This is a genomic window from Streptomyces polyrhachis (assembly GCF_042663125.1).
Taxonomy (GTDB): Bacteria; Actinomycetota; Actinomycetes; order Streptomycetales; family Streptomycetaceae; genus Streptomyces; species Streptomyces polyrhachii.
Map to the genome: position 1 here is coordinate 1 of NZ_JBHSZO010000035.1, position 57,671 is coordinate 57,671.

Here is a 57,671-nt window from a genome sequence, read left to right on the forward strand (position 1 = left end):
CACCCCGCCCCATGACGACCCCAACGAGCCCGCCCCACATAGGACACGGTCTAAGGGCAACCGACCGAGCCAATCGCCGTCCCACCACCGCCGAAGAATCAAGGTCACATCTGCCCCAAATTGGCACGCTCCGAATCGGGAAGTCAGAACGAACAAATCATTCATGATGGGAGACAATTGAACCAATTATTCTATTCCAATCTTGCACGTACCTCCATGTCTACTTCCTCCCACTTTTGAACATCTACATCTAGGAGGCCACCATCCTTAACAAAGAAGACGCCACGGCGATAGCATTCCAGGAATGAGATTGCCATTTCCTGCACGCTAGAATAACTGATCTGCGGGAAACTCTCGCTAATCACAACCGCGACCCTAGGCGGCGTGTCACTCGCATCCCATACCGCCGCATACATATCTCCGCTAGCATTCCCCAGGAGCGGGAACCAGGATTCACCGAGGATCGGGTCCCCATCCCCATAAATTCTCCGCATTTCCAGTGCCTGTTCGACAGAGAGGGGTTCGAACGCTGGGATGAGATAAACATCATCTTGGCGTTGCCCTGGCTCAAACCTAGCACCATTGCAACTCTCGAACCATGCAACCACATCATCCGGAACAGTCACTCCGATAGCTGCTTCCAGTTGAATTTTAGCGATCCCCGGATTTCGAAATCGGACAATCGGGCGTCCTATTTCTACAACCTGTCGCCAAAGTAGTTCAATTGATTGTCTGGTGTCCAATTTCACCACTCAATCCTCACCAAGAATGGGTCTGTTCTGAAGTTTGTGTGTGCCCGGTATGACTGGATGGCATCGGGGTGACCGGTGTCGGGAAGGATCATGATGGGTGACAGGCAGGAAACAGGCAAGCGTTCGAGCATCGTACGTACGGGGGCTGAGTTGACGCAGCGGCAGGCGCAGGATCAGGAGATCGCGCGGCAGTTGGTTGAGCGGGCCCGTGAGGAGGGCGTGAACCTGGTCGGGGAGAACAGCCTGTTCAAGGGGTTGTTGAAGATGGTGCTGGAGGGTGCTCTGGAGGCGGAGATGTCGGAGCACCTCGGCTACGAGAAGGGTGATCCGGCCGGCCGGGGGGCGTCCAACGCGCGCAACGGCACGTCCACGAAGCGGGTGCGCACGGATATCGGCGAGGTGGAGATCGCGGTGCCACGCGATCGTGAGGGCGGTTTCGAGCCGTAGATCGTGCCCAAGCACCAGCGCAAGGTGGAGGGCTTCGACGAGGCCGTGCTCTCGTTGTATGCGAAGGGGCTGACCACGGGGGAGATCCAGGCCCCTCTCGCGGAGATCTACGACATGGACGTCTCACGCGGACTGATCTCACGGGCCACCGACAAGATCAAGGACGAGGTCGACGCATGGCGGTCCCGTCCGCTGGACAAGATCTACGCAGTCCTCATGATCGACGCGATCGTCCTGAAGATCCGTGACAGTGCGGTCTCCAACCGGCCCGTCTACATCGCGGTGGGGATCAACCTCGAAGGCGAACGCGACGTGCTGGGCATGTGGGTCGGCACCGGCGGCGAGGGCGCCAAGCAGTGGATGACCTGGCTCGCCGAACTCCGCAACCGCGGTGTCCAGGACGTCCTGATCTCCTGCTGCGACGGACTGAAGGGCCTGCCCGACTCCCTCACCGCGATCTGGCCCCGAACCGACGTCCACCTGTGCGTCGTGCACATGGTCAGGAACTCGCTGCGGTTCGCTTCACGCGCCCACTGGCAGGCCATCACCAAGGAACTCCGCCACATCTACACCGCCCCCACCCAGGACGCCGCCCGGGCCCGGTTCGAGGAGTTCGAGGAGAAACGGGGAGTGCAGTATCCGGCGATGACCGGACTGTGGCGCAAGAACTGGATGCACTTCGCCGAGTTCTTGAAGTTCCCACCCGGCGTCCGCAAGATCGTCTACACCACCAACAAGATCGAAGCGCTGAACGCCCGCTTCCGCCAGGCCAGCCGCCGACGCGGGCACTTCCCCAGCGAGGACGCCGCCCTGAAAGTCCTCTACCTGACCATCCGCCACCGCGAGCCCAACCGCCCCAACCCCACCGGACGCACCCACAACTGGAAAGCCGCGATCAACGTCCTCGCCGGCTACTACGGCGACCGCATCGACCTCGACGGATTCCACCTCAACACCGCCGAGTGACCCACCCAAGCTAAACCAGCACAACGTCAAAGAAGAGGCATACACAAAAACCGAGACACTCCCCAGCCCGGCGGCAGCCCGTTACGCGCTGCGCGGTGGGCGGAAGCCGATGGTGGGGGCTGCGCGGCGGAGGGGCCAGGGGCGGGTGGGGCAGGGGAGGAGGGGGTGGAGGAAGGCGTAGCGGGAGAGGGCCTGGGGGTCCTGGGTGGTGGGGGTGAGGGCGCTGACGCGCTCCCACCAGGAGGCGATCTCGATCCAGCCGGGGGCGGACTGGGAGCCGCCGAACTCCTGCACCGAGAGCGCCGCCGTCAGGCCCGCGAAGGCGAGGCGGTCGGCGAGCGGCCAGCCGGCGAGCGTGCCCGTGACGAAGCCGGCGACGAAGACGTCCCCCGCGCCCGTCGGGTCCAGCTCCTCGACGGAGATCGCCGGGACCTCGGCCGTCTCGCCGGTGGCGGCGTCCACCGCGTACGCCCCCGCGGAGCCCATCGTGACCACCGCCAGCGGCACCCGCTCGGCCAGGGCGTGGGCGGCGGCGCGCGCGGAGCTCGTCCCCGTGTAGCGCATCGCCTCCCCGGCGTTGGGCAGGAAGGCGTGGCAGTGGGCGAGGTCGGGCAGTGCCGCCAGGTCCCAGCGGCCGGTCTCGTCCCAGCCGGTGTCGGCGAAGACGAGGCTGCCGTCGGCCGCCGACTGCGCCACCCAGGGCTCGCCCCGGCCGGCGGTGAGGGACGCTATGGCGGCGCGGGAGCGGGGCGGGCAGCGCGGCGGTGAGGGCGGCGGGGGTGCCTCGTGGCCGTGGGAGACCATGGTGCGCTCTCCCTCGTAGGCCATGGAGACCGTGACCGGGGAGTGCCAGCCGGGGATGGTGCGCGAGAGGCTGAGGTCGATGCCCTCGCCCAGCTCCAGGGCCTCGCGGCAGTAGTCGCCGTACATGTCGTCGCCGAAGGCGCCCGCGAGGTGCGTGCGCAGGCCCAGGCGCGCCATGGCGGCGGCCATGTTGGCGACGCCGCCGGGGCTCATGCCCATGCCGCGGGCCCAGGACTCGGTGCCGCGCACGGGGGCGGTGTCCAGGCCGGTGAAGATGATGTCGAGGAAGACCATGCCCGTGAGGTAGACGTCGATCTCCGGGTCCTCCGGGCGGCGGAGGGGGGCGAGGGGATCGATGTGGGTCCGGCCCATGGGGGCTCACCTCCGTACGGCACATGCGGGGATGGCGCCCAGTCTGCCCGAGGGGTCCGACAGCGCGGCGCGACGCTCCGTGACCGGCCCGGCGCGATCACCCCGCGCGGCCGGCCCCCCGCCCTCAGCCCCGGCGCCCCGGCACCGGGACCGTCGCCAGGTCCTCCGCCACCGTCAGCCCGCCGGTGTAGCCCGCCGCGCGGGCCTCCGCGGCGAAGCACGCGGGGTCCGGATAGCGCTGCGAGAAGTGCGTGAGCACCAGGTGCCGCGCGCCCGCCTTCGCCGCGATCTCCCCCGCCTGCCCGGCCGTCAGGTGGCCGACCTCCGCCGCGAGGGCGGCGTCGCGGGCGAGGAAGGTCGACTCCAGTACGAGCAGGTCGGCCCCCGCCGCCAGTTCGTGGACGGCCTCGCACATGCCGGTGTCCATGACGAACGCGAAGACCTGCCCGGGCCGCGGCTCGCTGACCTCCTCCAGCCGGACCCCGCCCAGGGAGCCCTCGCGCTGGAGGCGCGAGACGTCCGGGCCGGCGATCCCCGCGGCCCGCAGCCGCTCGGGGAGCATCCGGCGCCCGTCGGGCTCCACGAGCCGGTAGCCGAAGGTGTCGACGGGGTGCGCCAGGCGCCGCGCGCTCAGCGTGAACGACGGCGTGGCGGCGACCGTCCCGTCGGCGGCGACCGGCTCCTCGCGCAGCCGCACCCGCTCGCGGTACGCGGTGGCGTACCGCAGCCGGTCGAAGTACGCCTGCCCGCTCGCCGGGTAGTGCGCGGCGATCGGGTGCGGGACGCCGTCGAGGTTGATGCGCTGGATGATGCCGGCCAGTCCCAGGGAGTGGTCGCCGTGGAAGTGCGTGACGCAGATGCGCGTCAGGTCGTACGCCGCCACGGAGGCGTGCAGCAGCTGGCGCTGGGTGCCCTCGCCGGGGTCGAAGAGGATGCCCTCGCGGTCCCAGCGCAGGAAGTAGCCGTTGTGGTTGCGGGTCCGGGTGGGCACCTGGCTGGCGCTGCCCAGAACCGTGAACTCCCGTGCCGCCACGGCCCGTTACCCGGGGGGCCAGGTGAAGCCGCGCCCGCCCAGGACGTGGGCGTGCGCGTGGAAGACGGTCTGCCCGGCGCCGGCGCCGGTGTTGAGGACGATCCGGTAGCCGCTCTCCGCGACGCCCTCGGCGGCGGCGACCTCCCCGGCCTCGCGCAGCACGTCGGCCATGACCTGCGGCGCGGCGGCGGCCAGCGCGGCGGCGTCGGGGTAGTGGGCCTTGGGGATCACCAGTACGTGGGTGGGGGCCTGCGGGTTGATGTCGCGGAAGGCGAGCGTGGTCTCGCTCTCGCGCACCACGTCCGCGGGAATCCTCCCGGCGGCCATCTTGCAGAACAGGCAGTCGCCCTGCGCCTCACCGGCCATGTGCGCGGCCCTCCTCGCGTAGTCGGACATGGATCGGATGGATCAGTGCGCCGATGCTACCGGCCCCCGGCAACCGCTCAGCCCCAGCGCCCCGAGCGGCCCAGCAGCAGGGCGGCCGCCGCCGTGCCGGCCGTGGAGGTGCGCAGGACGGTGGGGCCCAGGCGGTAGGGCTTGGCGCCCGCTTCCCCGAAGAGCGCCAACTCCTCGGGGGAGACGCCCCCTTCCGGACCGACGACCAGCACCACCGAGCCCGCGGCGGGCAGTCGGGCCGCCGCCAGGGGCAGGGAGCCCTCCTCGTGCAGGACGGCCGCGAAGTCCGCCGCGCGGAGCAGCTCGGCGACCTGCTTCGTCGTACGGGCCTCCGCGACCTCGGGGAAGCGCAGCCGGCGGGACTGCTTGCCCGCCTCGCGGGCCGTCGCGCGCCACTTGTGCAGCGCCTTGGCGCCCCGCTCGCCCTTCCACTGCGTGACGCAGCGCGCCGCCTGCCAGGGGACGACCCCGTCGACGCCGGTCTCCGTCATCGTCTCCACCGCCAGCTCGCCCCGGTCGCCCTTGGGGAGGGCCTGGACGACCGTGATACGCGGGGCCGGCTCCGGCTCGGCGAGAACCTCCGCGACCCGTACGACGAGGCGGTCGCGGCCCTCGAGAGCGTCGACCCGCGCGCGCACGCCGAGGCCGGCGCCGTCGGTGAGCACGACCTCCTCGCCCACCCGCAGGCGCTTGACGGAGACCGCGTGGCGGCCCTCGGGGCCGTCCAGCACCAGCGTGGCGCCGGGCGCCGCCGCGGCGAGGTCGGGGGACACGAAGACGGGCGCCGTCACGGCGTCACCTCCAGGGCGGGCCGCAGGGGCGCCCGCGGCTCGTCACCGGTATCGGGGGACATCCGCACCAGTATCCGCCGGGCCCCTCCCCCGCGCGGGGCGGGAGGAGGGGCCCGGCGGCACCCCCGGTCCGGACGGAGAAGCGGCCCTACCGGCCGTTGAACGCGTCCTTCAGCCGGGAGAACAGCCCCTGCTGGCCCGGCTGGAACTGCCCCAGCGGCCGCTCCTCGTCGCGCAGGGCGGCGAGCTGGCGCATCAGCCGCTCCTGCTCGGCATCGAGCTTCGTCGGCGTGGTGACCTCCACGTGCACGATGAGGTCACCGCGACCGCCGCCGCGCAGATGCGTGACACCGCGCTGGTGCAGCGGGATCGACTGGCCGGACTGGGTGCCGGGCCGGATGTCGACCTCCTCCAGTCCGTCCAGCGTCTCCAGCGAGACCTTGGTGCCCAGCGCCGCCGCCGTCATCGGGATCGTCACCGTGCAGTGCAGGTCGTCGCCGCGCCGCTGGAAGGTGGAGTGCGGCAGCTCGTGGATCTCCACGTAGAGATCGCCCGCCGGGCCGCCGCCGGGGCCGACCTCGCCCTCGCCGGCGAGCTGGATACGGGTGCCGTTGTCCACACCCGCCGGGATCTTCACCGTGAGGTTGCGGCGCGAGCGCACCCGGCCGTCGCCGGCGCACTCGGGGCAGGGGGTGGGCACGACCGTGCCGAAGCCCTGGCACTGCGGGCAGGGGCGGGAGGTCATGACCTGCCCCAGGAAGGACCGCGTGACCTGCGAGACCTCACCGCGCCCGCGGCACATGTCGCAGGTCTGCGCCGTGGTGCCGGGGGCCGCGCCCTCGCCGCTGCAGGTGGTGCAGACGATCGCCGTGTCGACCTGGAGGTCCTTGGTCGCGCCGAAGGCGGCCTCGTCCAGCTCGATGTCCAGGCGGATCATGGCGTCCTGGCCCCGGCGGGTCCGCGAGCGCGGGCCGCGCTGCGAGGCCGTACCGAAGAAGGCGTCCATGATGTCGGAGAAGTTGCCGAAGCCCTGGCCGCCGCCGAAGCCGCCGCCGCTCATCGACAGCGGGTCCCCGCCCAGGTCGTAGACCTGCTTCTTCTCCGGATCGGAGAGGACCTCGTAGGCGGCGTTGATCTCCTTGAACCGCTCCTGGGTCTTCGGATCCGGATTCACGTCCGGGTGCAGCTCGCGCGCGAGCCGCCGGAACGCCTTCTTGATCTCCTCCTGGGAGGCGTCGCGCCGCACCCCGAGGATCCCGTAGTAGTCCGTCGCCACTTACGACTCCGCCAGGATCTGTCCGACGTAACGTGCCACAGCGCGTACTGCTCCCATCGTTCCCGGGTAATCCATGCGGGTCGGTCCGACCACGCCGAGTTTGGCCAGTGCCTCGTTTTCGAGACCCCCGGCACCGTAGCCGACGGAGACGACCGATGCGGAGGTGAGTCCCTGATGTGCGTTCTCGTGCCCGATTCGCACCATCATGGTGGAGTCCTTGGCCTCGCCGAGCAGCCGCAGCAGCACGACCTGCTCCTCCAGCGCCTCCAGCACGGGCCCGATGCTCAGCGGGAAGTCGTGGTCGAAGCGGGTCAGATTGGCCGTACCGCCTATGATCAGCCGCTCCTCGGTCTCCTCGACCAGCGTCTCCATCAGCGTCGACAGCACCGCCGAGACCGTCGGGCGGTCGTCCGCGCCGAAGGAGTCCGGCAGGTCCTGCACCAGCTGCGGTACGTCCGCGAACCGGCGGCCCACGACCCGGCTGTTGAGCCGGGCGCGCAGATCGGCGAGCGAGGTGTCGGGGAAGGGCGGCTGGCAGTCGACCAGGCGCTGCTCCACCCGCCCCGTGTCCGTGATCACCACGAGCATCAGCCGGGCCGGGGAGAGCGCGAGCAGCTCGACGTGGCGCACGGTGGAGCGGGTCAGCGAGGGGTACTGCACGACCGCGACCTGCCGGGTGAGCTGCGCCAGGAGGCGCACCGTGCGGGCCACGACGTCGTCGAGGTCGACGGCGCCGTCGAGGAAGTGGTGGATGGCGCGCCGCTCGGGCGCGGAGAGCGGCTTGACGTCGGCGAGCTGGTCGACGAAGAGGCGGTAGCCCTTGTCGGTGGGGATGCGCCCGGCGCTGGTGTGCGGCTGGGCGATGTACCCCTCGTCCTCCAGCACGGCCATGTCGTTGCGGACGGTGGCCGGGGAGACGCCGAGGCTGTGCCGCTCGGTGAGCGCCTTGGAGCCCACGGGCTCCTCCGTGCCGACGTAGTCCTGGACGATGGCACGCAGCACCTCGAGTCTGCGCTCACTGAGCATGCCGTCCACCTCCGGCCTCGGTCCGTAGTCTCACCCCTGGCACTCTGCATCTGCGAGTGCCAGCTTTTCCCAGGCCAGTGTACGGGGACGCCCCGCGACCGGAGCAAGCCCGAGGCCACGGGCTGTGGACAACGTACGCACGAGGGAGGACCGCATGGCGGCGCGGGACTGGGAAGCACTGGCCCCTGGAGTGCTGCGGCGCAGGCTGCCGGGCTGGGACGCGACGGTGGGCGTGGTGGCCGGCGCCACGAAAGTGCTGCTGATCGACTCCGGCTCCACCCTGCCGGAGGGCGCGCGGATCGCCGCGCAGGTACGGGCACTCCTCGGCCGCCCTGTGACGGATCTCGCCCTCACCCACGCCCACTTCGACCACGTCCTGGGCACGGCGTCCTTCCCCGGCGCCCGCCTGCACGGCCCCGCCGGCATCGGGGCGGCGCTCACCGAGGGCCGCGAGGAGCTGCGGGAGGACGCGATCCGCCAGGGTGTGCCGCACCGGGCGGCGGCAAAGGCCGCGGCGGCCCTGCGGGCCCCCGACCACCTGGTGGCGGACGTGCACACGCTGGACCTGGGCGACCGGGAGGTACGACTGGTGAACCTGGGGGCGGCGCACTCGGCGCAGGACCTGGCGGTGGTGGTGCCGGGGCATCCCGCGCTCGTCTTCTGCGGCGACCTCGTGGAGGAGTCCGGCCCCCCGCAGGCGGGCCCCGACGCACACCCCGCCCACTGGCCGGCCGCCCTGGACCGCCTGCTGGACCTGGGCGGCGAGGACGCGCGGTACGTCCCCGGCCACGGCGCGGTCGTGGACGCGGCGTTCGTACGGCGTCAACGCACCGAGCTGGCCCACCGGTTCGGATAACCTCCTCGAATGCGTTACGGCCACGTCGACCTGACACCCCCGTGGAAGAAGTCCCACCCGGCCCCCGAGGTCCCCGCCGAACCCGGGCTGGTGGCGGAGGAGGTCGCGACGGGCTTCTGCGGCGCGGTGATCCGTACCGAGAAGACCGCCGAGGGCCCCACGGTCACCCTGGAGGACCGCTTCGGCAGGCACCGGGTCTTCCCCCTGGCCCCCCGCGCCTTCATGATCGACGGCCGTACGGTCACCCTGGTCCGCCCCGCGGCGGCCGCACCGCAGCGCCCCACCCGCACCGCCTCCGGCTCGCTGGCCGTACCGAACGCCCGCGCCCGCGTGGCCCGCGCGGGCCGTATCTACGTCGAGGGCCGCCACGACGCGGAGCTGGTGGAGAAGGTCTGGGGCGACGACCTGCGGATCGAGGGCGTGGTGGTGGAGTACCTCTCCGGCATCGACGACCTCCCCGCGATCGTCGCGGACTTCGCCCCCGACCAGGACGCCCGCCTGGGCATCCTGGTCGACCACCTGGTCCCCGGCTCCAAGGAGTCCCGTATCGCGGCCGAGGTGACCAGCGCCCACGCCCTGGTGGTGGGCCACCCGTACATCGACGTCTGGGAGGCGGTGAAACCGGCGTCCGTCGGCATCGCGGCCTGGCCCGCAATCCCCCGGGGCCAGGACTGGAAGACCGGAGTCTGCCGAGCCCTGAACTGGCCGGAGAACACAGGCGCCGCCTGGCAACGCATCCTGGCGACGGTAACCACGTACAAGGACCTGGAACCGGAACTACTGGGCAGAGTGGAAGAACTGATCGACTTCGTCACAAGCCCCCCACACACGTAGCAACCACAGCACGACAGGACCCCACCCGCCCGTGTGAGGGGCCCGGAGCGACGACTCCGAAAAGACGCACCGCAACGCAGGCCCCCGACAGAGCAGCAAATCGACCGATGGCAAGTCAATCCCTATGGCTTTTCGGAGTTGTCGCGGAGAGGCCCCGCCCCACAAGCACGAAGCCCCGCCCCACACGAAGAGGCCCCACCGACGCACCCCACGCGCCCCCGGAACCAACCCCTCAGTCCACCAGCTCCCGCACCACCGCATCCGCCAGCAACCGCCCCCGCAGGGTAAGCACCGCCCGCCCCGCATCGAACGCGGACGCCTCCAGCAGCCCCGCCTCCACGGCCCGCCCCGCCGCGGCCATCCCCGCCGGAGCAAGCAGCGACACCGGACACCCCGCCGCGAGCCGCAGCTCCAGCAGGATCCGCTCCACCCGCCGGTCCTCCCCCGCGAGCAGCTCCCGCCCGGCCCCCGGCGACCGCCCCCCAAAGAGCGCCTGCGCGTACGCGGCGGGATGCTTGACGTTCCACCACCGCACTCCCCCGACGTGGCTGTGCGCCCCCGGCCCGGCCCCCCACCAGTCGGCTCCGGTCCAGTACAGCTCGTTGTGCCGGCAGCGCGCGGCGTCCGACGTGGCCCAGTTCGACACCTCGTACCAGGAGAAGCCCGCCTGGGAGAGCATCTCCTCCGCGATCAGGTACCGGTCGGCGTGCTCGTCGTCGTCGGTGGGCGCCACCTCACCGCGCCGGATCCGCCGGGCCAGCTGCGTGCCCTCCTCGACGATCAGCGCGTAGGCGGAGACGTGGTCGGGCCCGGCCCCGATCGCCGCGTCCAGCGAGGCCCGCCAGTCGTCGTCGCTCTCGCCGGGGGTCCCGTAGATGAGATCCAGGTTCACGTGCTCGAACCCGGCGGCCCGCGCCTCGGCCACGCACGCCTCGGGCCGCCCCGGGGTGTGGGTGCGGTCCAGCACCTTCAGTACGTGCTGCCGTGCGCTCTGCATCCCGAAGGAGATCCGGTTGAAGCCGGCCGCCCGCAGCTCCGCCAGGTACGCCGGGTCCACGGACTCCGGATTGGCCTCGGTCGTCACCTCGGCGCTGTCCGCGAGCCCGAACTCCTCCCGGATCGCGGCGAGCATCCGCCCCAGGTCGGCGGCGGGCAGCAGGGTGGGCGTACCGCCGCCGACGAAGACGGTCTCGACAGCCCGGGGGTCGTCGCCGAGGACCTTGCGGGCGAGGCGGACCTCGTCCACCAGGTGCCCGGCGTAGTCGTCGCGCGAGGTGCCGCGCAGCTCGCCGGCGGTGTAGGTGTTGAAGTCGCAGTAGCCGCACCGGGTGGCGCAGTACGGGACGTGGACGTAGAACCCCAGAGGGGCGGAGCCGCCGAGCGCCTCGGAGGGCAGCGCGCCGTCTTCGGGCATGGGAAGACCGTCGGGGAGTGCGGAGGGCATACGCCCATTGTCCCAGGCCCCCGCGCGGTCCCCGCCCGTACGACCCCCGCCCCGTACGACCCCCGCCCCGTACGAAGCGGCCCGCCCCCGGACCACACGAAGCCCCGCCCCACCCGCCCGGTGAATCAGGCGTGGTGGGACGGGGCCCGGTGAAGCAAAGAGGTGCATCCCGCACCCGCGTGGCGAACGCAGATCGCGTGCGGGACGTGCTGCTGGGAGACGGAGCGGAGAGAGGGGCCGCTGCAACCCGCTTCCCGGCGGGTCAAGCCAGAGTGCGGGGGTCAGCCCTTGAGCGCGTCCACCTGCAGGGCCAGCGCCGACTTCTTGTTGGCGGCGGCGTTCTGGTGGATGACACCCTTGCTGACGGCCTTGTCGAGCTTGCGCGAAGCCTCGCGCTGGGCGACGACGGCGGCCTCGAGGTTACCGGCCTCGACGGCCTCGCGGGTCTTGCGGACGGCGGTACGGAGCGAGGACTTGACGGCCTTGTTGCGCAGGCGCGCCTTCTCGTTCGTCTTGTTCCGCTTGATCTGGGACTTGATGTTCGCCACGAATAAGCCTCTGCTGTTCGTTGATATCGACCTGTGCCCTGACTGCAGACACAGCACTCCAGGCTACCAGCACCCCCGCAGCCCTCCCAAACCGCACACTGGCGCCCGCGCATGGGACGATGGGCGCAGACCCGACCCAAGCCAGACCCCCGTAAAGCCAGACCCCCGTAAGCCCTCCAGAGATCCGACAGGACCAAGGTGCCCGCGACCCCAACCAACGTGCCGGAGCCCAGCCGCACCGATCCGGCGCTGATCCGCAACTTCTGCATCATCGCGCACATCGACCACGGCAAGTCGACACTCGCGGACCGGATGCTCCAGATCACCGGCGTCGTCGACCAGCGCCAGATGCGCGCCCAGTACCTCGACCGCATGGACATCGAGCGCGAGCGGGGCATCACGATCAAGTCCCAGGCGGTCCGGCTGCCCTGGGCGCCCACCGAGGGCGGCGACGCGAACACGACGCACATCCTCAACATGATCGACACCCCGGGCCACGTGGACTTCACCTACGAGGTCTCCCGCTCCCTGGCGGCCTGCGAGGGCTGCGTGCTGCTGGTGGACGCGGCGCAGGGCATCGAGGCGCAGACCCTCGCCAACCTCTACCTGGCGATGGAGAACGACCTCACGATCATCCCGGTGCTGAACAAGATCGACCTGCCGGCCGCCCAGCCGGAGAAGTTCGCCGCCGAGCTGGCCGGCCTGATCGGCTGCGACCCCTCGGAGGTCCTGCGGGTCTCGGCGAAGACCGGCGAGGGCGTGGAGGAGCTGCTCAACGAGGTCGTCAAGCACGTCCCGGCGCCGGTCGGCGTCAAGGACGCCCCGCCCCGGGCGATGATCTTCGACTCGGTCTACGACTCCTACCGCGGCGTCGTGACGTACGTGAAGGTCGTGGATGGCACGCTGAGCCGCCGCGAGAAGATCAGGATGATGTCGACCGGCGCCCAGCACGAGCTGCTGGAGATCGGCGTCAGTTCCCCCGAGATGACGCCCGCCGACGGCCTCTCGGTCGGCGAGGTGGGCTATCTGATCACCGGCGTGAAGGACGTCCGCCAGTCGAAGGTCGGCGACACCATCACCTCGTCCGCCAAGGGCGCCACCGAGGCGCTCGGCGGCTACAAGGACCCCAAGCCGATGGTGTTCTCGGGCCTGTACCCGCTGGACGGCTCGGACTATCCCGAGCTGCGCGAGGCGCTGGACAAGCTGCAGCTCAACGACGCCGCGCTGGTCTACGAGCCGGAGACCTCCGCCGCGCTGGGCTTCGGCTTCCGCGTGGGCTTCCTGGGGCTGCTGCACCTGGAGGTCGTGCGCGAGCGGCTGGAGCGCGAGTTCGGCCTCGACCTGATCGCGACCGCGCCGAACGTGGTCTACCGCGTGATCATGGAGGACGGCACCGAGCACACGGTGACCAACCCCTCCGAGTTCCCCACCGGCAAGATCGATGAGGTCTTCGAGCCGGTCGTACGGGCCACGATCCTCGCCCCGAGCGAGTTCATCGGCGCGATCATGGAGCTGTGCCAGACCCGGCGCGGCGCGCTGATGGGCATGGACTACCTCTCCGAGGACCGGGTGGAGATCCGCTACACCCTGCCCCTGGCCGAGGTCGTCTTCGACTTCTTCGACCAGCTGAAGTCCAAGACCCGCGGCTACGCCTCGCTGGACTACGAGCCCACCGGCGAGCAGAGCGGCGACCTGGTGAAGGTCGACATCCTGCTGCACGGCGACAAGGTGGACGCCTTCTCGGCGATCACCCACAAGGACAAGGCGTACGCCTACGGTGTGCGGCTGGTGGCGAAGCTGCGGGAGCTGATCCCGCGGCAGAACTTCGAGGTGCCGGTGCAGGCGGCGGTCGGCGCGCGGGTGATCGCCCGCGAGACGATCCGCGCGATCCGCAAGGACGTGCTCGCCAAGTGCTACGGCGGTGACATCTCGCGTAAGCGCAAGCTGCTGGAGAAGCAGAAGGAGGGCAAGAAGCGGATGAAGATGGTCGGGTCCGTGGAGGTCCCCCAGGAGGCGTTCATCGCGGTGCTCTCCTCGGACGACGGGGACAAGGGCAAGAAGTAGCGGGCCGTGGCGCCAGGGCGCCGCGGGGCAGCGAGGGGGTCCGGTCTTCCGGGCCCCCTCGCTTGTGCGAGGGGGCGGTCCGGTCGCTCGTACGGGCGGGGTCCGCGTCCGTACAACCGCCACGGCGTGCCGTTCGCGCCGCTTTGTCGTCTCACAGCCGGTACGCGGCGAAAATGAGGAGCTGATTCCTCTACCGCTCGCCACCGGTGGACTATTAACCTGCGGTTACTCGTGAGTTACCCCAGCGACGACGCTGTGCCCGCCCCCCTTGCCCGGAGGACGTTGTGACCGTGAACGACACCCAGAAGCTGCTCGAGAGCCGTCCTTCCTCGGTGGCCATCCTGTTCCAGGAGCGTGTGGCGGCGACCCCCGACCGCACCGCGTTCCGCTTCCCGGCGGCCGCCGCGGGGGGTGGCGAGGAGTGGCTGGAGCTGACCTGGGGCCAGGCCGCCCAGCGGGTGTTCCGTATCGCGGCCGGTCTGATCGACCTGGGTGTCCAGCCGGAGGAGCGTGTCGCGGTGGCCTCCGCCACCCGGGTCGAGTGGATCCTGGCCGACCTGGGCCTGCTGTGCGCGGGCGCGGCGAACACCACCGTCTACCCGACGACGAACGTCGAGGAGACCGCGTACATCCTCGCCGACTCCGGCAGCCGGGTGCTGATCGCCGAGGACGGTGTGCAGCTGGCCAAGGTGCGCGAGCGGCGCGCCGAGCTGCCGGAGCTGCGGCACGTCGTGGTCATCGCCGCCGAGGACGCCACCGCCGCCGAGGGCGACCCGGAGGACTTCGTGCTGTCCCTGGCGCAGCTGGAGGAGCGGGGCGCCGCCTACCTGGAGAAGAACCCGGAGGCGGTCACCGAGCGCATCGCCTCGCTGCGTCCCGGGCAGCTGGCCACCCTGATCTACACCTCCGGCACCACGGGCCGCCCCAAGGGCGTGCGCCTGGCGCACGACAGCTGGTCGTACATGGGGCTGGCGATCAGGTCGATCGACCTGCTGGAGCCGGAGGACGTGGAGTACCTCTGGCTGCCGCTGGCGCACGTCTTCGGCAAGGTGCTGGTGGCCGGGCACATCACGGTCGGCCATGTGATGGCGGTGGACGGCCGGGTCGACAAGATCGTGGAGAACCTGCCGACGATCCGCCCGACGAAGATGTGCGGCGTGCCGCGGATCTACGAGAAGGTCTACAACGGGGTCGCCAACAAGGCGCGGGCGGCGGGCGGCGCCAAGTACAGGATCTTCCAGTGGGCGGCGGAGGTCGCCCGCGAGTACGCCAAGGCCGGCCAGGCCAACTACGTCAAGACCGGCAACCGCACGGTGCCGCTGGGGCTGGGCCTCAAGCACGCCGTGGCCGACAAGCTGGTCTACGTCAAGCTGCGTGCGGCGTTCGGCGGCCGGATGAAGGGCTGCGTCTCCGGCTCGGCGGCGCTCTCCCCGGAGATCGGCTACTTCTTCGCCGGCGCGGGCATCCCGGTCCTGGAGGGCTACGGGCTCACGGAGACCTCCGCCGCCAGCTTCGTCAACCGCCACGAGTCGTACCGCACGGGCATGGTCGGCAAGCCGGTCCCCGGCTGCGAGGTGCGCATCGCCGAGGACGGCGAGATCCTGCTGCGCGGCCCGGGTGTCATGCAGGGCTACCACAACCTCCCCGAGCAGACGGCGGAGGTGCTGGAGTCCGACGGCTGGTTCCACACCGGCGACATCGGGGAGCTGTCCGCGGACGGCTACCTGCGCATCACGGACCGCAAGAAGGACCTGATCAAGACGTCCGGCGGCAAGTACATCGCCCCGAGCGAGGTCGAGGGCCGCTTCAAGGCGATCTGCCCGTACGTCGGCTCGATCGTCGTCATCGGCGCCAACCGCAACTTCTGCACCGCGCTGATCTCCCTGGACGAGCCGGCGCTGCTGGGCTGGGGCGCCGAGCAGGAGGGCCTGGCGGGCAAGGACTACTCCGAGCTGCTGGCCGCGGCCGAGACCCAGGCGATGCTGGCGGCCTACGTCAAGCAGCTCAACGAGGGGCTGCAGCGCTGGCAGACGGTCAAGCAGTTCCGCATCCTGCCGCGCGACCTGGACATCGAGCACGGTGAGCTGACGCCGAGCCTGAAGCTCAAGCGGCCGGTGGTGGAGCGGCAGTTCAAGGCGCTGATCGATGAGATGTACGAGGGCTCCGTGGCCAAGTAGGCGCCGGTGGGCGGTGGTGCCCCGGTGGGCGCGGACGGGGTCCCGTCCGCGCCCACCGGCGTTCCGTACGCGTTCGCCGCGCCGCCACCGAAAGCCGCCACTTCCGTAACTTGGCGCGTATAGCCGCCCCCGGTCTGCCACCCTGGCGGCGTGAGAGTGGGCTCGACACCGCTTCGAAGCGATCGCTGCGACCTCCGCGAGGCGACCACAGCGCTGCGCGGCGACGAGACGGCCGCGACGACGGCCCGCGCGTTCGTACGGGCCACCCTGTACGACTGGCGGGCGAGGGACGACGGCCACCGTCTCGGCGCCGAGGTGATCGACGACGCCCTGCTGCTGACCAGCGAGCTGGTGACCAACGCCGTGCTGCACGCGCGTACCGACGTCGAGATCCGGCTGCGGCTCGCCCCGGGCGCGGACTGCGGCCCGGGGCCGACGGAGGAGCACGGTCCGGCGCTGGTGGGCGAGGTGCGCGACGGGCAGGGCGCGTTAGGGGTGCCGGGGGCCGAGGGTCCGGCGGCCGTGGTGGAGGAGCGGTCGCGCCGGGGGATCGGGCTGCGGGTGGTCGCGGAGCTGGCGGACTCGTGGGGAGTGGTCTACCGGCGGTCGGGGAAGACGGTGTGGTTCCGGCTGGCGCTGACGGGGGCGCCGTGGGACGGGGGCGAGGCGGTCCAAGGCTCCTGGGAGCAGGGCGACGCGCCGCGGCTGGTGGCCCCCCGGCACGTCCCGCCCGTCCACCCGTCCTCCCACGCGTACGCGCAGGAGACCGCGGTGCAGGTGCGCCGGCAGCACGGCCACGCGGCGGCCGGCTACTCCTTCCTCGCCGAGACCTCCGACATCCTGACCGGCCAGTTCGACGAGGAGCTGGTCGCCTCGCTGGCGGCGCAGCTGCTGGTGCCGAGGTTCGCGGACTGGGCCGCGATCTGGCTGGAGGACCCGGGCGGCGCGGGGGCCTCCCCGGGGCGGCCGCGCCTCGCGCAGGTCTGGCATCTGCGGGAGGACCGGATCGACGGGGTGCGCGACTCCCTGGAGCGGTGGTCCCCAAAGCCGCCCCACGGTGAGCGGGCCGCCGTGGTGCACTGCGGGGACGGTCTTGCGGGGGTGCGCGAGGCGCTGGGCGGATCGGCGGTGGTGTGCCGGCTGGTCGCCGGCGGGCGACGGGTCGGCGCGGTGGCGCTGGGGCGTTCGGGGCCGGAGGGGCACGCTGCGCCGTCCGGTGAGGTCCCCGACGTGATCGAGGAGTTCGCGCGGCGGGTCGCGCACGCGCTGACCGCCGCGCGGCGCTACACCCGCCAGGAGACCATCAGCACGGTGCTCCAGCGCGCGCTGCTGCCCAGCGGGGTGCCCAAGCCCCCGGGCCTGGACGTGCACGTCGTCTACGAGCCGGCCGACCACGCCTGGGCCGGGGGCGACTTCTGGGACCTCTTCCCCATCGGCGACGGACGCTGGTGCTTCGCGCTGGGCGATGTCTGCGGCAACGGGCCCGAGGCGGCGGTGGTGACGGGCCTGGCCCGGCCGGTGCTGCGGCTGCTGGGGCGGGAGGGGTGCTCGGTGGCGGAGGTGCTGCGCCGGCTCAACCGGACGCTGGCGCAGGACGCGGTGGTGGCCGTCGGGGCGGCGGCCGCGGCGGTGAGCGGGCACCTTCCCTCGACGCCCTCGGCGCCCGACTCGGCGAAGTTCCTCTCGCTGCTCTACGGCGAGCTGCTGCCCTACGGCGAGGGGCGCGGCGGCGCGCACTGCACGCTGGCCTCGGCGGGGCATCCGCTGCCGCTCGTTTTGAGTCCGGACGGGAAGGTGCGGACGGTGGCCTCGCCGCAGGTGCTGCTCGGGGTGGTGGAGGACGCCCGCTACGGGGCGGAGTCATTCGACCTCGCCGCCGGGGACACCCTGCTCTGTGTGACCGACGGGGTGACCGAGCACCGGAGCGGGAAGCGGCTCTTCGACGACAACGACGGGCTGGCGGCGGCCCTCGCCGGCTGTACGGGGCTCACGGCGGCGGGTGTGGCCGCGCGGATCCGCCAGGCGGTGCACACCTTCGGGCCCACGCCGCCGGAGGACGATCTGGCGATGCTGGTGGTGCGGGCGGAGTAGGGGCGCCGGCCCGGTCAGCGCCCGCGCGCCGCCTGGGCGATCGTCACCACCGCACGCTCCAGCGCGTACGCCGGGTCGGCGCCGGCTCCCTTGACCGCGGCGTCCGCCTCCGCCACCGCGCGCAGGGCCCGCGAGACGCCGTCCGCGGACCAGTTGCGCATCTGCTGGCGGACCCGGTCGATCTTCCACGGCGGCATCCCCAGCTCGCGGGCGAGGTCGCCCGGCCGCATGGTCCGCGGCGCGGAGGCCAGCTTGCCGATGGAGCGGACGCCCTGGGCCAGCGCGCTGGTGATCAGCACCGGGGCCACGCCCGTGCCCAGCGCCCAGCGCAGCGCCTCCAGCGCCTCGGCCGGGCGGCCCTCCACCGCGCGGTCGGCGATCTCGAAGCTCGACGCCTCCGCGCGGCCCGTGTAGTAGCGCGCGACCACCCGCTCGTCGATCGCGCCCTCGACGTCCGCCGCGAGCTGCGCCGCCGCGGAGGCCAGCTCCCGCAGATCGCTGCCGAGGGCGTCGACGAGCGCCTCGCAGGCCGCGGGGGACGCCTGCCGGCCGGCGGCACGGAACTCCCCCCGTACGAAAGCGAGTCGGTCGGCCGGCTTGGTCAGCTTGGCGCAGGCCACCTCGCGGGCGCCGGACTTGCGCGCCGCGTCGAGCAGGCCCTTGCCCTTGGCGCCGCCCGCGTGCAGCAGCACCAGCGTGATCTCCTCGGCGGGCGCGGCCAGATACGCCTTCACGTCCTTGACCGTGTCCGCCGAGAGGTCCTGCGCCTGGCGCACCACGACGACCTTGCGCTCGGCGAAGAGCGAGGGGCTGGTCAACTCCGCCAGCGTGCCCGGCTGGAGGGCGTCGGGCAGCAGCTCCCGCACGTCCGTGTCGGGGTCGCCGGCGCGGGCCGCCGCCACCACCTCGGCCACCGCGCGGTCCAGGAGCAGCTCCTCCTGGCCCACGGCCACCGTGAGGGGGGCGAGGGGACTGCTGTCGTCTGCTGCTGTTTTCCTGGCCATCGCGGTCCAGCATGGCACGGCCCACCGACAGCGCGGCCGGGCGGCCCGCGACCGGGTGGGGCCGAGCGCCGCCGGCCGCCCGGCGGCCGGGGTCAGGGGGCCTCCAGCCACCCTTCGCGGTCGGCGGCCAACTCCGCCAGCCGGGCCGCCGGCAGCGCGCCGTCCGGGTCCTCGACCACGACGAGCCACTGGGCGTCCTCGGCGTCGTCCTCGCCGGCCAGGGCGTCCCGCACGAGCCGGGGCTCCGAGGGCGGCGCGAAGGTCTCGGCGATCTCCTCCGCCACCTCCTCGGCGGCGTCGCGGTCGGGCAGGACGAGGACATGGCGCTGCGTGGCTTCACTCACGGGCCGAGTGTCCCAGAGGCGGGTGGGCACGGCGCTACGGGCCACCGGAGACGACCGTGCGGGCGCCCGGCAGTACGGCCAGCGAGCCCTGGGTGTCGGTGCGCAGGACCCGCGCGCCGGATATCCGCAGGGCGTCGAGGGTGCGGGGGGAGGGGTGGCCGTACGGGTTGTCCCGGCCCGCGCTGACCAGGGCGACGCGGGGGGACAGTCCCGTGAGGAGGGCGGGGTGCTGGTAGGCGGAGCCGTGGTGGGGGACCTTCAGGACGTCGATCGGGGGGAGCGCGGGGTGGGCGGCCAGGAGCTCCTCCTGGGCCGGGGGCTCCAGGTCGCCGGGAAGGAGCAGGGTCAGGTCCGCCGTGCGCACGAGCAGGGTGACGCTGGCGTCGTTCGGGCCGTCGGCCCGGCCCGCCGCCGGCCACAGCACCTCCCACGACACCCCGCCCGAGCGGCGCCGCTCCCCTGCCTGCGCCCGGATCACCGGCACGCGCGCCCGGGCGGCCAGGCGGTGGACGAAGGCGGCCTGGCCCGGTGGTTCGTCCAGCGTGGTCGTCTGCACGGCGCCGACCGACCGGCCGCGCAGGACGCCGGGCAGCCCGTCCACGTGGTCGGCGTGGAAGTGCGTGAGCACCAGCAGCGGGATGCGGGTGACTCCGAGTCGGCGCAGGCAGTGGTCCACCGGGCGCGGCTCGGGCCCCGCGTCCACGACCAGCGCGGAGCCGCCGCCGAGCGACACCACCAGCGCGTCGCCCTGCCCCACCGCGCAGGCCGCCAGCCGCCAGCCGGACGGCGGCCAGCCGGTGAGGACGCGCGTCAGCGGCGGCGGCCGGGTGATCACGACGAGCAGCAGCAGCGCCACCAGGGCGCAGACCCGGCCGCGGCGCAGCAGCCTGCGCCCGGTGAGCAGCACGGCGAGGATCGCCAGCGCGAGGAGGAGCGCCCCCGGCCAGCTGCCCGGCCAGGGGAGTTGGGCGCCCGGCAGCGAGGCGCCGGTGCGGGCGACTCCGGCGATCCACTCCACCGGCCAGGACGCCAGCCGGGCGAGCCCCCGCGCCACGGGGAGCGCGAGGGGCGCGGTGGCGAGCGCGGCGAAGCCCAGCACGGTGGCGGGGGCGACGGCCGGTTCGGCGAGCAGGTTGCAGGGGACGGCGACCAGGCTGACGCGGGCGGCGAGCACCGCCACCACCGGTGCGCAGACCGCGTGCGCCGCCCCGGCCGCCGCGAGGCCCTCGGCCAGGCGCGGCGGCCAGCCCCGGGCCCGCAGCCCGGCGGCCCAGCGGGGCGCGAGGGTGAGCAGGGCGCCGGTGGCGAGCACGGAGAGCAGGAAGCCGTAGTCGCGGGCCAGCCAGGGGTCGAGGAGGACCAGGAGCAGCACGGCCCCGGCCAGCGCGGGCAGGAGCGAGCGGCGGCGCCCGGTGGCGATGGCGAGCAGGGTGATCAGCCCGCAGGCGGCGGCGCGCAGCACGCTGGGCTCGGGCCGGCAGACGACCACGAAGGCGAGCGTGAGACCGCCGGCGGCGAGCACGGTCGTCCGTATCGAGAGCCCCAACCGGCGTGCGAGGCCCCGCCGTTCGGCGCGGGCGGCCAGGTGCGGCGGTCCGATGAGCACGGCCAGCACAATGGTGAGATTGGCGCCGGACACGGCCAGCAGGTGGGTGAGGTCGGTGGTGTGGAAGGCGTCGCTCAGCTCGGCGGTGATCCGCGAGGTGTCCCCCACGACCAGCCCCGGCAGCAGGGCACGGGCATCCGCCCCCAGCGGATCGGCGGCCTCCCGCAGCCCGGCCCGCAGCTCCCCGGCGAAACGCTGCACCCCGCTCGGCCCCCGCACGACGTCGGGCGGCCCGCCCCCGCGCACCCGCAGCGCGGCAGCGAAGGCGTCGCCCCCGAAGGAGGGCGGCGCGGCGCGGGCCTCCACCCGGATACGCGTCGAGGGCAGCAAAGCCAGCCACGCCCCCTGCGCTGATCCGCCCGCCCCCTCCTCCGCATCCGGCCCCTCCTCCACCACCGATCCCGACTCGGATCCCGACTCGGATCCCGGCTCCGGCTCCGGCTCCGGCTCCGGCTCCGGCTCCGGCTCCGGCTCCGGCTCCGGCGTGACGATCACCAGCACAGGCGTGTGCGTCCGCGTCTCCCTCCCCGACTCCTCCGCCACCCGCACCGCCCGCCCCTCGACCACCACCCCCACCGGCGCCCGGGCAGCGCCCCGCACCCGCGGCCGGGTGGCGCGCGGATCGGCCGTGACCTCCACCTCGAACCGCCCCTCCCCGTACGACCGCGCAAGCCCCTGGACAGGCCCGCGCGTGACATCCGCGCCGTGCACCGCCGCGACACCGGCGGACGTCGCCGCGCAGAACACCGTCGCGGCAGCGGCGCCGAGCAACCGCCGCGCGGTCTCCCCGCCGCCCTCACCACCGGCCTCCCCACCGCCACCCTCCTCCCCGGCGGACCCGGCCCCCGTCCCCGCGCCCCACTCCAGCTGCCGCACCGCCACCAGCACCAGCCCCACGCCCACCAGCACCCCCACCGCACAGGCGGCCGGCGCCCAGCCGCCCGGCGCGCCGAGCGCCACCGCCGCCGCTGCCCAGGCGCCCACCGCGGGCGGCACCAGCCGCAGGTCCACAGGCCCTTCCGCCACAGGCCCTGCTGCCACCGCCCCTTCCGCCGCCCGCCGGCCCGCGGCCGTGTCCGGCCCGGAGCGCCGCCTCACAGCGTCACCAACCGCTTCAGCTCCGCGAACCGCTGCGGACCGATCCCGTTCACCTCGCGCAGCTGGTCCAGCGAGGTGAACGCCCCGTGCTGAGCGCGGTAGTCGACGATGTGCCCGGCCAGCACCGGACCGATGCCCGGCAGCCCGTCGAGCTGCTCGGCCGTCGCCGTGTTGAGGCTGAGAGGAGCGCCGGGCTGGGCTGCCTGATTCGGGATTCCGGGAGCCGCCCCGGGCGGCTGCGCGGCGCCGACCACGAGCTGCTCGCCGTCGGTGAGCAGCCGGGCGCGGTTCAGCGTCCCGGTGTCCGTGCCCGGACGCACCCCGCCCGCCGCCGTCAGCGCGTCCTCCACCCGGGCGCCGCGCGCCAGCCGCTGCAGGCCGGGGCGGCGGACCTTGCCGACCACGTCCACCACGATCTGCCCCGCGGCCTGTCCAGCGGCCCCGCTCTCCTCCCGTGCGGCGCCCGGGAGTTGCTGTGGGACGGCAGCGGCGGGCGGCCCGGCGACCGCCCGGCGCTCGGCCTGCGGCGGGGCCAGCGGCTGCGGGCGGCTCGTCCACAGATGGTGCACCGCGAACGCGGCGGCGGCCACGAGCACCACGGTGAGGGCCAGCACGGTCCGCAGCTCCATCCCGCAGCGCAGCCACAGCCAGAGCCGCAGCCGCCCGACCGGCGACGGCGCCCGTGCGTCAGCGCTCCCGCCCACGTCTTGCGGATCGACGCCTTGCGGATCGACGCCCCGCCGGTCTAAGTCCCGTCGAGGAACGCCCGGTTGACCGAGGTCCGGGCGATCGGCACCCGAGTGACCGGTGACTCCCGACCGACCTGCCCCCGGCAGCCTCGGCGTGAACAGCGCTCCCGCCCGCACCCGCACCGCCTGCGCCCGGACCTCCGCTGCCCGCGCCCGCCCCCCGCCCAGCCTCCGCCGCCCCGGCCGGCCGTCACCCGGCCCCCGCCCGCCGCCCGGCCCACGGCCGTCCCGCTCCCGCACCTCCGGCCCTCGCCCGGGCCCCGTCGTCGCGTTTCCTGTGCTCATGCCCCGAAGCTAGCCACGCCCCGGCCCTCCGCGCCGAGCAGCGGCAATAGCTGGGGATAACCCACCGGTTGTGGACAACTCCGCCACTCGTCAGAGTGACGTCACAGCGCCCGCCAGCACCTCACCGCGAGACGACGACCCCCAGCAGCCCCGGCCCCGTATGCGCCCCGATGACCGCCCCCACCTCGGAGACGTACAGCTCCCGCAGCCCCGCAACCCGCTTCCGCAGCCGCTCCGCCAGCGCCTCGGCCCGCTCGATCGACGCCAGATGGTGTACCGCCACGTCCACCGGCCCCTGCGCCTCACCGGCCGCCACCCGCGAGACGACCAGCTCCTCCAGCCGCGCGATCGCCTTCGAGGCGGTCCGCACCTTCTCCAGCAGCTGGATGCGACCGTCCTCCAGCGACAGCAGCGGCTTCACCGCCAGCGCCGAGCCCAGCAGCGCCTGCGCCGCGCCGATCCGGCCGCCCCGGCGCAGATAGTCCAGCGTGTCCACGTAGAAGAACGTCGAGGTCCCGGCAGCCCGGCGCCGCGCCGCCGCCACCACCTCGTCCAGCGGGCCGCCCGCCTCGGCGGTCTCGGCCGCCGCCAGCGCGCAGAAGCCCAGCGCCATCGCCACCATGCCGGTGTCCACCACCCGCACCGGGACCGGTGCCTCCCGCGCGGCGAGCAGCGCCGCCTCGTACGTACCGGAGAACTCCGCCGACAGGTGCAGCGAGACGATCCCCTCCGCCCCCGCGGCCGCCGCCTCCTCGTAGGTACGGGCGAAGAGCTCGGGCGCCGGGCGCGAGGTCGTCACCGGCCGGCGCCTGCGCAGCGCCTCCGCGACGGACACCGCCGAAATCTCCGTGCCCTCCTCCAGCGCGCGGTCGCCGAGGACGACGGTGAGGGGGACGGCGGTGATGCCGTGGCGCCTGATCGCCTCCTGCGGCAGATAGGCCGTGGAATCGGTGACAATGGCGACCTTGCGGGACATGCCCCAGACCCTACTGGGACCGGCGGCAGCCGTCACCGCAGGCCAGCTCGTACGCACCCGCCGGCGGGCGGGGGCCACCGGCCCACCGGCGGCCGGACCCTACGCCGGATCGGCCCGCCGCACCTTCTCGATCCTTCCCAGCAGCGTCTGGAACGCGTCCGGGGTCTCGCCCCGCCCCGCCTCGATCCCGCGCGCCCCGGCGCCCGCACCGCCGTCAACCGGCCGGGAGGCGCCCACGCCCGAGGCCGCCTCCGCCTCGCCGGCCGTCTGCGGCGTCCAGTGCCGCAGCGCCCCGGCCTCCACGTCGATCTCGGACCGCAGCGCCTCCAGCCCGTCGGCCTGCGCGTGCCGCGCCCGGTCCTGGGCCGCCCAGCGCAGGGAGTCCGCCGAGTGCCCGATGCGCTCCGCCCGCTGGCGGGCCTCCACCAGCCGCTCCGCGACACGCGCCTTGTCGGGCTCGCGCTCCAGCCGGCGCAGCTCCTCGTCGAGCAGACTGCCGTACTCGGACAGCCGGTCCAGCAGCTGCAGCGACTCCTGGACCCCGCTGTCGCCGGGGGCCGCCGCCCGCAGCGTCGTACGGGCCGAGTCAAGGGAGGTCCGCAGCCGCAGCCGGACGGCGGCGATCTCGCCCAGGGCGCCCGGCTGGGCGGCGCTGCGCACCTTCAGCGAAGCGTCCGTGACGGAGCGGCGGGTGTCGGCGACCGTCCGCTCCACACCGCGCTTGACCGCCTTGGTGGTCTTGACCACGGCGACCGCGCCGAGGACGACGAACACCACGAACAGCAGCGTCAGCAGCAAGAACGCGAGCTCCACGAGGTCCCCTTCCGACGGAAGCCTTACTCCTCCAGCCTAAACGGAAGGGGAAGGCCGAAGGTGCCCGAAGGACCCTCGGCCTTCCCCTGGGGGAAGTCCCCTACCCGCTCGTCACACGACGATGTTCACCAGCTTCGGCGCCCGCACGACGACCTTGCGGATCGTCGCGCCGTCCAGCGCCGCGACGATCGCCGGGTCCGCCAGCGCCGCCGCCTCCAGCTCCGTGTCGCCGATCGACGGGGACACCTCCAGCCGGGCCTTGACCTTGCCCTTGATCTGCACGACGCAGGTCACGGACTCGTCCACGACGTAGGCCGGGTCGGCCACGGGGAACGCCTCGTAGACCACCGAGGTCTGGTGCCCCAGCCGATGCCACAGCTCCTCCGCCACGTGCGGGGCCAGCGGCGCGATCAGCTTCACCAGCGTCTCCGCCACCTCGCGCGGGACCCGCTCCAGCTTGACCACCTGGTTGTTCAGCTCGGTGATCTTGGCGATGGCGGTGTTGAAGCGCAGGGCGGCCATGTCGGCGCCGACCCCGTCGATCGCCTTGTGCACGGCGCGCAGGGTCGCCTCGTCCGGCGCCTCGTCCACGACCGTGCTCTCGCCGGTGGCCTCGTCGACGACGTTGCGCCACAGCCGCTGCAGCAGCCGGTACTGGCCGACGACCGCGCGGGTGTCCCAGGGGCGGGAGACGTCCAGCGGGCCCATCGCCATCTCGTACAGCCGCAGGGTGTCCGCCCCGTACTCGGCGCAGATGGTCTCCGGCGTGACGGAGTTCTTCAGCGACTTGCCCATCTTGCCCAGCTCGCGCCGGACGGGCTCGCCCTGGTGGAAGAAGCCGCCGTCGCGCTCCTCGACCTCGGTGGCCGCCACCGGGAAGCCGCGCTCGTCGCGGTAGACGAACGCCTGGATCATGCCCTGGTTGAACAGCTTGTGGAAGGGCTCGGCGGAGGAGACATAACCCAGGTCGTACAGGACCTTCGACCAGAAGCGCGCGTACAGCAGGTGCAGCACCGCGTGCTCCGCGCCGCCCACGTACAGGTCGACGCCGCCGTGCGGCTTGCCCTCGGTGGGGCCCATCCAGTAGCGCTCCAGCGCGGGCGCGACCAGCTGCTCGCTGTTGTGCGGGTCCAGGTAGCGCAGCTCGTACCAGCACGAGCCCGCCCAGTTGGGCATCGTGTTGGTCTCGCGCCGGTACGCCTTGGGGCCGTCGCCCAGGTCCAGGGTGACATTCACCCAGTCCTCGTTGCGCGACAGCGGCGTCTCGGGCTCGGTGTCGGCGTCGTCCGCGTCGAAGGTGCGCGGCGAGTAGTCCTCGACCTCCGGCAGCTCCAGCGGCAGCATCGACTCGGGCAGCGCGTGGGCGACGCCCTGCTCGTCGTAGACGATCGGGAAGGGCTCGCCCCAGTAGCGCTGGCGGGAGAAGAGCCAGTCGCGCAGCCGGAAGTTGACGGTGCCTTCGCCGATGCCGCGCTCGGCCAGCCAGTCGGTGACGGCGGCCTTGGCCTCGGCCACGCCCAGTCCGTCCAGCGAGATCTGCTCGTTGGCGGAGTTGGTGATCGTCGCCTCGTACGAGACGAATGCCTCGTCCCACCCGGCCGGGTCCGTCCCGCGGCCGTCGGTGGGCGCCACGACGCAGGTCATCGGCACCTCGAAGGCGCGGGCGAAGGCGAAGTCGCGGCTGTCGTGGGCGGGGACGGCCATGATGGCGCCGGTGCCGTAGCCCATCAGCACGTAGTCGGCGATGAAGACCGGGACGCGCTCGCCGTTGACGGGGTTGACGGCGTGGACGCCGGTGAAGACGCCGGTCTTGTCCTTGGCCTCCGCCTGGCGTTCGACGTCGGACTTCGCGGCGGCCTGGCGGCGGTACTCGGCGACGGCCTCGGCGGGCGAGGCGTGCCCGCCGGTCCACGCCTCGCGGGTGCCCTCGGGCCAGGCGGCCGGGGTGAACTTCTCCACCAGCGGGTGTTCGGGCGCCAGCACCATGTAGGTGGCGCCCCACAGGGTGTCGGGGCGGGTGGTGAAGACGGTGATGTTCTCGCCGTCCGCGCCGTCGACGGCGAAGTCGACGCGGGCGCCCTCGCTGCGGCCGATCCAGTTGCGCTGCTGCAGCTTGATGGCCTCGGGCCAGTCCAGCCCGTCCAGGTCGTCCAGCAGCCGGTCGGCGTAGGCGGTGATGCGCATCATCCACTGGCGCAGGTTGGCCTTGAAGACGGGGAAGTTGCCGCGCTCGGAGCGGCCGTCGGCGGTGACCTCCTCGTTGGCCAGCACGGTGCCCAGCCCGGGGCACCAGTTGACGGGCGAGTCGGAGGAGTAGGCCAGCCGGTAGCCGCTCAGCACATCGGCGCGCTCGACCCCGGACAGCCCGGACCAGGGGCGGCCGTCGGGGGTGGCCTTCTCCCCGGCCTCGAACTTCGCGACCAGGGTGTCGATCGGGCGGGCGCTGCCGGCCTCCTCGTCGTACCAGGAGTTGTAGATCTGCAGGAAGATCCACTGGGTCCACTTGTAGTAGTCCGGGTCGATCGTGGCGAACGAGCGGCGCTTGTCGTGGCCCAGGCCCAGCCGGCGCAGCTGGGACTTCATGGTGGCGATGGCCGCCTCGGTGGTGATCCGGGGGTGCTCGCCGGTGGCGACGGCGTGCTGCTCGGCGGGCAGGCCGAAGGCGTCGAAGCCCAGCGTGTGCAGGACGTTCTTGCCGGTCATCCGGTCGAAGCGGGCGGAGACGTCGGTGGCGATGTAGCCCAGCGGATGGCCGACGTGCAGTCCCGCACCCGAGGGGTAGGGAAACATGTCCATGATGAAGCGCGAGGGGCGCTCCGAACCGGGCTCGGCCTCGGCGGCGTAGGTGCCGTGCTCGTCCCAGAAGTCCTGCCAGCGTGCCTCGATGTCCGCCGCCAGCCCGGCGGTGTATCGATGCGGGTTGGCTGCCGCCTCGGTGGCGGGTGTGCTCTCGCTCATCGTCCTCAAGCTCCATCGGGGGTCGTCGTCTGCCTGCGGTTACGGGCGCGGTGACCGCTGCGGTCGGGGCCCGGGAATGAAAAAACCCCTCGCACAGGAGGGGACGCCGCGCTGAGGTGCTGCCTGGTCAGCGCGGCCCGCTAAGCAGAAGGCGTACGGAACGCATGGCGCCAGGGTATCGCAGTGCGGAAGCGCTCCGCACAGGGGCCGTCACCCCTGCGCGGGCGCCCGGCGCCCGGCGCGGCGGTGCAGGAGCAGCGCGGCCGGGACCACCAGCGTGAGCAGGCCCAGCGCGAGCAGCGCCGGCACCAGGGCGACCAGCAGGCCGGCCGGCAGGCAGAGCGCCCCGGCGACCAGGAGCGCGGTCGGGCGCCGGGCGCCGACGCGCAGCAGGATCGCCGCCGTGCCCAGCAGGAAGAGGCCGACGCCGCCGGTCAGCGCCCACGCCTGGACGCCGTGCAGCGGCTCGGCGAGGTCGTAGTGCCCGCTGTCGGCGGCCTGGTGCAGCACCGACTCCACACCCAGGGCGGTGAGGACGACGCCGGCGATCAGCGGCAGGTGCAGGAAGGTGTACGCGTCGCGGGCCAGCGTCGTACGGGCGTCCCCCTCCAGCGAGGCCAGCCGCTCCTCGACGGGCTCGGCGACGCGGCGGAAGTACAGCAGCCACAGTCCGGCGGCGACCAGCACGCCGGCGACCCCGGCGGCCAGCACCGCGCCGGTGACGGCGTAGCCGGCGGCTCCCACGCCGATCGCCACGAGCGACTCGCCCAGCGCGATGATCACGATCAGCCCGTGCCGCTCGGCGAAGTGCCCGGCGGAGTTGACGCGCCAGCCGGATGAGCCGGTGACGTAGATGCCCAGGTAGTCGATGGCGACGGCGCCGAGCCAGACCAGCACCTGCGCCCGGCCGTGCAACTGGCTGCCGGCCAGCAGCAGGACGAACGGGGGCAGCACGGAGATCAGCGCCGTCCGGCGCAGGACGGCCCGCAGGGCGGCGTCGCCGGGGTGGGCGACCCAGTAGGAGGCGAGGTGCAGCAGCCGGACCGATCCGTAGCAGAGCACGAAGACCAGCGCGGCGGGCACTCCGCCGGCCTTGTCCTCGTAGACCTCGGGGACCACCAGCGAGGTGACCATGACGATCGACATCACGGCGATCAGCACGCCGAAGAGCGGCCCGGAGTCGGCGCGCACCACGTTGCCCAGCCAGGCGAAGCAGCTCCAGCACCACCACAGCAGCGCGAGCACCACCGCGGCGCCGAAGAGCCGCAGCCAGGTGGGGTCGGCGGCCATGAGCGCGGTCACCTGCGTGATGGCGCAGACGAAGACGAGGTCGAAGAAGAGCTCGCCCGAGGTGACCCGGTGGGCGGCGTCGGTGGCCGTCATGCGGTGTCTGGCGCTGTTGCTCGTCACAGGTCCCCCCCCTGGCAGTGATCAGGAGGCAGATTAGCGGGTCGTCGCGCCACCGCACCCGGAATAAGAAGATCCCCCCGGACCGGACCCGGTCTGGGGGGATCTTTTCTGTGGAGCTAAAGAGAATCGAACTCTTGACCTCTTGCATGCCATGCAAGCGCTCTACCAACTGAGCTATAGCCCCGCATCTCCGTCGCGGTCACCCGCTTCGGCTCCGCCTACTTTACACGACCCCCGCAGGCCGGATCGACCACCTTTCGCACGCGGGCGCACGCAGGCGGCGCGCAGCTCACGCCGTCGCGAAGGAGTAGAAGCGCTTCAGCGTGCAGTGCTCGTCCAGCAGGCGGCCGTAGATGGGCTCGCCCTCCAGCTCGCGGTACGTCTCGATCGGGTCGCCCTTGATGATCAGCGCGCGGGCGCACTCCTCGCACCAGTACTGGTAGTCGGGGTTGAGCGGCTCCATGTCGCGCACGATCGGGGTGCCGTTGCCGCACCAGTCGCACTTCCGGCTGTGAGCGCCCATCACTCAGCTCCAGCTATGCCCGCAGGCCGTGCACACATACGTCACTCCGCCGTTGTCGCCGAGCACCTGGGCGACATGAGTCGAACCGCACGCCGGACACTGCAGCGCAGCCCCGGCCGCCGCCTGGACGAGGGCGGGAGACCGCCCGCGGCACCCCTGGGCGTCGCTCTGCCTCATCCGGCAGACCCTCCCTCCGGTGCCGGGCCCCTACCCGCCGTCATGGATTCTGCCACGCCCCGGCCGCCAGGTCAGCGGCGCGAGCGCACCGGCCGCCGCCACGGCGGCCGGGGCCGGCCCGAAACGCGAAGATCCCGCCCGGTGGACCGGACGGGATCTTCGTACTGCCGCTGTGGAGCTAAGGAGAATCGAACTCCTGACCTCTTGCATGCCATGCAAGCGCTCTACCAACTGAGCTATAGCCCCGCGCGCCCGCTGCGGGCGAGTGCCCGTGCGAACGAGCCAAAGCTTAGCCGCTGATCGGGCAGAAACAAAAATCGCCGGCCGCCGTCAGTCGTCGTCGCCCAGCACCGGCTCCGGCAGCGTCCCGGCGTTGTGCTCCTGCAGCCGCCAGCCGCGCGCGCCCTCGCCCAGGACCGACCAGCAGCAGTTCGACAGGCCGCCCAGCGACTCCCAGTGGTGCGGCTCGATGCCCAGCAGCCGGCCGATCGTGGTGCGGATCGTGCCGCCATGGCTGACGACGACCAGCGTGCCGCCGTCGGGGAGCTTGTCGGCGTGCGCCAGGACGACCGGGGCCGCACGGTCGGCGACCTCCGTCTCCAGCTCGCCGCCGCCCCGGCGCACCGGCTCGCCGCGCTTCCACGCCGCGTACTGCTCGCCGTAGCGCTCGATGATCTCGTCGTGGGTGAGGCCCTGCCACTCCCCCGCGTACGTCTCGCGCAGCGCCGGGTCGTGGAGCGCCTCCAGCCCGGTCACCGCCGCCAGCTCGGTGGCCGTGGCGCGGGCGCGGCTGAGGTCGGAGGAGATGATCGCGTCCGGCTCCAGCGCGGCCAGCAGCCGTGCCGACCGGCGGGCCTGGGCCACGCCGGCCGGGGTCAGCTCGATGTCCGTGGAGCCCTGGAAGCGGCGCTCCAGGTTCCACGGGGTCTGGCCGTGCCGCCACAGCACGATCCGCCGGTCGCGCCCGCCGGGGATTGCGGCCGTCGAGGTCATCGGGGCCCTACTCCCGCATCCCCGACTCGGGGTTCGCCTCGGCGTGCTCGGCGCCCTTGCCGTGGGTGGCCTTGGCGTCCGGGGGCAGCTCCAGCAGCGGGCAGTCCTTCCACAGCCGCTCCAGGGCGTAGAAGACGCGCTCCTCGGAGTGCTGGACGTGCACCACGATGTCGCCGTAGTCCAGCAGCACCCAGCGGCCGTCGCGCTCGCCCTCGCGGCGGATGGGCTTGGCGCCGTGCTCCCGCTGCAGCGTCTCCTCGACGGCGTCGGTGATCGCCTTGACCTGCCGGTCGTTGGGCGCGGAGGCCAGGAGGAAGGCGTCGGTGATCGCCAGCACCTCGCTGACGTCGTACGCGATGATGTCGTGCGCGAGCTTGTCCGCGGCCGCCTGGGCGGCGGTCTGGATCAGCTCGGTGGAACGGTCTGTCGCGGTCACAGGCAGGGCTTCCGATCGAGGTGCGGTTGACCCCCTCAGGGTCTCACGTCCCCTGCGAGGTCTCACGTCGCGTCAGCCCGTACGCAAAGGGGCCGGCGCGGGTCTCCCGCGCCGGCCCCTTCTGTACGGATCCTCCTCAGCCCTTGTAGTCCTGCCCCAGGACCACCGTGATGTCCGCGCCCGCGGCGCCCGTGCCCTTCTTGACGGCCTTGGCGCCCAGGCCCAGGGTCTTGGCGACCTCCTGGGCGGCCTCCGCCCGGGAGGCGTCGCTGTAGAGCACCTGCGAGGCGGGCTGCGCCTTCTCGGCGGCGGAGGCGCCGGCGAAGTTGTAGCCGCCGTTGACCAGGGCGACCTGGGCACTGCTGGCCCTGGCCTTGTCGCCGCTGGCGTTGCGGACCGCGACCTTGGCGGTGGCGCCGGGGTCGGCGTTCTTCACCGTGCCGCCCAGGATGTCCTTGACGACCTTCTCCGACGCCTTCTCGTCCAGCGTGCCGTCCTGGCGTACGGGCAGCATCCGGGTGGCGTAGTCGCCCTCCTTGGCGCGGGTGGAGAGCGCGGCGAGGGAGGCGGCCAGCTCGCCCTCGCTGAGCGAGGGGTCGGCGATGGCGCCCATGCTCTTCACGATCTGGCCGACGCCCTCCTTGTCGGAGGGGAGCTTCTCCAGGAGCGCCTGCAGCACGGCGCCGAAGCGCTCCAGGGGCGCGTCGGGGCTCTCGCCCGCGGCCCGGTAACTGGCGTACGCCGCTGCCGCCGCGCCGTTCAGCTCGCGGTCCTTGCCCTTCACCACCAGCGGCTTGGCGCCCTTCTTCGCGCCGGGGACGGTCGCGGTGGCGTCCAGCGTGAGGCCGCCGACGCCCTCGACGAGCAACTCCAGGAAGGGTGCGTCCAGCCGCCAGGTGCCCTTGATCTGGGAGCCGAGCACCGAGTCGACCGCGTCGCGGGTGGCGCCGGCCGCCTCGTCCTCGACGGACTTGGCCAGCGTGGTGGAGCCGCCGTCGTCGGTGGTGACGGCGAGGTTGCCGGGGAGGAGCACGGTGGTGGCCCTGCCGGTCGTCTCGTTGTCGACCAGCAGGGCGGTGGCGCTGTCGGAGCTGCGCAGCGGCTTGAGGTGGACGACGATCACGTCGCGCTTGACGCCGGCCTCGGCGGCGTCGGAGCCGGCCGGGCCGGCGAGGAAGGGCAGCTTGTCCGCGTACCAGAGATAGCCGGTGCTGCCCAGGAGGGCGAGGCAGAGCAGCACGACGAGCATGCTGCGGCGGCTCCTGCCGCGCCGCTTGGCCTCCTCGCGCCGCTCGGTGCGGCTCTCGGTGAACTTCAGCCAGTCGATCGCGTCCTCGGCCTGCTCGGTCTCCTCCTCGACGAAGGCGAACTGCTCCGTGTGGTACTCCCGCTCGGGCGCGGAGGGCTGCTGGGGGACGTGGGGTGCCTGGGCGCTCTGGGGGACGGCCTGCCACTCGCCGGTCTCGGTGGCGGTCCGGGGGGCGTACTGCGCCGGCTGCTGGTGGCCGGGCTGCCCGCCTCCGTAGGCGGGGTAGGTCCCGGTGTCGTACGCCGGGTAGGCGCCGGTGTCGTACGCCTGCTGGTGGCCGGGGTGCTGGTAGCCCGGCTGCCCGGTGGCGTAGCCCTGCTGGCCGTAGCCCTGGTCCTGCTGCGGGAGGCCGCCGTGGGTGGGGTAGGTCCCGGTGTCGTACGCCGGGTAGGCGCCGGTGTCGTACGCCGGCTGGCCGCCCGCCGGGTAGACGGGGCGGCCGTCCGCGTCGTACGTCTGCTGGTAGCCGGGCTGCTGCCCGGTGGCGTAGCCCTGCTGCCCGTAGGGGGCCTGGGGGTCGTAGGGGTCCCGTCCGTAGGGATCGCGACCATCCGGACCCTGCGCGTCATAGCGCTGGCCGGAGTATGCGTCGTTCACCGGTGCCCCTTCCGTGGCGGGCCTGAAGTCGGGCAGGCCCATGAGTCCCCGTACGTGTCCCCCGTCCCCCCGCTACCCGCATCCTGCTGGTTGAACAGGGTCGCGGTAAAGGTTTCGCTTACTGATGTAGCGCACGACTCCGTCCGGGACCAAATACCAGACCGGCTCCCCGTGGGCGACGCGGTTGCGGCAGTCGGTGGAGGAGATGGCCAGCGCGGGGACCTCCACGAGGGAGACGCCGCCATCGGGAAGCCCCTGGTCGGAGAGGGTGTGGCCGGGGCGGGTGACCCCGACGAAGTGCGCGAGTTCGAACAGCTCGCGCGCGTCGCGCCAGGTGAGGATCTGGCCCAGGGCGTCCGCGCCGGTGATGAAGAAGAGGTCGGCGTCGGGATTGAGGGCCCGCAGCTCCCGCAGGGTGTCGATGGTGTAGGTGGCACCGCCCCGGTCGACGTCGATCCGGCTCACGGAGAACATCGGGTTGGAGGCGGTGGCGATCACCGTCATCAGATAGCGGTCCTCGGCGGGCGTCACCGTGCGGTGGGACTTCTGCCACGGCTGGCCCGTGGGGACGAAGACCACCTCGTCGAGGTGGAAGCGGTGGGCGACCTCGTTGGCCGCCACCAGGTGCCCGTTGTGGACGGGGTCGAAGGTGCCGCCCATCACGCCCAGGCGCCGCTTGGGGCCCGGTGCGGTGTACGGGCCGGAGCCCGGTGCGGAGGTGTCAGCGGTCACGGTTGAAGCGCGTGGTGATCCACAGCAGGAGCAGCAGGGCGGCCAGGGCGCCGCCGCCGATCGCGTAGGGGTTGAGGGTGTCGTGGCCGTGCTCCTCGGTTCCCGAGGCGAGCGTGGCGGCGAGGGTGTGGGCGGTGTGGAGAGCGCTCATCTCAGCGGGACCTATCCAGGGTGAGTCGTGGTCGGGCCGTACCTGTGAGCGTTATCGTATGCGGCCCCCCTCGGGCCGATGATCCGGGCTCCGCCATCCGGGGCCGGGCCGCGGTGCGGGGGCGCACGCCCCCGGCGCTCCCGTCCCCCCCCGTCCCCGCCCGTTCCCCCGCCGTCCCGGGAACCTGCCGCACAGCCGCCCGCGTTGTCACAGCGGGCGCCTAGGCTGGGCGCGACAGCGCCTCCGGACGGGCTCCGGGCGCACGGGGGCAGTACAGGGGCAGGACACGGGAGGGGAAGGCACCGATGAGCGAGACGCACGAGACCGCGCCGGCGCGCGAACGCAGGAGGTTCCCGGGGATCTCCTCGCGGGCCTACGAGCATCCGGCCGACCGCTCGGCGCTGGTGACGCTGCGCAAACTGACCGGATTCGACGCGGTGTTCAAGGCGATCAGCGGCCTGATCCCGGAGCGCTCGCTGCGGCTGCTCTTCCTCTCCGACTCGGTGCGCGTCAGCGACCGGCAGTTCCAGCACCTCAACGACATGCTGCGCGACGCCTGCCACATCCTGGACTTGGAGAAGGTCCCCTCGATGTACGTCACGCAGGACCCGCAGCCCAACGCCATGTGCATCGGCATGGACGCGCCGATCATCGTGGTGACGACGGGCCTGGTGGAGCTGCTGGACGAGGAGGAGATGCGGGCCGTCATCGGCCACGAGGTCGGCCACGCCCTCTCCGGCCACGCGGTGTACCGCACGATCCTGCTCTTCCTCACCAACCTGGCGCTGGCCGTGGCCTGGATCCCGCTGGGGGCGCTGGCGATCCGGGCGATCGTGGCGGCGCTGATGGAGTGGTTCCGCAAGTCGGAGCTGTCCGCGGACCGGGCGGGGCTGCTGGTGGGCCAGGATCTGCGGGCCTCGATGCGCGGTCTGATGAAGCTGGCCGGCGGCAACCACCTCCACGAGATGAACGTGGACGAGTTCCTCAAGCAGGCCGAGGAGTACGAGCAGGGCGGCGACGTCCGCGACTCCGTGCTGAAGATCCTGACGGTGTGGGGGCGCACCCACCCCTTCACCACGGTGCGGGCGGCGCAGCTCAAGCGCTGGGCGGAGAGCCGCGACTACCAGCGGATCATGGACGGCCACTACCCCCGGCGCGAGGAGGACGGCTCGACCTCCGTCTCCGACGCCTACACGGAGGCCGCCGCGCACTACGCCGGTGCGGCGAAGAACAGCAGGGACCCGCTGCTGGGGCTGGTGCGGGACATAGCGGGCGGCGCGGGCGACCTCGGCGGCCGGCTGCGCGACACCTTCCGCGGCGGGGGCGGGCGCGGCAGTGGCGAGGGCGGCGGTGATGACGGCAACGGCGGTGGTGGAAACGGGAGTTCGACGCCTCCGCCGCGGGACGCGCAGGACTGAGCGGCCTTACGGACCCGGCTCCGGCAGGCTGGGCTGCGCGCCGGGGGCCAGGGCGCCGCACACCGCGGCGGCCTTCTCGCCGCCCCGGGCGTAGGGATCCGTGCCGACCGGCTGCGCCCGCTCCCCCGCGAGCAGCGGGCGCAGCCGGTCGGCCCGGTCGGCGGTGCAGGGCAGCGGGCCGGCGGTGAGCTGTACGTCGGTGAGCTGCAGCTGCTTGGTGCGCAGGTCCTCGCGGTCGAAGCGCATCCGCACCACGCGGTGCACGGTGAGCAGCGAGGCGCGCTCGCGGGCGGCGCCCGCGTCCGGTGCCCCGGCCCGGCGCAGGGCGTAGACGACGGTGTGGTCGCCGGTGACCTCCAGATGGGCGGAGTCCGGCTCGCTGTAGGTGATCGTGCCGTCGACGCGGACGCCCTGGTCGGCGAGTTCGACCCGACGCGGGTCGAAGCGGATCATCCAGGCGGTCGCGGCGTGGGCGCCGTCGTCGGCCGGCTGCTCCAGGCTCGCGTCGAACTGGTCCAGCAGACCGGGGTTGAGCTGCAGCCGCACGCTGCGCACGTCGCGGCCGGTGAGCACGCCGGGCACCACGGTGGAGGCGCGCAGGTACTCCTGGGCCGCGGTGAGCGCGTCGAGCACCTGCTCCTTGCCGAAGTGCCCGGTGGGCCCGGCCCGCGGCAGGACGTAGCCCGCGCCGCCGATCCGGTAGCGCGCGGCCGGGCTGTGGGCGAAGAGGTCGGCCGAGGGTCCGCCGGGGACGGGCTCGACGGCGGTGAGCGCGATGATGCGGCTGCGCAGCGCCGGCACGGGCTGGCGCGCCTCCTCCTGGTAGGGCCGGCGCATGCCCAGGTAGATCGCGGCGCCGAAGGCCACGGCGATGAGCAGGACGAGGACCATGGCCTGGCGGGGCGCTCCGGGGGCGGTGCTGCGGCGGCGGCGCACGGCCGGGGAGTGGTCGCTCATCCGCTCCCGCGCCGAGAACTCCTCCAGGCGTGCGGCAGCCACGAACGACTCGTCGAAGACGAGCGAACGGAACTCGTCGTCACCGCTTCCCGGGACGCCCTCGGGCGTCCCCCCGGGAGGGTTGCCACGCCCGGTCATATAGTGAGGGTAGGCCCGGGCGCGGCGTTGTAAACGCCCCCGTCACCGACAAGTCCCGCCTATCGGGCGGCAGTTGCCTCAGGGTGCCGGAAGGGACCTGTCCGGAGCGCCGGACTCCGCCGAGGTGGAGCTGGAGCCGCCCGGCGCGGGCGCCTCGTCCCGGTCCGCGGAGCCGCTGCGGTAGACGGCGGTGAAGACCAGGGCGACGATGCCGACGCCCATCACCACGGCCAGCAGCAGCGCCACCGGCCGCTGCCAGTGCACGGCGCGGTACGGGCCGAGCGGGCCGCCGTAGGGCCCGTACGGGCCGAACCCCCCGTCGGGGTCGTCCACGTCGCCGCGGGCCTCGGCGTCCGCCTGCGCCCGGCCCTCGGCCAGGGCGCGGTCCGCCGCCGCCCGCGCCTCGGCGGCGGCGACCATCCGCTCCACGGCGGTGGGCTCGTGGACCACCGCGGCCCGGACGAAGTCCTCGTCGAGGACCACGGCGGCGAAGTCGTCCTTCGCGTGTCCGTGGTCCGGGGTGCGGTGCTGGCTGTCGGGCTCGTCGCCGTCCGGGAAGAACGGCCGGCCCCCCACGTCGTCCGCCACGTGGGAAAGGGTAGACCGCTTCATCCGGTTTGGGCAGGGTGGGCGGGCCGCCGGTGGATTTCCCCACGCCGCGCGGGGCGCGCCCGTACCCCCGCCGCGGATCAGTCCCGTACGTGCCCGTCGCCCGTGACCACGTACTTCGTGGAGGTCAGCTCGGGCAGCCCCATCGGGCCGCGCGCGTGCAGCTTCTGGGTGGAGATGCCGATCTCGGCGCCGAAGCCGAACTGGGAGCCGTCGGTGAAGCGGGTGGAGGCGTTGACCATCACGGCGGCCGAGTCGACGGTCGCGGTGAAGCGCCGCGCGGCGGCGGTGTCGCGGGTGACGATGGCCTCGGTGTGCCCGGAGGACCACAGGCGGATGTGCTGCACGGCGGCGTCGAGGGAGTCCACGACGGCGGCGGCGAGATCGTAGGAGAGGTACTCCGTCTCCCAGTCCTCCGCGGTCGCGGGCTCGACCTCGATCCCGGCCGCGGCGCCCGCCTTCTGCCACGCCTCGTCGCCGTGGACGCGCACGCCGGCCCCGGTCAGCGCCGCGAGCGCGCGGGGCAGGAACTCCCCGGCGACGGCGCGGTGGACGAGCACGGTCTCGGCGGCGTTGCAGACACCGGGGCGCTGGGCCTTGGCGTTGACCAGGATCGCCAGCGCGGTGTCCAGGTCGGCGTGCTCGTCGACGTACACGTGGCAGTTGCCCGTGCCGGTCTCGATGACGGGGACGGTGGACTGCTCCACCACGGCCCTGATCAGCCCGGCGCCGCCGCGCGGGATCAGCACGTCGACCATGCCGCGCGCCCGCATCAGCTCCTGCGCGGACTCGCGGGTCTCGCCCGGCACCAGCTGCACGCTGTCGGCGGGCAGTCCGGCGCCGTGCACCGCGTCGCGCACGGCGCGCACCAGCGCGGTGTTGGAGGCGTAGGCGGAGGAGGAGCCGCGCAGCAGGACGGCGTTGCCGGCCTTCAGGCACAGGGAGGCCGCGTCCACGGTGACGTTGGGCCGGCCCTCGTAGATGATGCCGACGACGCCCAGGGGGACGCGCAGCTGGCGCAGCTCCAGGCCGTTGGGGAGGGTGGAGCCGCGCACCACCTCGCCCACCGGGTCGGGCAGCGCGACCACGTCGCGCACGTCGGAGGCGATGGCGCGCACCCGCTCGGGGGTGAGGGTGAGGCGGTCGACGACCGTGTCGGAGGCGCCGGCCGCGCGTGCCCGGTCGGTGTCGGCGGCGTTGGCCTCGACGATCTCGCGGGTGCGGACCTCCAGGGCGTCCGCGACTGCGAGCAGCGCGTCGTCCTTCGCGGCGCGTGGCAGTACGGCCAGCTCGGCGGCGGCGCTGCGGGCGCGGTAGGCGGCCCGCAGGACCGGGGAGAGGTCGTCGAAGGGCGTGGTCGTGACGCTGCTCATGGGGGCAGCGTAGCGAGTACGCGGCGGGCGCCGGCCGGGGTTTCCGCTGGATGAGACGGCCGTCTCAGACGGAAAGGCTCAAAAGGGGTGCACGCCCACGGGCGCCGCGGGCGGCGGACCGTAGCCGTCGGCGATGCGCTGGTGGTAGGTGTCGCGGTCGATGACCTCCAGCCCGACGATCTGCCAGGGCGGCAGCCCCGCGGTGGTGCGGTGCTCGCCCCACAGCCGCAGCGCGACCGCGGCCGCGTCGTGCAGATCGCGCGCCTCCTCCCAGTAGCGGATCTCCGCGTGGTCGTTGGCGTACCGGCTGGTGAGCAGGAAGGGGTGGTCGTGGGCGAGCTGCTCCAGCCCGCGCCTGACCTCCTTCAGCGGCGCTTCCGGACCGGAGACGCTGAGCGTGATGTGCCACAGTCGCGGGACCGCCGCGGCGTCACCGCCGCGCTGCGCGCTCTGCGGGTCGGGCGGCGCCGCGTCGGCCGGGGCGCCGCCCTCGGGCGGCATCCCGACGCTCGACAGCCGGCGCTCGGCCCTGGCACGGGGCTGGGCCCCCAGGCGCCCTTGCCTCACGGGCGGCCTCCTGAATACGCGGGATACGAGTCTGCGCGGACCGCTCGGCGGCCCTCCACAACAAAGTTGACCAGCCCCCGGCCGCCCGTGGAGGCGTTTTACCCAAGCCCGGCATGTGTCGGGGGCGTTTTCGGCCGTTCTGACGAACTCTCGGCGCGCCTGGGCCCCGGCACCCGCCGCGTACGCTCTCCCGCCCCCTCGGCCGTACGCGGCGAGGGGGCCGGAGTGCGCTGAGCGAGCGGGACGACGGCGGGCGCGTCGCGCTGGTCCAGCAGCACCCGGCGCACCACGCGCTCGGCGGCGAAGCCGTCGTCGTAGCGGCAGAAGCGCGCCCGGAAGGCGCCGCGCAGCCGGGTGGACCGCGCGTCCTCCCAGGCGCCGGAGGTGAAGGCGTCGACCAGCTCGTCCTCGGTGGTGGTGACCGGGCCGGGGGTGTCGCCGGGCTCGCCGGAGAGCAGGTCGAAGGTGACGCCGCGGACGGCCGCGTAGGTCTGCCAGTCGTCGGCGTGGATGACGATCGGTCGGTCGAGGTTGGCGTAGTCGAACATGATCGAGGAGTAGTCCGTGACCAGCGCGTCGGCGGCCAGGCAGAGCTGTTCGACGCTCGGGTGGCGGGAGACGTCGAGCACACCGGCGGGCGGCTCGGGGGTGGTGGCGGTGTCATAGGAGTAGTGGCTGCGTACCAGCAGCACCGTGTCCTCGCCCAGCGCCGCCGCGACCCGGGCGAAGTCCAGGCGCGGTACGTAGCCGTCCTGGTGCTCGCGGGTCGTCGGGGCGTACAGCACGGCCCGCTGCCCCGGCGCGATGCCCAGCGCGGCGCGGGCCTCGCGTACCTCGGCGGCGGTGGCGCGGTAGTAGACGTCGTTGCGCGGGTAGCCGGTGTCCAGCGAGGTGAAGTCGCTGGGGTAGACCCGGCTCCAGTACTCGGTGGAGTGCGGATTGGCCGAGAGGCTGTGGGTCCAGCGGTCGCAGCGCGCCAGCAGGGCGTCGAAGTCGATGTCCTTGGCGGTCATGGGGTAGCGCTGCTGGTCCAGGCCCATCCGCTTGAGCGGGGTGCCGTGGTGGGTCATCAGGTGCCGCTGCCCGGGCCGTTTGACGAGGGCGTCGGGGAAGTTGACGTTGTTGACGAAGTACGTGGCCCGCGCCACGGCCGCCCAGTAGCGGCGGGAGCCCTGCACCACGTGGTCCATGCCCCGCGGGACGGAGGCGGCGTGCTCCCTGCGCACCACCCACACCCCGCGCGAGTGCGGTGCCAGCCGGCGCGCGGCCTCGTAGACGGCGAGGGGGTTGCAGGCGGGGGTGCGGCCCCAGTAGGCGCCGTAGACGGCGAGGCCGGGGTCGAGCGGGCGGCGGCGCTGCAGCGCGTAGTAGCCGCGGTAGACGAGCCGTCCGGCGGCCCGCTTCAGCCGCGGCAGCACACCGCGCACGGCCGCGCGCGCGGCGCCGGTCAGCCGCTCGCGGGTGCCGTTGGCGTACTTGAGCAGCTGGAAGAGGGGGTACGAACCCCAGCCCACGGCGCGGAACTTCAGCCCCAGGACGCTGGCCGGCGGAGTGTAGCCGGCAGGTCTGAGGCGGCGGTACTGGGCGCTGGCCCGGCGCAGGTAGGGCCGCCGCAGCGGGCCCGGTACGCGGCTGCGGCGGGCCAGGGCGAAGAGGAAGTGGCTGACCATCCGCTCGAAGAGCAGCGTGCGTATCTTCGCGGGCTGCGGGCGCTCGTCGAGGAAGTCGAAGAGCCGCTGGTACTGGTCGAAGATGGAGAACTGCCGGCGGTCGGGCGTCTGCGTCTGCTGGCCCTGGCGGCGCTGGCGGTAGTCGAGGACCCGGTGCCCGCAGTACGCGGCGGTCCGGGCGCTGAGCAGCACCTTGTAGACCATCAGCGCGTCCTCGTAGTAGCCGTCGGTGAAGGTGAGGCCGTGCCCGGTGTAGAAGTCCCGGCGGAAGGCGCGGTTGCAGACGATGGCGAAGTGGTGGAAGAACGCCGGCTCCTCGACGGGCCGGAGCACCCGGTCGCCGACGGGGGCGAGGATGCGCGGGGTGGTGCTGGTGTGCACCTCGCCGGTCCAGTAGCTGCGTACGTGGTCGAACATCAGCAGGTCGACCTCGCCGGTCTCCTCCAGCCGCTCGGCGAGGGCCCGCAGCGAGCCGGGGAGGTAGGTGTCGTCCCCGTCCAGGAAGAGCAGGTAGTCGCCGCTCGCGTGCTCCACCCCGGTGTTGCGGGCGCGGCCCAGGCCGCCGTTCTCCTCGTGGTGGACGGCGATGACGCGGGGGTCGCGGGCGGCGATCTCGTCGATGATCGCGCCGCCGGCGTCCGGGGAGCAGTCGTCCACCGCGATGACCTCGAAGTCGGTGAAGCTCTGCGCCAGCACCGACTCCAGGCACTCCCGGATGTACGCCTGCACGCCGTGGGCGGGTATGACGATGCTGAAACGAGGACGTGCGGCTGACGCCATGGTGCGGAGACCCCCTGGAAACGCTTGTGTGCGGTGCAGTCTTCACAACGGGCGCGCCGAGGTCCATAGGTGGTTGTGGATCAGTACCGAACGGCCACGGGATCGTCACCGTCCTGGAGGCCGCCGGTCCACCGCGCGTCGTACGGGGTCCGCCCGCGGTTCAGCGCGTCAGCACCACCAGGTCGTCGCGGTGGACGACCTCGCGTTCGTAGGCCGGGCCCAGCTCCCTGGCCAGCTCCCGGGTGGAGCGGCCCAGCAGCCGGGGCAGCTCGCCGGAGTCGAAGTTGACCAGCCCGCGCGCGACGGGGCGCCCGGCGGTGTCGTGCAGCTCCACCGGGTCGCCCGCGCTGAAGGAGCCCTCGACGGCCTTGATCCCGGCGGGCAGCAGCGAGCTGCGCCGGCCCGTCACGGCCTGCACCGCGCCGTCGTCGAGGACCAGCGCGCCCTGCGGGGTGGAGGCGTGCGCCAGCCACAGCAGCCGGCCGCGGGCCCGGCGGGCGGCGGGGTGGAAGTAGGTGCCGGTGGGGCGCCCGGCCAGCGCGTCGGCGGCCTGGGCCGCGGCGGCCAGGACGACGGGGACGCCGGCCGCCGCGGCGATACGGGCCGCCTCGACCTTCGTCGCCATCCCGCCGGTGCCGACCCCGGCCGCGCCGGGCCGGGTGGTGTCGACGCCGGCGAGCTGGGCGTGGTCGCGTACCTCCGCGATGGGGGAGCTGGCCGGGTCGGAGGGGTGGCCGTCGTAGAGGCCGTCGACGTCGGAGAGCAGGACGAGCAGGTCGGCGCGGACGAGATGGGCGACGAGGGCGGCGAGGCGGTCGTTGTCGCCGAAGCGGATCTCGTCGGTGGCGACGGTGTCGTTCTCGTTGACCACCGGCACGGCGCCCATCGCCAGCAGCTGCTCCAGGGTGCGGTGGGCGTTGCGGTAGTGGACGCGGCGGCTCATGTCGTCGGTGGTGAGCAGGATCTGGCCGACGCGGCGCCCGTAGCGGGCGAAGGAGGCGGTGTAGCGGGCGACCAGCAGGCCCTGGCCGACGCTGGCGGCGGCCTGCTGGCGGGCGAGGTCGCGGGGGCGGCGCGGCAGTCCGAGCGGGGCGAGTCCGGCGGCGATCGCGCCGGAGGAGACGAGCACCACCTCCCGCCCGGCGGCGACGGCGGCGAGCGCGTCGACCAGGGCGTCCACCCGGTCGGCGTCCAGTCCGCCGGCCGCGGTGGTCAGGGAGGACGAGCCCACCTTCACCACGACGCGCCGCGCGCGGGCGACCTCGTCGCGCCCCGCGCGGGCGACGTCCGCCCGCCTGCCCTCTGCCACTGCCGTCCTCCTCGCCGAGGCGCCCAATCTACGCGGCAGGGGATCACAGCGCCGATTCGTCCAGCGTACGGACGCCCCGTCAGTGGATCCGCCGCCTTCTCACCCCCGGCGGTGAAGCGGACATCGCCGCGGTAACTCCCTTGTGTACGCGGTCGTTAGTGGTGCGCCTCGATCCGCGTACGGCGCGGCGGGTACGCGCCTGCCGGTCGAGACCTTTACCCAACCGTGTGCAACCCCGGCGATCCTCCCCTCGTCTAGGACATAGCCGGATACACGGAGCCGGCCCGGTACGCCGGGCCGGCTCCGTACGAACGAGTGGGGTTTCCGGCGTGGTTGAGATGAAGGGAACGACATGCGCTCAGCGCCTGGCAGAGACCCCAAGGTCTCCGTCATCATTCCGGTCTACAACGCGGCCGACTTCCTGGGCGAGTGCCTGGAGTCGATCGCCGCGCAGACCATCGGTTTCGGAAACGTGGAGGTCGTCGCGGTCGACGACGGCTCCACCGACGGCAGCGCGGCACTGCTCGACGAGTGGGCCGCGCGGCATCCGGAGCGGATCCGAGTGGTGCGCCAGGAGAACTCGGGGGCGCCGGGCGGCCCCCGCAACAGGGGGATCGAGCTGGCGCAGGGCGAGTTCCTCTTCTTCGCCGACCCGGACGACTACCTGGGCGAGCGGGCGCTGGAGCTGCTGGTCGCCGCCGCCGAGCGCAACGACTCCGACGTGGTGCTCGGCCGAATCAAGGGGGTCGGCCGCAAGGCGCCGGTCGCCGCGTTCCTGCAGAACGTCGAGGGCGGCGACCTGTTCTCCACCAAGGGCGTGTGGACGCTCACCGCGCAGAAGCTCTTCCGCCACTCGCTGGTGCGGGAGCACGGCCTGCGCTTCGCCGAGGGGGTACGGCTGGCGGAGGAGCAGGTCTTCGTCGTCCCCGCCTACCTGCACGCCCGCTCGATCTCGGTGGTCGCCGACTACGACTGCTACTACCTGGTGCGCCGCGACGACTTCCCGCACCTGACGCGCGAGTCGCCCGAGCCGGTCTCCTTCTACGCCAACGTGCGCACCGTGCTGGACACGGTGGTGGAGCTGGTGCCCGCGGGACAGCAGCGCAACGACCTGCTCTACCGCTGGCTGACCCTGGAGATCCTCGGCCGCTTCGGCGAGCGCTTCGCCAAGCTGCCGGAGGAGACGCGGCTGGCGCACGTGAAGCTCGCGGGGGCGCTGCTGCGGGACTTCATGCCGCAGGAGCTGGTCGCCGCGCTGCCGCCGCTGGGCCGGCTGCGCTGCCGGCTGATCGCGGAGGGGCTGACGGAGGAGCTGACGGCCTTCACGGCGCTCGTCCCGCGCCCGAAGCCGGCCGCGAAGACCGGGCCGGCTCCCGCGGGAACCGGTCCGGCTCCCGCGAGAACCGGCCCGGCTCCCGCGAGCCCGGACCGCTCCACCGCGCGCAGGTTGGCGCAGGCGCTGAAACGGCGGCTGCGGGGGCGTTGGGCATCCCGCAAGTAGCCGGTCAGCGGCCCCCCGCCGCCGCGTGCTCCCGCTCCCGTACAGGCGCCGCGGCCGGGGGATGGTCGCGGCCCGGGTCGGCCCGGGACCGCGGGCCGCCGTACGCCCAGTCCAGCCGCGGTTCGACGGCGAAGCGGAGGAGCCGGCGCACCGGCGCGGTGCACAGCGCCGCCGCCATCACGGCGGCGAAGACCGTCACGCCGACCTCGCCGAGCGGGGTGTGCAGCCGGTCCAGGGCGTACCAGTCCTCCCACTGCGCGATCTTCAGGACGAAGCCGTGCAGCAGGTAGGCGTAGAGCGTCGCGGAGCCGAGCGGGGTGAACCACGTGCGGCGCCCCGGCACCCACGACAGGAAGCAGCCGGCCAGCACCAGCGCGCAGCCGAAGAGCGCGAGGGTCATCACCGGGCCCGTCCAGGCGGGGGCGCCCATGTCCTGCGCGCTGGCGCGGCGGAACATCCACTCGTCGTCCATCCGCACCACCGCCCAGTACGAGAAGACGGCGGCCCCGGCGCCGACCGGCAGCGCGGCCAGCCGCACGGGCCAGGAGCGCAGCCGGGTGAAGTGCCCGGGCCGCAGGGTCAGCCCCAGCACGAAGAACGGCAGGAACTGCAGCACCCGCTGCACGTCGAAGGCGGTGCCGAGCCCCGGCGTCATGGACGCCAGGGCGGCGATGGCCAGCGCGGTGCCCAGCGGCCAGCGCAGGGCCTGCCAGAGCGGGGTGCTGAGCCGCCAGATGAAGAGGACCACCAGGAACCAGGTCAGGTACCACGGGTCGAAGAAGGTGAAGGGGGCGTCCGCGTCGCCGGCCACGGAGCGCCGCAGCACGGTGTAGGCGACCTCGAAGACCACGTACGGCACCAGCAGGGTGGTGACCAGCCGGAAGACCCGGTGCGGGGTGGCGGTGAAACCGCGCGAGAAGTAGCCCGAGATGAGGATGAACGCGGGCATGTGGAAGGTGTAGACGAGCAGGTGGACCGCGTCGACGGCCCGGCTGTCCCGCAGCGGCCCCCAGGCGTGGGCGACGACGACGAGCACGGTGGCCAGGAACTTCGCGTTGTCGAAGTAGGCACTGCGGCCTGGCGGGGAGGCCGTGTCCGGCGCCGCCCCGCCGGGGGCGGGGCGGTCCTTCGGCGGGGCGGACGGCGCGGCGGCGCCGCTTCGTGGAGCGCACTGCGGGGACGACATCCGCCCCACCCTAGGCAGGCGTCCGGGCGCGACGAAAGCCGCGCAGGTCAGAACCGGTTTCCACGGAGGAAGGCATTCCGGTCCGCTGTCCGCTTGCGCCACCGGGGCCCGAAAGGCCACGGGGCGCCCCGTAGAACCGGAGCGCCCCGTAATAAAGCCGTGCCGTGCGAGGGCAGCTACCGCCCCGGGCTCACGCCGGGCCCGCCCCGCTGAAGGGGTCGAAGTCCTCGTACTCCTGCTCCGAGCGCTCCGCCTCCTTCTCCCTGCGCCGCTGGGTGGCCGGGCGCGGGGCCTCGAAGCGGTGGTCCTCGCCGCGGCGGCCGAGCATCTCGGCGCCGGTGGCCATCGCGGGCTCCCAGTCGAAGACGACCGCGTCCTCGTCGGAGCCGATGGCGACGGTGTCGCCGGGGCGGGCGCCGGACTTCTTGAGCCGCTCCTCCACGCCCAGGCGCGACAGCCGGTCGGCGAGGTAGCCGACGGCCTCGTCGTTGGTGAAGTCGGTCTGGCGCACCCAGCGCTCGGGCTTCTCGCCCCGCACCCGGAAGAGGGGACCGTCCTCGTTCTCCTCGGCCTCGATGGTGAAGCCGGCGTCGTCGACCGCCTTGGGCCGGATGACCGTGCGGGTGGCCTCCTGCTGCGGCTTGGCGGCGCGCGCCTCGGCGACGATCCTCGCCAGGGCGTAGGACAGCTCCTTCAGCCCGGCGCGGGAGACGGCCGAGACCTCGTAGACCCGGTAGCCGCGGGCCTCCAGGTCGGGGCGCACCAGGTCGGCCAGGTCCTGGCCGTCGGGGACGTCGGTCTTGTTGAGCACGACCACCCGGGGGCGGTTCTCCAGCCCGCCGTACTGGGACAGCTCGGCCTCGATGACGTCCAGGTCCGTGACGGGGTCGCGCTCGGACTCCAAAGTGGCGGTGTCCAGTACGTGGACGAGCACCTCGCAGCGCTCCACGTGGCGCAGGAACTCCAGCCCCAGTCCCTTGCCCTGGCTGGCGCCGGGGATCAGGCCGGGCACGTCGGCGATGGTGTACGTGGTCGAACCGGCCGTCACCACACCGAGGTTGGGGATCAGCGTGGTGAAGGGGTAGTCGGCGATCTTCGGCTTGGCGGCGGAGAGCACGGAGATCAGCGAGGACTTCCCCGCGCTGGGATAGCCCACCAGCGCCACGTCGGCGACGGTCTTCAGCTCCAGCACCACGTCGCGCACCTCGCCGGGCTCGCCCAGCAGGGCGAAGCCGGGCGCCTTGCGGCGGGCGGAGGCCAGCGCCGCGTTGCCCAGACCGCCGCGGCCGCCCTGGGCGGCGACGAAGCTGGTGCCGTGGCCGACGAGGTCGGCGAGGACCTCGCCGGACCGCGAGAGCACCACGGTGCCGTCGGGGACGGACAGGACGAGGTCCTGGCCCTCCTTGCCGGAGCGGTTGCCGCCCTCGCCGGGCTTGCCGTTGGTGGCCTTGCGGTGCGGGTGGTGGTGGTAGTCGATCAGGGTGGTGACGGACTGGTCGACGAGGAAGATGACGTCGCCGCCACGCCCCCCGTTGCCGCCGTCCGGGCCGCCCAGCGGCTTGAACTTCTCCCGGTGAACGGAGGCGCAGCCGTGCCCGCCGGTACCCGCGGCGACGTTCAGTTCGACGCGGTCCACGAAGGTGGTCATGACGGGGGCCCTCCCATATGGAGCTGTGTGCAGGTTTGCTTCAAGCAGTAACACGCCGAGGGCGGACCCGCTTCCCGTGACCGCGTGGTCACGGGAGCGGGGTCCGCCCTCGGAGCAGTTCTTCTACGGGCCTCAGGCCGCGGCCGGAACCACGTTGACGACCTTGCGGCCGCGCGCGCGGCCGAACTCGACCGCGCCGGGGATCAGCGCGAACAGCGTGTCGTCGCCGCCGCGGCCGACGCCGGTACCCGGGTGGAAGTGGGTGCCGCGCTGACGCACGATGATCTCACCGGCGTTGACGACCTGGCCGCCGAAGCGCTTGACGCCGAGGTACTGCGCGTTGGAGTCGCGACCGTTCCGAGTGGACGATGCGCCCTTCTTGTGTGCCATGTCTGCTCAGTCCTTTGCTTAACTTCGCGGCTTTACTTCGCGGCCGGCGAGGGGATACCGGTGATCTTCAGCGCGGTGTGCAGCTGACGGTGACCGATCCGCTTCTTGTAACCGGTCTTGTTCTTGTACTTCTGGATGCGGATCTTGTCGCCCTTGTGGTGGTCGACGACCTCGGCGGTGACCTTCACGCCGTCCAGGACCCAGGGGTCGCTGGTGACGGTGTCGCCGTCCACGACCAGCAGCGTGGAGAGCTCGACGGTGTCGCCGACGTTGCTGGTGGAAATGCGGTTGGTCTCGATGACGTCGCCCACAGAAACCTTCTGCTGGCGGCCGCCGGTGCGCACGATGGCGTACACGCGGATCTCTCTCTCGCTTGAAGTGGAGCGCCGGATGCTAGCCCCCGCGAACGCCGGTGACGGCTCACGGACGGCCTCTCCCCGTACGGGACGGGAAGGGAGATGGCTCTGGCGCATGGCATACCCGAACAGCATGCCGACGGTCTAGATTACGGGGCACGCACCTACTGGTCAAACCGGGCCTGCGCCAGCGGACTGGCCTCCGGCGACTGCCCCTCGCGGCGGGCCTGGGCGGGGAGGCGGACACCCTCCGCGATACGCGGGGCGGGCGCCGGGGTGCGCTCGTCCAGCGGTACGGGGGGCGGGTTGGCGCCCTCCTCGCGAAGGAGGACCCGCCGCACCACGCGCTCGGCCGCGAAGCCGTCGTCCCAGGTGCAGAAGCGCTCCCGGAAGGCGCGGCGCAGCGCGGTGGCCCGCTCGCCCTCCCAGGCCCCGGAGCGGAAGACCTCGATCAGCCGGTCCTCGGTGGTGGCGGTGGCGCCGGGGGTGTCGCCGGGGTTGCCGGAGAGCAGGTCGAAGGTCACGCCGCGGCAGGTGCGGTACGACTCCCAGTCGTCGGCGTAGACGACGATCGGCCGGTCGAGGTTGGCGTAGTCGAACATGATCGAGGAGTAGTCCGTGACCAGCGCGTCCGCCGCCAGGCACAGCTCCTCCACGGACTGGTGGCCCGAGACGTCGATCAGCGCGCCGCGCGCGGCCAGGGCGTCCAGCTCGGGGTCGCCGCCGTAGAAGTAGTGCGCGCGCACCAGCAGGACGAAGTCCGGGCCCAGCTCGCGGGCGAATCGGGCCAGGTCCAGGCGCGGGACGAAGGCGTCCTTCTGGTGGTCGCGGACCGTCGGGCAGTACAGGATCGCCCTGCGCCCGTGCTCGATGCCCAGCTCGCCGCGGATGCGGCGCACGTCGGCGGCGGTGGCGCGGTAGTAGACGTCGTTGCGCGGGTAGCCGGTGTCCAGCGAGGTGAAGGCGGCCGGGTAGACGCGCTCCCACTGCTCGGTGGAGTGCAGGTTGGACGAGACGCTGTAGTCCCAGCGGTCGACGCGGCGCAGCAGCGCCTCGAAGTCCATGCTGCGGGCGACGGCCGGGTAGTGCTGCTGGTCGATGCCCATCCGCTTGAGCGGGGTGCCGTGGTGGGTCTGCAGGTGGATCTGGCCGGGGCGTTTGACCACGCTGTCGGCGAAGTTGACGTTGTTGACCAGGTACGTCGCCCGCGCCATGGCGCGCCAGTAGGCGAAGGTGGCCGGGGCCAGGCGCTTGACGCCCGGCGGCAGTGCGGCGGCGTGCTCCTTGTTGACCACCCACAGGCCGCGCACGCCGGGCGCGAGGCGCTTGGCGGCCTCGTGGACGGCGAGCGGGTTGCAGGCGGGGGTGCGGCCCCAGTACGCCGAGTAGACGGCGAGGTCCGGGTCCAGCGGGCGGCGGCGCTGCAGCGCGTAGTAGGCGCGCAGGGCCTTGCGGCCGGCCCAGCGCTTGAGCCGGCCGAGGGTGCGCACGGCCGCCTCGCGGCTGCCGTTGGCCAGCTTGAGCAGCTGGAAGGCGGTGTACGAACCGGAGCGCACCACCTTGAACTTCAGCCCCAGCACGCCGGGCGGCGGGATGAAGCCGGCGGGCTCCAGCCGGCGGTAGACCTGGGACGCCTGGCGCAGATAGGCGCGCCGGTGGCCCTTCGGTATCCGGAAGCCGCGGGCGAAGGTGTGCAGGAAGTGGCTGACCATCCGCTCGAAGACGACCTTGCGGTACTCGTCCAGGCCGGGGCGGCCGGCGAGCTGCGCGAAGATCCGCCCGTACTGCTCGAAGATCACGAAGTGCTTGCGCGGGGCGCTGCTGCGCATGGAGCTGCCGTGGCGGCGCTGGCGGTACTCCACGGCCACGTACTCCACGCCGGCGACGCGCCGGGCGGCGGCCATGGTCGTGTAGACCATCAGCGCGTCCTCGTAGAGCCCGTCGGTGAAGCGGTAGCCGCCCTCGGTGAAGAAGTCGCGGCGGTAGGCGCGGTTCCACACCACGGCGAAGATCCGCAGCAGCTCCAGGTGCTCGGCGGGGCGGACCGCCCCGTCGCGGATGCCGGCGAGGAACTTCCCCGAGTTGCTCGGCTCGACCCTGCCGTCCCAGTGGGTGCGGACGTGGTCGAGCAGCAGGATGTCGGGGTCGCCGGTCTCGGCCAGCCGGTCGGCCATGGCGCGCAGGGAGCCGGGGCGCAGGGAGTCGTCGCCGTCGACGAAGAGCAGGTAGTCGCCGGTGGCGTGGTCCAGGCCAGTGTTGCGGGCGGCGCCGATGCCGCCGTTCTCCGCCCGGTGGACGACGCGGACCCGGGGGTCGCGGGCGGCGAACTCGTCGATGATGGCGCCGCTGCCGTCGGGCGAGCAGTCGTCGACCGCGATGATTTCGACATCGCGGTAGTTCTGCGAAATCACCGAGTCAAGGCATTCGCGGATATATCCCTCAACCCCGTAAACGGGGATGATCACGCTGAATCGGGGGGTGTTTGCAGCCGGCATGCCGTGCGTCTCCTAGATCGAACCGCCGAAAGCAGTATGCCGGAACGCCCCCACAGCCCGGAAAACGTCGAGGTCAGCGCCTTGATCACCCATTGGTATCCGCGCCCTCTCACTCGTACGGGTGAGAGGGCGGCTTTACTCAGGGGTGGCGGTGCCGCCAGCCGTTCCACGCGCTCGTGATCATTTCGTCCACTCCGTACCGGGCGCTCCAGCCCAGCTCGGCGCGGATCCGCTCCGCGGCGGCCACCACCCGTGCGGGGTCGCCGGCGCGGCGGGGTCCGACCACCGGTTCCACATCCTGCCGGGCGGTGATCTTACGGATCCGCTCGACCATGTCCATGACCGAGACCCCCTCCCCGCGGCCGATGTTCAGCGTCAGCTCGGTCCCGGCCGGGTCGCCGCCCAGTCGGCGGGCGGCCGCCAGGTGCGCGGCGGCGATGTCCTGGACGTGGATGAAGTCGCGTACGCAGGTGCCGTCCGGGGTCGCGTAGTCGTCGCCGAAGACCCGCGGGGCCTCGTCGGCCTCCAGCCGCTCGAAGACCATGGGGACGAGGTTGAAGACCCCGGCGTCGGACAGCTCGGGGCTCGCGGCGCCGGCGACGTTGAAGTAGCGCAGGGACACCGCGCGCAGGCCGTGCGCCCGGCAGGCGGCGCGCACCAGCCACTCGCCGGCGAGCTTGGTCTCGCCGTAGGGGTTGATCGGGTCGCAGGGGGTGTCCTCCGTCACCAGGTCCACGTCGGGCATCCCGTAGACGGCGGCGGAGGAGGAGAAGACGAAGCGGTCCACGCCGGCGGCCACGGCGGCCTCCAGCAGGGTCTGCAGGCCGGTGACGTTCTCCCGGTAGTAGTAGAGGGGCCGCTCGACCGACTCGGGCACCTGCTTCTTGGCGGCGATGTGCACCACGCCGGTGATCTCCCGCTCCGCCAGGACGCGGTCCAGCAGCTCCCGGTCCAGCACGCTGCCGACCACCAGGTCGACGCCGTCGGGGAGGCGGTCCGCCGAGCCCGTCGAGAGGTCGTCCAGCACCATCACCGGCTCGCCCGCGGCCGCCATCGCGTGCACCACATGGGCGCCGATGTAGCCCGCGCCGCCTGTCACCATCCATGTCATGCCGCCGATGATAGGCCAGCTCCGAACCTCCGTTCTGCGGCTTTTAGTACAAGTGTTCTCTGCTTGGTGGAGTTCGTCGCCGCCCCGTAGGCTGGACGCATCAGGTGTCTGAGGCGGCCGGGTGAGAAGGCCCCCAACGGCGTGTGAACGCCGTCGGTACGGATCGTCTACCCTGGGTCGCTGCGGCGGCGGGGGATCCGCCGCATTGTCATACAGGCCGACGGACCGGTGAAGGATGCCCCGACTGACCCTGGTGGTGCCCGCGCACCACGTGCGCTCCTCCATACGGGAGCGCACGGGCCCGATCCCGCGCCGCGGATCCCAGGGGATGGCGCGCGCGGTACGCCGGGCCGGGCGCACCGCGCGCGGGCTCTACTACGCCGCCCAGCTGCGCCGCCCGCTGGAGGAGGACCTCGCACTCTTCTCCGCCTACTGGGGCCGCCCCCCTGCCTGCAACCCGGCCGCGATCGACGCCGAGCTGGCCCGGCTGGTCCCGGGGATGCGGCGGCTGTGGGTCGTACGGCCCCAGGACGCGGAGCGGATGCCGGCCGGGACGGCCTTCGTCCGCAGCGGTACGCCCGCGTACTGGTCGGCCATCGCGCGCGCGAAGTACCTCGTCAACAACGTCAACTTCCCCGACCACCTGGTCAAGCGCCCCGGCTCCGTACACCTGCAGACCCACCACGGCACCCCGCTGAAGACGATGGGCCTGGACCAGCGCCGCTATCCGGCCGCCGCCAGGGGCCTGGACTTCGAGGCGCTGCTGGCCCGCAGCGGCCGCTGGGACTACAGCCTCTCCGCCAACCGCCACTCCACCCGGGTCTGGGAGCGCGTCTACCCCTGCGCGTACACCTCGCTGGAGTACGGCTACCCGCGCAACGACGTGCTGGCCACCGCCGGCGCCCGGGACGTGCTGCGCGTCCGCCGCGAGCTGGGCCTGGACCCGCGCACCACGGCCCTGCTCTACGCGCCGACGCACCGCGACGACGACCCGCGGTTCACCCCCCGCCTGGACCTGGCGCGCCTGGCGCGGGAGCTGGGCGGGGAGTTCACACTGCTGGTCCGCGGCCACTACTTCTACGACGCCGCCCCCTCCCCCGACCTGGCCCGGCTGCGCGCCGAGGGCCGGATCGTCGACGTCTCCGCCCACCCCCGGGTGGCGGACCTCTACCTCGCGGCCGACGCGCTGGTCACGGACTACTCCTCCAGCATGTTCGACTACGCCAACCTGGACCGCCCGATCATCGTCTACGCCGACGACTGGGACGCCTACCGCACGGCCCGCGGCACCTACTTCGACCTGACCGCCGAGCCTCCCGGCGCCCTCGCCACGACCCAGCCGGAGCTGACGGAGCTGCTGCGCTCCGGCGCCTGGCGCGACGCCGGCGCCGCGAAGCTGCGCACCGCGTTCCGGGAGCGCTTCTGCGCCCTGGACGACGGCCGCGCCGCCGAGCGCGTCGTCCGGCGGGTCTTCCTCGGCGAGGAGGAGACACCCCCCATCGTCCCGCTCGCCCACCGCACCCACGCCCCCTCCCCTCCCCAGGCGCTCGAGCTCGTCGAGCGGGTCTGACAGTGAAAGGAACGCCGAACCCCATGGCACCCCGGCTCAGCGTCATCGTCCCGATGTACAACGTCGAGGAGTATCTGCGCGCCTGCCTGGACTCCCTCCGGCAGCAGACCCTCCAGGACATCGAGGTGGTGATGGTCGACGACGGCTCGCCCGACGGCTCCGCCGCCATCGCCGCCGAGTACGCCGCCGAGGACCCCCGCTTCAAGCTCGTCCGCAAGGAGAACGGCGGCCTGGGCGCGGCCCGCAACACCGGCATCGACAACGTCTCGCCGGACTCCGAGTTCCTGACCTTCGTGGACAGCGACGACGTCATCCCGCCGGACGCCTACCGGATGATGGTGGCGAGCCTGGACGAGTCCGGCTCGGACTTCGTCTCCGGCAACGTCTTCCACCTCAAGGGCGACCGGACCTGGCAGGTGCCGCTCTTCAAGGTCCTCGCCGGCGACGCCCGCACCCGTACGCACATCTCCAGGCTCCCGCGCCTGGTCGCCGACCGCATCGCCTGCAACAAGGTCTTCCGGCGCGACTTCTGGGAGAAGAACGCGCTGCGCTTCCCCGAGGGCGTGCTCAACGAGGACATCCCCGTGGTGATGCCCGCCCACTACCTGGCGGCGTCCGTCGACACCATCGGCGAGATCTGCTACTTCTGGCGGCTGCGCGAGGGCGAGGCGGCCCCGTCCATCACCCAGCGGCGCACCGAGGTCAAGGCCATCGAGGACCGCGTCAAGGCCGTCCAGTGGGTGAGCGACTTCCTCGCCGAGCAGGCCAGGACCCGGCCGGAGTTCGCCGGGTACAAGCGCGACTACGACGAGCGGGTGCTCAAGGACGACCTGCGGCTCTACCTCAACGTGCTGCCGGACGCCGACGAGGAGTACCGCCAGGCGTTCCTCGACTCCACCAACCGCTACCTCGCCACCATCGACCCCGCGCTGGTGATGGGCCTCCCCGTCGCCCTGCGCGTGCAGTGGATCCTGGTCCGCAAGCGCGCCATGGGCGAGCTGATCGACCTGCTCGCCTCGCAGCGCCGCCGCGAGCCGACCTCGCTCTCCGGGCTGGTGCGCAAGTACACGCAGTTCGGGCCGCTCAAGGACAGCAGCGTCCAGCTGCCCAAGAAGGCCCTGCGGTCCGACAAGGACCTTGAGGCCCGCGCCCCGCTGCGCGAGGTGGAGTGGCGCGACGGCAAGCTGGTCCTGACGGGCGACGCCTACATCCAGCAGATCAACCTCACCTCCAGGCACAGCTCCGTGAAGGTGCTGCAGCTGAAGAAGGACGGTTCGCGCAGGCGAACCCTGCTGCCGGCGAAGAACACCTACCGCCCCTCCGCCACCGCCGACACCTGGCAGCGGGCCGCCAGTTACGACTGGGGCGGCTGGGAGGTCGTCCTCGACCCGGCGAAGCTGAAGAAGGGCGGCGCCTGGCAGGAGGGCCTCTGGCACGTCGGCATGCGGGTCTTCGCCGGCGGCCTGATGCGCGCCCACGGCGTGGGTGCGGTCGGCGGCGCGGGCTGCAACTACGGTCCGTACCACTGGCTCGGTGACGACTACCGCATGCTGCCCCTCACGGAGAACGCGGCGCTGAAGCTGCGGGTGGAGAAGGTCCGGGTCCTCGTCAACGACCACCGCTCCACGGGCGACTCCATCGAGCTGGAGGGCGAGCTGCGCGAGCCCATCCAGCCCGGCACCACCCTGACGCTGCGGGTCGCCAACCGCGCCAGCGGCGACGTCCTGACCTACCCCGTCACCCGCCGGGCCACCGCCGACGGCGTCACGCCGTTCACCGCGCAGGTCCCGATCGCCGACATCGCCCTGGTCCACCCCGAGGGCGCCGACGAGTCCACCCGCCGCTCGCGCCGCGACTGGCAGGTCTACCTCGGCGTCGAGGAGAACGGCCACGAGCGCGAGTTCCCGGCGGTGATGCGCGACGGGCTGGCCGACGAGTCCTACCCGCTGCCGGCCGAACTGAACGGACCGCACAACGAGTTGGCCGTGATCGGCCGGCACACCGGCTACCTCCAGCTCTCCGGCCGCTCCCGGCGCGCCCGGATCACCGGCGCCGAGCTGCGGGACGGCCTGATCCGCGTCACCGGCGTCACCCGCCCGGAGCTGGCCGGCTCCGAGCTGGTCCTGAAGTCCAAGGTGCACTTCGAGGAGCGGACCGTCCCCGTCCTGTGGGGCGAGGACGGCACCTTCGAGGCGTCCTTCGACCCCTCGGTCATGGGCAACGAGGCCGGCACCGTGCCGCTGAAGGCGGGCCGGTGGAACTTCGCCCTGCGTACGGGCAAGGCCGAAGGGGCCACCGAGGACATCGAGTTCGTCATCGACCGCCTCGCCCTGGCGGACTTCCCCCTCAAGGCGGAGCTGCGCGGGCGGCGTTACTGGCTTGAGCAGCGCTGGGGCCACTTCGTACAGCTCAACTGCCGCTCCGGGCTCTCCGACCTGGAGCGCGGCCCGTACCGCGTCGAGCAGCTGCGCCGCGAGGTCTACGGACCGGGGCGCGAACTGCCGCTGCGCGACCAGGTGTTCTACCTCAGCTACAACGGCAAGCAGTACTCCGACAGCCCGCGTGCCATGCACGAGGAGCTGCTGCGCCGCGGCAGCGACCTCAAGCACCTGTGGGCCGTACGCGACGACCAGGTGGTCCTCCCCGAGACGGCCGAGCCGATCCGCATGTGGGGCACCGAGTGGTACGAGGCCCTCGCCCGGTCCCGGTACATCGTGACCAACGCGCACCTGCCGGAGTGGGTGGAGCGGCGTCCCGGCCAGGTGATCGTGCAGACCTGGCACGGCACGATGCTGAAGAAGATCGGCCACGACATCGAGACGCTGCACTTCGACAAGCAGTACCAGTACCGCATCGCCCTGGAGGCGAACAACTGGAGCCTGCTCGTCTCCTCCAACCGCTTCTCCACGCCGATCCTCAAGCGCGCCTTCTCCTTCGACGGGGAGATCCTGGAGGCCGGCTACCCGCGCAACGACTACCTCTACGCCGAGGACCTCGAGCAGCGGATGGCCGAGATCAAGCAGCGGATCGGGCTGCCGGCGGACAAGAAGGTCGTCCTCTACGCCCCGACCTGGCGCGACGACCAGTCGCACAAGGCCGGCCAGTTCCGCTTCGACCTGCGCCTGGACCTGAAGGAGGCGCAGCGCCGGCTCGGTGAGGACCACGTGCTGCTGGTGCGTCCGCACTCCAACATCGTCGACACGGTGCCGGGCGCGGGCGACGGCTTCGTCTGGGACATGAAGGAGTACCCGGACATCGCCGACCTCTACCAGATCGCCGACATCATGATCACGGACTACTCGTCGGTGATGTTCGACTACGCGCACCTCAAGCGGCCGATGCTCTTCTTCACGTACGACCTGGAGCACTACCGCGACACCCTGCGCGGCTTCTACTTCGACTTCGAGGAGGACTCGCCCGGCCCGCTGCTGCGCACCTCCGACGAGGTGATCGACTCAATCCGCAACATCGACGAGGTGGCCGCGGAGTACCAGGAGCGCTTCGACCGCTTCCACCACAACTTCTGCGACCTGGACGACGGCAGCGCCTCGGCCCGGGTGGTGGACCGGATGCTGGAGAAGGCCAAGGAGGACTGAGGTCCCCGGCTTCCGCAGCACGACGGCGGCCCCGACCGAGCATCGCGCTCGGTCGGGGCCGCCGTCGTGTGTACGTGCGTGCGTGCGCGTGTGGGTGTGCGTACGGGGGCGGGGACGGCGAACGGCCCGGACACCGTGCGGGGTGTCCGGGCCGTTCGCCGTCGCTGCCGCCCGGTCAGTCGTCCGTCTTGGCGGTGACCGCCCGGGAACTGTCCTGCTCGGCCGCCGCCGTCTTCTTGGCGGCCGCCTTCTTCGCCGGGCGCTTGGCGGCGGTCTTCTTGGCCGCCGTCTTCTTCGCGGCCGTCTTGGCGGGGGCCTTCTTCTCCGCCGTCCCGGCGGACTCCGCCTGCTCGGCAGCCGCCGCCGTCTTCTTGGCGGGCGCCTTGCGGGTGCGCTTCTTCGGCTTCTCGGCCTCGGCGGCCGGCTCGGCCTCGGCAGCCTGGGGCTCCTCGGCCTTCGGCTCCGTCTTGGGCTCCGACTTGGGCTCAGCCTTGGGGACGACGATCGCCGCCGCCTCCGACGACGCCTTCGGCGGACCGGCCGGGGACGTCGCCTTGCGGGTCGCCCGGCGGCGCGCGCGCACCGGCTTCTCCGGCTCGGCGGCCTCCACCGGCGGCTCGGGCTCCGGCTGCGGCTCGGGCTGCGGCTGCGGTACGGGCGCCGGGGCAGCCGCCCCCGCGCGCTCCTCCCGCAGCTGCGCCTGCTCCGCCCGCGGCGAACCCGCGGGCGCCGTCGCCTTGCGCGTCGCCCGGCGCCGGCCCCGGCGGGCACCGACCGCCGCCTCGGCCTCCGCGGCGCTGCTGTACAGCTCCTCGTCGGGCGTGAACTGCGGCTCCGGCAGCGCCTGCGGCTCCGCCGTCTCCGCGAGGATCTCCGCGGCCGTCTCGTGCTCGTGCTCGTCGTGACCGTGCTCGTCGTGCTCGTCGTGCTCGTGCCCGTCGTGCTCGTGCCCGCCGGCC

Annotated in this window: 44 protein-coding genes, 2 tRNA genes and 2 pseudogenes (1 of these 48 running past the window's edge); 10 read left to right on the forward strand and 38 right to left on the reverse strand. The window is 72.7% G+C overall.

The features are described 5' to 3' along the window. Positions 1–191: 191 nt before the first annotated feature. Positions 192–749: an SMI1/KNR4 family protein gene (locus tag ACFQLX_RS20225; RefSeq protein WP_386417164.1), complete on the reverse strand. Its 558-nt coding sequence runs from the start codon at positions 747–749 to the stop codon at positions 192–194. Between the two features lie 96 nt (positions 750–845). Here ACFQLX_RS20225 and ACFQLX_RS20230 point away from each other — a divergent pair. Next, positions 846–2,165 (forward strand): annotated as a pseudogene (locus ACFQLX_RS20230) (IS256 family transposase). Positions 2,166–2,246: 81 nt separating this feature from the next. Here the strand turns inward: ACFQLX_RS20230 and ACFQLX_RS20235 are convergent. The 6 genes from ACFQLX_RS20235 to hrcA all read right to left on the reverse strand — a co-directional run bounded on the left by ACFQLX_RS20235 (position 2,247) and on the right by hrcA (position 7,863). Beyond that, on the reverse strand, positions 2,247–3,341 hold the full coding sequence (locus tag ACFQLX_RS20235; protein WP_386417165.1) for a PfkB family carbohydrate kinase: 1,095 nt from the start codon (positions 3,339–3,341) through the stop codon (positions 2,247–2,249). 124 nt (positions 3,342–3,465) lie between these two features. Then, positions 3,466–4,374, reverse strand: coding sequence for a ribonuclease Z (locus tag ACFQLX_RS20240; protein WP_386417167.1), 909 nt, complete (start codon positions 4,372–4,374; stop codon positions 3,466–3,468). A 6-nt stretch (positions 4,375–4,380) separates the two neighbouring features. Further along, positions 4,381–4,740, reverse strand: coding sequence for a histidine triad nucleotide-binding protein (locus ACFQLX_RS20245; protein WP_386417231.1), 360 nt, complete (start codon positions 4,738–4,740; stop codon positions 4,381–4,383). A gap of 77 nt (positions 4,741–4,817) precedes the next feature. Next, the gene (locus tag ACFQLX_RS20250; RefSeq protein ID WP_386417169.1) at positions 4,818–5,561 is read right to left on the reverse strand and encodes a 16S rRNA (uracil(1498)-N(3))-methyltransferase; all 744 of its coding nucleotides are present in this window, start codon (positions 5,559–5,561) and stop codon (positions 4,818–4,820) included. A gap of 148 nt (positions 5,562–5,709) precedes the next feature. Next, the gene (gene dnaJ, locus ACFQLX_RS20255) at positions 5,710–6,837 is read right to left on the reverse strand and encodes a molecular chaperone DnaJ (protein WP_386417171.1); all 1,128 of its coding nucleotides are present in this window, start codon (positions 6,835–6,837) and stop codon (positions 5,710–5,712) included. Further along, positions 6,838–7,863: a heat-inducible transcriptional repressor HrcA gene (gene hrcA / locus ACFQLX_RS20260; RefSeq protein WP_386417173.1), complete on the reverse strand. Its 1,026-nt coding sequence runs from the start codon at positions 7,861–7,863 to the stop codon at positions 6,838–6,840. Between the two features lie 154 nt (positions 7,864–8,017). On the opposite strand from hrcA, the gene ACFQLX_RS20265 reads away from it, so the two are divergent. Then, the gene (locus tag ACFQLX_RS20265; protein ID WP_386417175.1) at positions 8,018–8,719 is read left to right on the forward strand and encodes an MBL fold metallo-hydrolase; all 702 of its coding nucleotides are present in this window, start codon (positions 8,018–8,020) and stop codon (positions 8,717–8,719) included. A gap of 9 nt (positions 8,720–8,728) precedes the next feature. Further along, positions 8,729–9,553: a DUF3097 domain-containing protein gene (locus ACFQLX_RS20270; protein ID WP_386417177.1), complete on the forward strand. Its 825-nt coding sequence runs from the start codon at positions 8,729–8,731 to the stop codon at positions 9,551–9,553. A 232-nt stretch (positions 9,554–9,785) separates the two neighbouring features. Here the strand turns inward: ACFQLX_RS20270 and hemW are convergent, their stop codons facing one another. Together hemW and rpsT are read right to left on the reverse strand one after the other, a co-directional pair. After that, positions 9,786–10,997: a radical SAM family heme chaperone HemW gene (gene hemW / locus ACFQLX_RS20275; protein ID WP_386417178.1), complete on the reverse strand. Its 1,212-nt coding sequence runs from the start codon at positions 10,995–10,997 to the stop codon at positions 9,786–9,788. Between the two features lie 281 nt (positions 10,998–11,278). Continuing rightward, complete coding sequence (gene rpsT, locus ACFQLX_RS20280) at positions 11,279–11,545, reverse strand: 30S ribosomal protein S20 (protein ID WP_386417180.1); 267 nt, start codon at positions 11,543–11,545, stop codon at positions 11,279–11,281. A 198-nt stretch (positions 11,546–11,743) separates the two neighbouring features. On the opposite strand from rpsT, the gene lepA reads away from it, so the two are divergent. The 3 genes from lepA (at position 11,744) to ACFQLX_RS20295 (ending at position 17,877) form a co-directional block, all read left to right on the forward strand. Further along, positions 11,744–13,609 carry a translation elongation factor 4 gene (gene lepA / locus ACFQLX_RS20285; RefSeq protein ID WP_386417181.1) on the forward strand — a complete coding sequence of 622 codons (1,866 nt, stop codon included), beginning with the start codon at positions 11,744–11,746 and terminating at the stop codon, positions 13,607–13,609. Between the two features lie 290 nt (positions 13,610–13,899). Continuing rightward, entirely contained in the window at positions 13,900–15,786 is a 1,887-nt protein-coding gene (locus ACFQLX_RS20290) for an AMP-dependent synthetase/ligase (RefSeq protein WP_386417182.1), read from the forward strand. A 150-nt stretch (positions 15,787–15,936) separates the two neighbouring features. Continuing rightward, entirely contained in the window at positions 15,937–17,877 is a 1,941-nt protein-coding gene (locus ACFQLX_RS20295) for a SpoIIE family protein phosphatase (protein ID WP_386417183.1), read from the forward strand. Between the two features lie 14 nt (positions 17,878–17,891). Here ACFQLX_RS20295 and holA read toward each other — a convergent pair whose 3' ends face one another. From holA to ACFQLX_RS20375, 16 genes are all read right to left on the reverse strand, one after another. After that, entirely contained in the window at positions 17,892–18,881 is a 990-nt protein-coding gene (holA, locus tag ACFQLX_RS20300) for a DNA polymerase III subunit delta (RefSeq protein WP_386417185.1), read from the reverse strand. A gap of 92 nt (positions 18,882–18,973) precedes the next feature. Continuing rightward, positions 18,974–19,225 (reverse strand): hypothetical protein, encoded by a 252-nt coding sequence (locus tag ACFQLX_RS20305; RefSeq protein WP_386417187.1) that lies wholly within the window; start codon positions 19,223–19,225, stop codon positions 18,974–18,976. Between the two features lie 34 nt (positions 19,226–19,259). Beyond that, the gene (locus ACFQLX_RS20310; protein ID WP_386417189.1) at positions 19,260–21,857 is read right to left on the reverse strand and encodes a ComEC/Rec2 family competence protein; all 2,598 of its coding nucleotides are present in this window, start codon (positions 21,855–21,857) and stop codon (positions 19,260–19,262) included. Positions 21,858–21,925: 68 nt separating this feature from the next. Further along, complete coding sequence (locus ACFQLX_RS20315; RefSeq protein ID WP_386417191.1) at positions 21,926–22,633, reverse strand: ComEA family DNA-binding protein; 708 nt, start codon at positions 22,631–22,633, stop codon at positions 21,926–21,928. Between the two features lie 451 nt (positions 22,634–23,084). Beyond that, positions 23,085–23,939, reverse strand: a complete 855-nt coding sequence (locus tag ACFQLX_RS20320) for a DegV family protein (RefSeq protein ID WP_386417193.1) — start codon at positions 23,937–23,939, stop codon at positions 23,085–23,087. 99 nt (positions 23,940–24,038) lie between these two features. After that, a complete protein-coding gene (locus ACFQLX_RS20325; RefSeq protein ID WP_386417194.1) occupies positions 24,039–24,752 on the reverse strand; it encodes a hypothetical protein in 714 nt (237 codons plus the stop codon). Positions 24,753–24,863: 111 nt separating this feature from the next. After that, positions 24,864–27,710 carry a leucine--tRNA ligase gene (gene leuS / locus ACFQLX_RS20330; RefSeq protein ID WP_386417196.1) on the reverse strand — a complete coding sequence of 949 codons (2,847 nt, stop codon included), beginning with the start codon at positions 27,708–27,710 and terminating at the stop codon, positions 24,864–24,866. Between the two features lie 210 nt (positions 27,711–27,920). Beyond that, entirely contained in the window at positions 27,921–29,120 is a 1,200-nt protein-coding gene (locus ACFQLX_RS20335; RefSeq protein ID WP_386417197.1) for a low temperature requirement protein A, read from the reverse strand. Positions 29,121–29,231: 111 nt separating this feature from the next. Further along, positions 29,232–29,304: transfer RNA gene (locus tag ACFQLX_RS20340), tRNA-Ala, on the reverse strand. Between the two features lie 105 nt (positions 29,305–29,409). Then, positions 29,410–29,643, reverse strand: a complete 234-nt coding sequence (locus ACFQLX_RS20345; protein WP_026276023.1) for a hypothetical protein — start codon at positions 29,641–29,643, stop codon at positions 29,410–29,412. 350 nt (positions 29,644–29,993) lie between these two features. Beyond that, positions 29,994–30,066: transfer RNA gene (locus ACFQLX_RS20350), tRNA-Ala, on the reverse strand. 84 nt (positions 30,067–30,150) lie between these two features. Continuing rightward, a complete protein-coding gene (locus tag ACFQLX_RS20355) occupies positions 30,151–30,813 on the reverse strand; it encodes a histidine phosphatase family protein (RefSeq protein WP_386417199.1) in 663 nt (220 codons plus the stop codon). Positions 30,814–30,820: 7 nt separating this feature from the next. After that, the gene (rsfS, locus tag ACFQLX_RS20360) at positions 30,821–31,249 is read right to left on the reverse strand and encodes a ribosome silencing factor (RefSeq protein ID WP_386417201.1); all 429 of its coding nucleotides are present in this window, start codon (positions 31,247–31,249) and stop codon (positions 30,821–30,823) included. Between the two features lie 136 nt (positions 31,250–31,385). After that, on the reverse strand, positions 31,386–33,155 hold the full coding sequence (locus ACFQLX_RS20365) for a LytR C-terminal domain-containing protein (protein ID WP_386417202.1): 1,770 nt from the start codon (positions 33,153–33,155) through the stop codon (positions 31,386–31,388). 72 nt (positions 33,156–33,227) lie between these two features. Then, complete coding sequence (gene nadD / locus ACFQLX_RS20370; protein WP_386417203.1) at positions 33,228–33,887, reverse strand: nicotinate-nucleotide adenylyltransferase; 660 nt, start codon at positions 33,885–33,887, stop codon at positions 33,228–33,230. After that, positions 33,877–34,038, reverse strand: a complete 162-nt coding sequence (locus ACFQLX_RS20375) for a hypothetical protein (RefSeq protein ID WP_386417205.1) — start codon at positions 34,036–34,038, stop codon at positions 33,877–33,879. The genes nadD and ACFQLX_RS20375 overlap by 11 nt, the downstream gene beginning before the upstream one ends. Before the next feature lie 305 nt (positions 34,039–34,343). On the opposite strand from ACFQLX_RS20375, the gene ACFQLX_RS20380 reads away from it, so the two are divergent. Next, on the forward strand, positions 34,344–35,456 hold the full coding sequence (locus tag ACFQLX_RS20380; protein WP_386417207.1) for a M48 family metallopeptidase: 1,113 nt from the start codon (positions 34,344–34,346) through the stop codon (positions 35,454–35,456). Positions 35,457–35,462: 6 nt separating this feature from the next. Here the strand turns inward: ACFQLX_RS20380 and ACFQLX_RS20385 are convergent, their stop codons facing one another. The 6 genes from ACFQLX_RS20385 to proB form a co-directional block, all read right to left on the reverse strand. Then, positions 35,463–36,551, reverse strand: coding sequence for an SCO2583 family membrane protein (locus ACFQLX_RS20385; protein WP_386417209.1), 1,089 nt, complete (start codon positions 36,549–36,551; stop codon positions 35,463–35,465). A gap of 78 nt (positions 36,552–36,629) precedes the next feature. Beyond that, positions 36,630–37,139, reverse strand: coding sequence for an SCO2584 family spore wall biosynthesis protein (locus ACFQLX_RS20390; RefSeq protein ID WP_386417210.1), 510 nt, complete (start codon positions 37,137–37,139; stop codon positions 36,630–36,632). Between the two features lie 101 nt (positions 37,140–37,240). Beyond that, positions 37,241–38,533: a glutamate-5-semialdehyde dehydrogenase gene (locus ACFQLX_RS20395; protein WP_386417212.1), complete on the reverse strand. Its 1,293-nt coding sequence runs from the start codon at positions 38,531–38,533 to the stop codon at positions 37,241–37,243. A gap of 78 nt (positions 38,534–38,611) precedes the next feature. Then, entirely contained in the window at positions 38,612–39,100 is a 489-nt protein-coding gene (locus ACFQLX_RS20400; protein WP_386417214.1) for a hypothetical protein, read from the reverse strand. A gap of 98 nt (positions 39,101–39,198) precedes the next feature. Continuing rightward, entirely contained in the window at positions 39,199–41,550 is a 2,352-nt protein-coding gene (locus ACFQLX_RS20405; protein WP_386417216.1) for a bifunctional glycosyltransferase/CDP-glycerol:glycerophosphate glycerophosphotransferase, read from the reverse strand. Between the two features lie 160 nt (positions 41,551–41,710). Beyond that, complete coding sequence (proB, locus tag ACFQLX_RS20410; protein ID WP_386417233.1) at positions 41,711–42,787, reverse strand: glutamate 5-kinase; 1,077 nt, start codon at positions 42,785–42,787, stop codon at positions 41,711–41,713. Between the two features lie 424 nt (positions 42,788–43,211). Here proB and ACFQLX_RS20415 point away from each other — a divergent pair, with 424 nt between their 5' ends. After that, a complete protein-coding gene (locus ACFQLX_RS20415) occupies positions 43,212–44,360 on the forward strand; it encodes a glycosyltransferase family 2 protein (RefSeq protein ID WP_386417217.1) in 1,149 nt (382 codons plus the stop codon). Positions 44,361–44,364: 4 nt separating this feature from the next. Here the strand turns inward: ACFQLX_RS20415 and ACFQLX_RS20420 are convergent, their stop codons facing one another. The 6 genes from ACFQLX_RS20420 to galE form a co-directional block, all read right to left on the reverse strand. Then, complete coding sequence (locus tag ACFQLX_RS20420; RefSeq protein ID WP_386417219.1) at positions 44,365–45,546, reverse strand: acyltransferase family protein; 1,182 nt, start codon at positions 45,544–45,546, stop codon at positions 44,365–44,367. A gap of 190 nt (positions 45,547–45,736) precedes the next feature. Beyond that, entirely contained in the window at positions 45,737–47,194 is a 1,458-nt protein-coding gene (gene obgE, locus ACFQLX_RS20425; RefSeq protein ID WP_386417221.1) for a GTPase ObgE, read from the reverse strand. 132 nt (positions 47,195–47,326) lie between these two features. Further along, entirely contained in the window at positions 47,327–47,584 is a 258-nt protein-coding gene (gene rpmA / locus ACFQLX_RS20430) for a 50S ribosomal protein L27 (protein ID WP_386417222.1), read from the reverse strand. A gap of 32 nt (positions 47,585–47,616) precedes the next feature. Further along, a complete protein-coding gene (rplU, locus tag ACFQLX_RS20435; RefSeq protein WP_386417223.1) occupies positions 47,617–47,940 on the reverse strand; it encodes a 50S ribosomal protein L21 in 324 nt (107 codons plus the stop codon). A gap of 164 nt (positions 47,941–48,104) precedes the next feature. Beyond that, positions 48,105–50,435: a bifunctional glycosyltransferase/CDP-glycerol:glycerophosphate glycerophosphotransferase gene (locus ACFQLX_RS20440; protein WP_386417224.1), complete on the reverse strand. Its 2,331-nt coding sequence runs from the start codon at positions 50,433–50,435 to the stop codon at positions 48,105–48,107. A gap of 139 nt (positions 50,436–50,574) precedes the next feature. After that, entirely contained in the window at positions 50,575–51,546 is a 972-nt protein-coding gene (galE, locus tag ACFQLX_RS20445) for a UDP-glucose 4-epimerase GalE (protein ID WP_386417225.1), read from the reverse strand. A 310-nt stretch (positions 51,547–51,856) separates the two neighbouring features. Here galE and ACFQLX_RS20450 point away from each other — a divergent pair. Beyond that, positions 51,857–53,116, forward strand: a pseudogene (locus tag ACFQLX_RS20450) (CDP-glycerol glycerophosphotransferase family protein); the annotation flags it as partial. Positions 53,117–53,139: 23 nt separating this feature from the next. After that, complete coding sequence (locus ACFQLX_RS20455) at positions 53,140–56,712, forward strand: bifunctional glycosyltransferase/CDP-glycerol:glycerophosphate glycerophosphotransferase (RefSeq protein WP_386417227.1); 3,573 nt, start codon at positions 53,140–53,142, stop codon at positions 56,710–56,712. 175 nt (positions 56,713–56,887) lie between these two features. Here the strand turns inward: ACFQLX_RS20455 and ACFQLX_RS20460 are convergent. Then, positions 56,888–57,671, reverse strand: part of the annotated coding region (locus tag ACFQLX_RS20460; protein ID WP_386417229.1) for an Rne/Rng family ribonuclease (this coding region is incomplete at its 5' end). 2,251 nt of the annotated region lie beyond the right edge of the window; 784 of its 3,035 annotated nt are in view.

What these genes read in the sequence shown, in the direction of transcription:
- ACFQLX_RS20270 (WP_386417177.1), top strand. Translation starts at nt 8,729, where the DNA reads ATGCGTTACGGCCACGTCGACCTGACACCCCCGTGGAAGAAGTCCCAC.
- ACFQLX_RS20385 (WP_386417209.1), bottom strand. Translation starts at nt 36,551, where the DNA reads ATGACCGGGCGTGGCAACCCTCCCGGGGGGACGCCCGAGGGCGTCCCG.
- ACFQLX_RS20375 (WP_386417205.1), bottom strand. Translation starts at nt 34,038, where the DNA reads ATGAGCGCTCTCCACACCGCCCACACCCTCGCCGCCACGCTCGCCTCG.
- holA (WP_386417185.1), bottom strand. Translation starts at nt 18,881, where the DNA reads ATGGCCAGGAAAACAGCAGCAGACGACAGCAGTCCCCTCGCCCCCCTC.
- hrcA (WP_386417173.1), bottom strand. Translation starts at nt 7,863, where the DNA reads ATGCTCAGTGAGCGCAGACTCGAGGTGCTGCGTGCCATCGTCCAGGAC.
- ACFQLX_RS20415 (WP_386417217.1), top strand. Translation starts at nt 43,212, where the DNA reads ATGCGCTCAGCGCCTGGCAGAGACCCCAAGGTCTCCGTCATCATTCCG.
- rpmA (WP_386417222.1), bottom strand. Translation starts at nt 47,584, where the DNA reads ATGGCACACAAGAAGGGCGCATCGTCCACTCGGAACGGTCGCGACTCC.
- ACFQLX_RS20440 (WP_386417224.1), bottom strand. Translation starts at nt 50,435, where the DNA reads ATGCCGGCTGCAAACACCCCCCGATTCAGCGTGATCATCCCCGTTTAC.
- obgE (WP_386417221.1), bottom strand. Translation starts at nt 47,194, where the DNA reads ATGACCACCTTCGTGGACCGCGTCGAACTGAACGTCGCCGCGGGTACC.
- ACFQLX_RS20345 (WP_026276023.1), bottom strand. Translation starts at nt 29,643, where the DNA reads ATGGGCGCTCACAGCCGGAAGTGCGACTGGTGCGGCAACGGCACCCCG.
- ACFQLX_RS20235 (WP_386417165.1), bottom strand. Translation starts at nt 3,341, where the DNA reads ATGGGCCGGACCCACATCGATCCCCTCGCCCCCCTCCGCCGCCCGGAG.
- galE (WP_386417225.1), bottom strand. Translation starts at nt 51,546, where the DNA reads ATGACATGGATGGTGACAGGCGGCGCGGGCTACATCGGCGCCCATGTG.
- ACFQLX_RS20245 (WP_386417231.1), bottom strand. Translation starts at nt 4,740, where the DNA reads ATGGCCGGTGAGGCGCAGGGCGACTGCCTGTTCTGCAAGATGGCCGCC.
- ACFQLX_RS20320 (WP_386417193.1), bottom strand. Translation starts at nt 23,939, where the DNA reads ATGTCCCGCAAGGTCGCCATTGTCACCGATTCCACGGCCTATCTGCCG.
- ACFQLX_RS20265 (WP_386417175.1), top strand. Translation starts at nt 8,018, where the DNA reads ATGGCGGCGCGGGACTGGGAAGCACTGGCCCCTGGAGTGCTGCGGCGC.
- ACFQLX_RS20455 (WP_386417227.1), top strand. Translation starts at nt 53,140, where the DNA reads ATGGCACCCCGGCTCAGCGTCATCGTCCCGATGTACAACGTCGAGGAG.
- ACFQLX_RS20395 (WP_386417212.1), bottom strand. Translation starts at nt 38,533, where the DNA reads ATGAGCAGCGTCACGACCACGCCCTTCGACGACCTCTCCCCGGTCCTG.
- ACFQLX_RS20380 (WP_386417207.1), top strand. Translation starts at nt 34,344, where the DNA reads ATGAGCGAGACGCACGAGACCGCGCCGGCGCGCGAACGCAGGAGGTTC.
- ACFQLX_RS20355 (WP_386417199.1), bottom strand. Translation starts at nt 30,813, where the DNA reads ATGACCTCGACGGCCGCAATCCCCGGCGGGCGCGACCGGCGGATCGTG.
- hemW (WP_386417178.1), bottom strand. Translation starts at nt 10,997, where the DNA reads ATGCCCTCCGCACTCCCCGACGGTCTTCCCATGCCCGAAGACGGCGCG.
- ACFQLX_RS20405 (WP_386417216.1), bottom strand. Translation starts at nt 41,550, where the DNA reads ATGGCGTCAGCCGCACGTCCTCGTTTCAGCATCGTCATACCCGCCCAC.
- leuS (WP_386417196.1), bottom strand. Translation starts at nt 27,710, where the DNA reads ATGAGCGAGAGCACACCCGCCACCGAGGCGGCAGCCAACCCGCATCGA.
- ACFQLX_RS20420 (WP_386417219.1), bottom strand. Translation starts at nt 45,546, where the DNA reads ATGTCGTCCCCGCAGTGCGCTCCACGAAGCGGCGCCGCCGCGCCGTCC.